This is a genomic window from Mariniflexile sp. (genome assembly GCF_041583155.1).
Taxonomy (GTDB): Bacteria; Bacteroidota; Bacteroidia; order Flavobacteriales; family Flavobacteriaceae; genus Mariniflexile.
In genome coordinates, this window is sequence record NZ_JBFHGK010000006.1 from 57,672 (window position 1) to 115,342 (window position 57,671).

The following is a 57,671-nucleotide window of genomic DNA, read 5'->3' on the forward strand; positions in this document are numbered from 1 at the left end:
GAAATACCTCAGGAAAGCAAGATAGTTGGAATCATCAGCCGTATCTAGATATTTATAAATCAAAGAGAAACGATAACGGTACTTTTTCAGAACCAGAAGCGGTAGAAGAATTAAATACACCATACCATGATGGTCCTTTAACTATAAGTGCCGATGGTAAAACCATGATTTTTGCCAGAGATGGTCAAAGTGGTGGTGCTTATAAAAAGGATAAAAATAATAAGGTTAAAATAGCCCAACAAGGTTTGTATTCTGCAAATTTGGTTGATGGTAAATGGACAAATGTACAGCCATTACCATTTAATAGTAATGAGTATTCTGTGAGTCATCCAAGTTTAAGTACGGATGGTAAAACGCTTTATTTTGCCTCTAATATGCCAGGTGGTTTAGGAGATACTGATATTTGGAAAGTAAGTGTTAATAATGGAAGTTATGGCGTTCCTAAAAATCTTGGAAATGCAGTGAATTCACCTGGCAAAGAGGGGTTCCCTTTTATTAGTGATAATACAATTTTATATTATTCTTCTACCGGAAAACAGGGGTTAGGAGGTTATGATGTGTTCAAAATAGATTTAAAAAACGATAATACCCCTATAAACTTGGGAAAGCCCATAAATACTAAAAGTGATGATTTTTCTTTTAGTATGAATACCTTAAAAAATGTTGCTTTTTTTGCGTCGAATAGAGAAGGAATTGATAATATATACTCAGCCATTCCAGTATGTAGTTTGGAACTTATAGCACATACAACAGATGCTAAAACGAATGCTATCTTGTCTGCTGCATCTGTGTCCATTTTAGATGAAAGCAATAATATTATAGCAACCAAACAAACAGATTCTAATGGTCTAGTTAGTTTTGATGCCGAATGCCATACGAATTATGTGTTTAATGTAGCAATGAAAGGCTATGAGACTAAATCTTTTGCGGTTGAAAAGTCGATTGGAGGTTCCGTTAAAGTCGAAGCAGCCTTAAGCCCAATAGATGTTATCATTACAGATAAAGAAGTTTTATTGAAAAATATTTATTTCGAGTTTGATAAAAGTAACATAACTCAGCAAGGTGCTTTTGAATTGGATAAATTGGTACACGTTATGAACGACTACCCAGAAATGGTTATTTTCGTAAAATCTCATACAGATAATAAAGGAAGTCAATCCCACAATTTGAAATTATCAGAACAACGTGCCCAGTCTACAGTTCAATATTTAATTTCAAAAGGAATTAACAAAACAAGGCTTTCGGGTAAAGGAATGGGAAGTTCAGAGCCAAAAGTAGATTGTAAGTCTAATTGTACCGAAGAGCAAGATGCTCAAAACAGACGATCAGAGTTTTTAATTGTTAAAAAGTAACCTAGTTAACGTTTTGTTTAAGGCACTAATCATTTAACTAGATCTGTCTTAAGTCTGATAAGTTGTTTTTTTAAATAAGGAATAGTCGTAATAAATACAAAAGAAGTGTTTTAAATATGAGGAAGTTTTTAATCTTAGGTTTGTTGTTTGCTTGGTTTTTTCAAGTTCATGCTCAAGAACCCAATGATTGTGTGGATGCTGTTACGGTGTGTGGAAATGGAAATTTTTCATCAAACGCAAGTGGAATTGGAAATTCACAAGAAATTTCATCGTGTGGTGGATTTGAACATAATTCCTTCTGGTTAAAAGTAGATATTGTTCAAGCTGGTACCTTAGGTTTTAACTTAATTCCTGCAGATACCGATATTAACGTAGATTATGATTTTTGGGTATTTGGACCAAACAGAGTTTGTAATAATTTGGGAAGTCCAATTCGATGCTCTACAACACATCCTGTTTCGGCAGGGCTTAGCAGTAATGTTACTGGTATTAATGGAAGCACCACCGTTACCCAATCAGGGCCTGGTGCTAATGGTAACGGATTTGTTTATTGGCTTAATGTAAAGGTGGGCGAATCTTATTACATCGCTATTGATAGACCTGTAGGTGATGGCGGTTTTGAGATTGAGTGGACAGGTACTGCAACTGCTGGAACAGGTGCTTTTCCTGCGCCTCCGGAGGCTAAAGAAATAGATGATCTAGTAGCTTGTAGTAATAATTCAAATGTTTCAATTTTTGATTTGAATTCCGTTAAAAGTGCTATTAATTCAGATACCGTAAATAATACGATTGAGTTTTATGAAAACTTAGCAGATGCTGTGGATGGAATTAATCCATTACCTGGAATATATGCTAATAAGTCTAATCCGCAACAAATATATGCAAAGGTAAAGACGGGAAGTACAGAATGTTATAGTTTAGTAGATTTCAATTTAGTGGTTTCTGGAATCCCTAAAGCTACAGTGTCTGTATCAGATACTTCGGTGTGTACCAATGAAGCGGTTACTTATACCATTTCGGGGACTCCAGGGGCTACCATAGAATATAACCTTAATGGAAATGTTACTCAGGAAGTGCTTTTAGATGCTTCCGGTCTGGCTACAATATCAGAAACATTAACGGCTACTAGTACTTTCAATTTAACAAAAGCTAAAGTCCTTAATAGTTCTGGAGTCATTGTTTGCTCAGAAAATATTGCAGAGAGTGTAACAACAAGTGTTAATGGGAATACCGCGCCTACAATTACTAATAATACTCCTGTATGCGAAGGTGAAACAGGTCTTTTGGAGTTCGTTGGCGAACCAAATGCAACGATTACCTATCATATTGGCAGTAATCCATCAACAACATTCAATTTAGATGCTAGTGGTAATTATTCCTTGTCGTTACCAGGGTTAATAACTACTACCGATGTTACAATAGAGTCAGTTACTAGTTCCGTTTCGCCATTCTGTGTTATGCAAATTGATAGTATAGAAACTATTGTCGTTAACTCTGCTCCGATAATAACAAATCCAGACCCGTTATATGAGTGTAATAATGGAACGAACCCAAATTCTGCCTCATTTGATTTGGATTCTCAAAAAGCAATTATTACAAATAATGATACATCGCTAACAGTAACCTTTTATGAAACTCTTGCTTTAGCACAAAATGGCGATGCCAATGATGTTTTAGTATCTCCTTATGCAAGTACTTCAGCTAATCAAACCCTACATGTAAGGGTTGAAAATACATTAGGGTGTACAACTTATACGACCTTAAATTTACAGGTGATTGATGCGCCTTTTGCAAATGCAATTCCTGCTTTACAAGAATGTGATATCAATAATCTAGGTTTTGCTACATTTGATTTAACACAGGCTTCGGCCAGCATAGTGGCAGGTAATACACAACCTGTTGATGTTACGTATCATATTTCCTTTGCTGAAGCTGAAAATGGTACACCGTCTATTACAAGTCCAAATGCATTTCAAAATACCGATCCTTATAATCAAACATTATACGTTAGAGTTTCTTCACAGGCTACAAAGTGTTATGATGTTGTGGCACTGAATTTAGAAGTTTTTGATACACCTGTAATCAATACCGTAGCGCCATATATTTTGTGTGATGACGACCAGGATGGATATGTTATTTTCGATCTTTCTAGTTTGAATAGTACCATAATTGGTTCTCAAGTAGCTTCAGATTACAATATTTCATTTTATGAATCGCAAGCAAATGCAAATCAGCCAACATCACCAATTACAAACCCTTCAGCATATCAAAACACTGTTGTAGGTACGCAAACTTTATGGGTAAGATTGGAAAATATTACAACTGCATGTTTTGATGTAGCTTCTTTCGAAATTAGAACCGATATTCCTTTGGTTTTAGATTCTAGTTATACAGCATCGGTTTGTGATAGTGATGGTGATGGCGAATACACATTTAATCTAACAGATTATTCAGCAAATATTTTATCCAATGCAACCGATTCATCTATTTATAATGTTGATTTTTACCCAAGTTTACAGAATGCCATAGATGATGTTGCTATTATTGCAAATCCACAGAGCTATACAAGTCAATCTAACCCACAAACCACATTGGGTGTACGTGTAACTTCAACGCAATCATCTTGTTTTAGTACTGCAGAGTTGGTTTTGGATATTACCGTACTTCCAGATCCTAGCACCATTGTATTAAACCCTTTAATTACTTGTGATAATGTGACTGTTAATGATGGTTTGGAAATATTTGATTTAACACAAGTAGAGTCAATAATTGGTAGTGGTGTTTCTAATTTAAGCTTTAGTTATCATAACTCTCAAAATGATGCAACGTCAGGGAACTCACCAATAAGTTCACCAAATAATTATACGTCCGCATCAACAAATGTATTTATTAGAGTTACAAGTGCCAATGCAAATAATGCTGCTTGTTATGCCATTTTTCCTTTAGAGTTAATTGTTAATCCGGTACCCACTATTGTTTCTTCCAAATTATCGGTATGTAGCCCAAATTCCAATGGATATTATAGTTTCGATCTTGATGCAGAAATAGCAGCTATTTTAGGTGTTTCCCAAAGCAGTATTGATTATACTGTTGTATTCTTTGAAGATGCAGCAACAACTAATGAGATTACAACAAATCCTTATACCAATACGCAAGCATATACTCAGACTATTTATACTAAAATTACAAACAATGTAACTGGTTGTTCGAGTACATTTCCATTTGAGTTAGTAGTAGAACTTGCAGCAACAGCTACACAGCCAGCCGCAGTTGAAGTTTGTGACAATGATGGGGCAAATGATGGGTTTAATACCTTTGATTTAACCACCTTAACTGCAGAAGTTTTAGATGGTCAGGACCCAGGTGTTTTTAGTTTGAGTTTTCATCTTACAAATCAGGAGGCTATTGATGGAATTAATCCAATTAATAATCCTGAGAATTTTAGTAATACAATTCAATATAATCAAACGGTTTATATTAGGGTTTCTAACAGAAACGTTTCAAATGGATGTTTTGCTGTAACTTCTTTTGATTTTACCGTGAAACCTATTCTTAAACCCGAAATTTCTTCATTATATGGTTTAAACACACTTTGCGTTGATTTTGAAACCCAAACACTGCAAAATGAAATAACATTAATAAGTAGTTTTCAAGGTTCAAATTACCTTTATACATGGTATTTAAATGGAACAGAAATTTCAGGAGCTAATCAGGGAGAATATATTATTGATACCGTGGCACCAGGTCTATATACTTTGTCTGTTACAGAACTTCAGTCTACGTTAAATTGTAAATCGGAAATAAGTGAAGCTTTTGAAGTTATTCAATCAGGGAAGGCCGTTTTTATTGATTTAGCTCAATCTAGTGCTTTTGATTCGCCTCAAACCATTACTATTAATGTAGAAGGTTATGGTGACTATTTCTTTCAGTTAGATAATGGGCCAATTTTAGATAATGACGGGGTTTTTACAAATGTTAGTACAGGTGTACATACAGTATATGTGCATGATACAAAAACAAATTTACCTTCTTGTGGATCAATCGCTATAGAAGATATAACTGTTATAGGGTTTCCAAAGTTTTTAACTCCAAATAATGATGGTTACAATGATACCTGGAATGTATTTGCATTAAATGATCAGCCAAATGCGAGCATTACAATTTATAACCGTTATGGAAAAGTATTAACACAAATAAAGCCAAATGGTCCAGGCTGGGACGGAACATACAATGGTGAAGTATTGCCATCTACAGATTATTGGTTTGTTCTTACTTATGAAGAGTCGGGCGAGCAAAAGCAATATAGATCGCACTTTTCTCTAAAAAGATAGTCGCGATTTTTATAGGTAATACAAAATCAATTTGATTTCGATAATATTGGTTTTGGTGATGTTTTGAAGTGAATACTTTTACGCTAGTACGAATTGACTTCTCATTAGCTCTTATTGGATTTGAAATAAAACGGCGCAATGAAAATATATTAAAACTTACAATACTGGCTTAATACCCTTCGAATTTTTATTTAGAAGCATTAAGTAGAAAGTTAGTTGTTTAGTTCTTCATAAAGATTTTTTTTCTTTATAAAATCAGTAGGGATTTTGCTATTTGTTTTTTTTTGATTGCAATGAAATTAATTGTGAAAATTAAATCCTACAACATAGTGAATTTTAAAAACTATCATATTTTACTCCCTTTTAGTACATTTGAATGTAAAAATGAATCATAATTGATAGTAAATGGAAGCTATGTTTAAAAGAAAATAAAATTCATTACCTAGATTTGTTTATATAACTTTTTTGCTTTTTTGAATTTGCAGAATGAGGTTTTGATACACATCAGACTAATATTTTGGAATTCTCTTCATTAGTAAGGAATATAAATATACATGGATGAAACAAATTACGGTTTTAATGCTTTGTGTTGGTTTGTTGTATGGGTGTAAAACCCATCAAAGAAGTAGTGTAACTGAAAACGATTTACTCAAAGCAATATCCCAACAGCTTGCGTATTTACCACTTCTTAAGGATACCACAAATTTAAAATCTAAAGATTTAATTTTCCCAAGAACTTTAACTGAATCAGGTAAACTTGTTTTAGTAAGTAAACGAGATTGGACAAGTGGTTTTTATCCTGGAGTTTTATGGAATATGTACCGCTTAACTGGAGATAAGCAGTGGAAAGAAAAGGCAGAATTATATACTGCTTTGTTAACAAGTGAACAGTACAATAGCTCAAATCATGATTTAGGTTTTAAAATGATGCCTAGCTTTGGGTTGGGTTACGAGGCCACTAACAATGAAGCTTATAAAAAAGTATTAATTCAAGCAGCAAAAACCCTAATTACAAGATTTAATGAAAATGTAGGCTGTATAAGGTCTTGGGATCACAATCGCGATAAGTGGGAGTTCCCTGTTATCATAGATAATTTAATGAATTTGGAGTTGTTGTTCTGGGCCTCAAAAGAAACGGGAAATCCTGTGTTTTACAATATCGCCGTTGCGCATGCAAAAACAACCATGAGAAATCATTTTAGAGAAAATTATAGTTCTTTTCATGTAGTTGGTTACAATTTAGAAACAGGAGCTGTGATTTCTAAAAATACGCATCAAGGGTATGCAGATAGTTCTTCGTGGTCTCGTGGGCAAGCTTGGGCACTTTATGGTTATACGATGATATATAGAGAAACTAAAGACCTTGCATTTTTAAATCAAGCAGAAAATATTGCCAACTATATTATTAATGTTGCTAAGTTACCAGAAGATTTGGTTCCGTTTTGGGATTTTGATTTACCCGATTTAAAATCCGAACCAAGGGATGCTTCCGCAGCAGCTGTAATGGCATCGGCTTTTTTTGAGTTAAGTAAGTATACGTCGCAACATAAGGATACCTACTTGCATTTAGCAAATAGTATGCTTAATTCGCTTACTTCTAAACAATATTTTAGTGAACTAGGAACTAATAATGGGTTTTTATTAAAACATTCAACAGGTTCGAAACCCAAGAACTCTGAAATAGATGTGCCTTTGGTGTATGCCGATTATTATTACTTAGAAGCTTTGTTTAGAAAAAATCAGATTCAAAACCAACTAAACTAAATTTAGAATTATGAATAAAAAGCAATTGTATTTTAAATTAACTTTTTTGTTTTTTATGATGCTGACCTTTACAGGATATGCGCAAAAAGCATTTTCAGATGGTATGAAGCCAAATGTTATTTTCATTATGGCTGATGATCTTGGCTATGGAGATGTTGGGTTTACGGGCAATAAAAAAATTATTACACCGCACTTGGATGCCATGTCTCAATCAGGTGCGACATTTACAAATTTTTATGCAGCTGCACCTTTATGTTCGCCTACAAGGGCGAGTGTTTTAACTGGTAGAAGTCCTTTTCGGCAAGGTATTTTTGCAGCTCACACTGCTGGTATGCGACCTTCGGAAACTACTGTTGCAGAGGTGTTAAAAAAAGCAGGTTACAAAACGGGCTTCTTTGGCAAATGGCATTTAGGTTGGGTTGAACCAGATGAAATTGAAAGTAGAGGAATGTACTCACCACCTTGGCATCATGGTTATGATGAAACCTTTGCAACAAAAAGTGCAGTCCCAACATGGAACCCAACCAAGACACCAGATGGCTGGACAAGCTGGGGAGCAAAGGAGGATGGTTCTTGGGGAGGATCAGTTTATGTAGAAAATGGCAAACCAGTAACTGATAATTTAGAAGGAGATGACAGCCGAATTATTATGGATCGGGTTATACCATTTATGAAAGAATCTATTTCAAAAGAGACGCCTTTTTTTGCAACTATTTGGTTTCATACGCCACATGAACCAGTAGTTGCTGGTCCGGAATATTTAGCCAAATACCCTGATTTACCATTAGAAAAGAGGCATTATTATGGAGCCATAACTGCTATGGATGATCAAATTGGGCGTTTAAGCGCTTTTTTAAAAGATAATAAAATTGAAAAAAATACCATTATCTTTTTCTGTAGTGATAATGGTCCTGCCGATCGTATGGCTAAAAAAGGATATGCGTCTGCAGGAATTTATAAAGGCCATAAACATCAGATGTGGGAGGGCGGGTTACGTGTGCCGTCTTTTATGGTTTGGCCAGAATATATTAAAGCAAAACAGGTGGTAGACTATCAGTCTTCTACTGTCGATTATATGCCTACCATCATTGATATGCTTAATTTACCAGCTCCTAAAAAAGTTAATTTTGATGGTGTTAGTTTAAAGGAGGTGGTATTGAATGCTCATTCTAGCCATCGCACTCTACCTATAGTTTCAGGTTATCAGCGTTTGTATAATGATATTGAACTTTATAGTTATGTGGAAGGTAACTATAAAATATGTGTTCCAGATAAAGGTATGGATATGATGCTTTTCGATTTGAAAAATGATCCTTCCGAAACTAAAAATTTGGCTTTAGAAAAACCAGAGCTACTAAAAAAAATGATTGCAGGATTGGATAAAGTTAAAGAATCTTGGAGATTAAGCAGAGAAGGTAAAGATTATCAATGGTAATCAATTTATCCAGAAGGAATTTGTGTTAAGGAAAAGAATCTAAAAGATATGTCTACATCGATGAAAATTAATTATTTAAATGCATTATTTAAACTAAGTTGTTTTTTAACCTTATTGATTTCAACCGCTTGTGTTTCAGTTTCAGATGTTTTGGAAAGTGACCATGTTTTTTTTGTGCGTTCAAAAAGTAACCCAATCATTTATCCAAATATGGCCGGTTTAGAAGGCGATTTGGGTAAAAATATAAATGGCCCTTCTGTAATTAAAGTGCCAAAGTGGGTTGAGAATCCGCTTGGTAACTATTATATGTATTTTGCAGATCATCATGGAAAATACATTCGGTTGGCCTATGCGGATAACCCTGTTGGTCCATGGACTATCTATAAATCAGGAACGCTTCAATTAAGCAATACAGCAGCTGTTGGTCATATTGCTTCTCCTGATGTTATTGTGGATGAGGATAGTAAAACGATAAGAATGTATTTTCATGGTAAAATTCCAAATAGTAGTCAGCAAAAATCCTTTGTGAGTTCATCCAAAGATGGATTAAATTTTATTGCTTCTAAAACCGTTTTAGGTCCGTCGTATTTTCGAGTTTTTGAATATAATCGCAATAAATATGCCTTGTCTTTTGGTACATTTTTTAAATATATGGGAGAAGATCAATTGTATAAAAAAGGTATTAATATTTTGCCTAAGGCTAGGCATACTGCAGTTGTGGTTGTGGGTGATAATCTAGTGGTGTTTTACACGCAAAAAGGTGATGCTCCTGAACGAATTTTAAAAACGGTTGTAAATATGTCTGAAGGTGATTTTGATAGTTGGAAAGCGAGTGATCCAGTAGAAATATTGAAGCCGGAAATGGATTATGAAGGTGCGAATTTACCAATACAAGCATCTGAAAGTGGGTTTGCAAGAGAACGTGTACATCAACTAAGGGATCCAGCCATTCTTATTGATAAAAAGGATGTTTATTTATATTATTCTGTAGCTGGTGAGGCAGGTATAGCAGTGGCTAAACTTAAGAAGTCCATATGAATAACTTTAGTGTACAGGAACATCTGCCTTTTGTGTATATACTGCTTTAGGTAAGTGCTGTTTAAACAAACTAAAATTATTAGATAATTAACTAATCATAATATAAATTTGTTTTTATACAACTATTGAAAAAAAATCATGAAACACTACAAAATAATATTGTTACTATGCCTAGGCTTATTGTTTCAATGTAAATCTACTAAAAGCATAGGTGATTCCAATTATAGGCAAATGGATATTTATTTATGTATAGGTCAATCTAACATGGCAGGTCGTGCTCAAATAGAATTACAAGACCTAGATACCTTAAAAAATGTGTTTTTGTTTACTGGTAATCAGGAACAGCCATGGGAGCAAGCTGCAAACCCTTTAAATAAATACGCTACGATTAGAAAAGAGTTAAGAATGCAAAAGCTTGGACCTAGCTATGGTTTTGCTAAAGAAATGGCAAATTTTTCATCTAAAAATAAAATAGGATTAATTGTAAATGCTAAAGGCGGAACTTCAATTGAAGAATGGAAACCAGGAGCGTCACTATATAATGAAACGATAATTCAAGCTAAGAAAGCTTTAAAGTATGGAATATTAAAAGGTATAATTTGGCATCAAGGTGAATCGAATTCAAGTAGGTATGATAGTTATATGCAAAAATTAATTGAATTAATTGAAGCCTTGCGAACCGATTTAGATGCTCCTGATGTTCCTTTCGTGGCGGGACAATTATCCATAGATAAACCACAACGTATTAATTTTAATAATATGATTTTGGACTTGCCAAACCATCTTAAAAATACGGGTGTAGTAACTACTGAGAACTTATCAACTATTGATGAGACTCATTTTGATAGTGCAAGCCAACGCATTTTAGGGAAGCGATACGCTATGGAAATGATAAATCTTATTTCAAAAAAATAAAATTTCAATCATGAAAAAAAAGTTTAAAGCCATCGCATTTTTATTATTATTGAGTTTTTGTTTTACCCATGCTCAAAATTCTGAAAAACACGAGAGACCTAATATTTTATTGATATTATCCGATCAGCATTCTGGCAAAATCATGACTCAGGTTGGGTATAAGTATGTGAAAACGCCTGGTATAGATAAACTTGCTGAAGAAGGTGTTACTTTTACTCGTAGCTATTGTACTTATCCCGTGTGTATGTCGTCTAGAGCGTCGTTGATAACTGGTGTTATGCCTAGCAAAAGTGGACCTAATTTATTAAAATACAATTCCATTGGTAAAACTTTAAAAGATGTAGGTTATCAAACGGCCTATTTTGGTAAATGGCATGTCTCAACGTCTAAGATAAAAGATAACCCAGAGTGGCACGGTTTTGAAACTTATAAAAGAGAATATAATGATACAGAATCCACTAAACTTTCTATAGATTTTATTAGTCAGCAACATGATAAACCATTTTTCTTGGTAACTTCATTATTGAATCCTCATGATTGTTGTGAATTAGCTAGAAACATATCTGGATTGGGTGATACATACCATGATGGTGCGGTTGAAGAAAAAATGCCAATAGAAGAATGCCCACCATTGCCATTTAATTTTAAAATACCAGAAAATGAGGCTGAAGGATTTTACACAAGAAGGACTCCAGATTCAACCGATAAAGTTAATTTTGGAAAACACCCTGTAAAGTATTGGGAGGAAACCGAATGGCGTCAATATTTATATGGTTATGACAGATTGGTAGAGAAAATGGATAACCATATACTGAGTATAGTAAATGCTTTGGAAGAAAAAGACCTTTTGGATAACACTATTATTTTTTATACTTCAGATCATGGCGACGGACATGCCTCTCATGAATGGAATCAAAAAATGACCTTTTATGAGGAATCTATTAACGTACCATTTGTAATTTCTTGGAAAGGGCACACAAAAGCTGGTGTTATAAATTCAAATTTAATAACATCAAGTGGCTTAGATCTGTATCCAACAATTTGTAGTATGGCGGGTATTCCTCTTAGTGAAACGCTAGAAGGTGAAAATTTATCTCCCTATATATTAATGGATTCTAGTCAGCCTAAAACTGATAGGAGTTATGTGGTTTCTGAACTGAATCAAAAAGAAGGAAATAAACCGAAGGGAAGAGAGTTTGTGGGGCGTATGGTGGTTACTCAAAATTATAAATATTTCATTTTTGATGGAGGAAAAAATCCGGAACAGTTTTTCGATTTAAAAAATGATCCTGGTGAGTTAAAATCAATAATACATTCAGAAAAGTATAAAAAGGAAATTACAGTTCACAGGGAAATGCTAAAAGAATGGATAAAGAAAACAAATGATGATTTTCCAGAACACATAATACCACAATAGAAAAATGAAAAGAATATTTGCTCTTTTTGTCTTGTTTCTTGGGTTTTTAATTCAAGCTCAAACTACCTATTTTGTTGATGACTTAATCGGAAAAGATACAAACAATGGTATTAGTAAATTTACTCCATTTAAAAGTATTAATAGGCTAAATCAACTACAACTAAAACCAAGTGATTCTATACTTTTTAGGCGAGGAGGTGTTTGGTCGGGAAATTTTAAGCCTAAAGGAAGTGGTGCTATAAACAATCGCATTGTTATAGGTGCTTTCGGCTCAGGCCCTGCACCGGTTTTAGATGCCAAAGGGGGGATTTTAGAGAATGAAGAAGCTTCCTATACCATTCAGCTTTTCAATCAAGAATATTTTGAAATTCGGGATTTAAAAATTAGAAATTATAATCCGTTTGAAGAGCCTCGTAAATTGGAGTTAAAGGAAACAATTGCTTATGTAAACGCTTCTAAAGTTGGAATTTATATAAAAGGAAAAGACTGCGGAACGTTGCATGACATTCATTTAATAAATTTAGAAATCTGTGATATTAATGGTGATATGAGTACCAAAAATAACGGAGGTGTTTATGCAGAAATTGTTTGGAATGCAGATGAAACAAAACGTGTAAAATCAAACTTTGATGGGTTTTATACTGAAGGTTGTTATATACATGATGTCGACAGAACGGGTTGGTCAAATACATCCGTTTGGGACACGAGGTCGTTAACTAGCGTATGGGGTGAAAAATTAGCAAATGGGAGAATTCATAATTGGTACCCAAGTGAAAATATTATTCACAGAAATAATAGGTATGAAAGGGCAGGGGCAAACGCTTTAATTGTTCGTGTTGCTAAAGCACCATTAGTAGAGCATAATTCATTTAAATATAACGGGTTAAAAGGGAGTGGGAATGCGTCTTTTCCTTTTAGCTGTGATGATGCTCTTTTTCAATATAATGAAGCATCTTACACATTTTTTAATACAAAATCCAATAGCTGGGATGGTAAACTAGATGTAGATGCAGGTGGTTTCGATAGCGATTGGAATTGCAAAAACACTGTCTTTCAATATAATTACAGTCATCATAATGGACATGGCGGTATTTTAATTTGCAGTAATGGTTCCAACAAAACCAGCTTCAATGACGGAACAGTCATTAGGTATAATATTTTCGAAGATAATGCTCATCATATTATTAGGAATTCTGGAAACGTAACTAACACAAAAATTTATAATAATGTTTTTTTCTCGGGTGTAGAAAATGATTCTGTGCAATTGCTTTATCATAAAAGTTGGAACGGTTATCCGGATAATACTGCCTATTACAACAATATTTTTTATTCATTAGGAAAGGGTAATGAGTTTGAGTTTACCAAAAGTACTAATAACAATTTTGTAGCGAATACCTTTTACGGGAACATGAAAAATGAGCCTTCAGATGCCAAAAAAAGTAAAAAGAATCCATTGTTCAAAAGTGGTGTGTTTGCGGAAACCAATTGGAAATCCCATTTAAGATTTATGCTTGAAAATAATTCTCCAGAGATTGATGCTGGAATTCCTGTAGAAGGTCATCCAAAGAAAGATTTTATAGGTAACTTAGTGCAAGGGATTCCGGATAGGGGGGCTTTTGAATATTAATAGTCCTATAAGATTATTAAAAAAATAAAACATGCCGAAAGAGCGATTTCAAAAATAATAATAAGTATGTTAAAGCGTCAAAGAATCAAAAATTCTTTGTTCTTAAATAATCGACTACTTCCAGCATCGATGAAAAAATACCATTAGATATTAAAAATCGGGGGTCCGTTTTTTCTTCAGGAATTACCAAGGTATGCATTGAAGCAGCTTTACCTGAAATTAAACCGGTAATACTATCTTCCAACACAATGCAATTGGCAGGTTTGGCTTTAAGTAGTTCTGCTGCTTTTAAATAAACTGCGGGATGCGGTTTTCCGTATACCTCTTCATCAGCGCTACAAACTACATTGAAGTATGATTCGATGGCTAGTTTTTTGAAAACCGAGTGTATTATGGGGAGACTAGAAGAGGTAGCTAAGCCTATTTTAAAGTTGTTGGTTTTTAAGTAGTCCAAGAGTTCATAAAGTCCTTTTTTTGCTTTTCCGTTTTCGTTAATAAGTGAAACCACACTTTTTATAATATCCTTTTCCAGTGATTTAGGGTCTGTTTTTAAATCAAATAGACTGCACCAAATTAGTGCAATGTCGTCTATACGCTTTCCCATGGTGTGTTGAATACAGTCTTCCTCGGTAATAGTAATGTTCCATTTACATAGTACTTCTTTTTGCGCTTGCCTCCAAAATGATTCTGAATCTATTATAACGCCATCCATATCAAAAATAAAGGTGTTTTTGTTAGTGTCTTTCATTGTAAACGAGATGGTTTTGAATATTAAAGTGAGGTTTTAAAGACTATTTCTAAAGATTTTATTTGGTATTTCTGATTTTTTTCAACCATTTCTTTTAGTTGAATCTTTACCTAAAACTAAGTGTCAAAAGAACAAAAATACTTGTAATTAAATTAAAATTGATAACATTATTTTATAAAAATTCCAAATTCAAACATTTAACATTTAATCAAAAACACCTTGTAAAACCTTTATAAACGTGTTAAGTACATTTTAAAATGCAATTATTTTTTGTTGTCCCAAGTGTTGATTTTATTGGTAATATACCATATCTGTTAGTTAAAATAGAATATAAATTTACAAATAAATTAGGTTTTTTGAAATATTATTTAGTACATTTGAATTATAAACGTAAAAAGTACGTTTATAAAATTAAAACTAAACTAAAGTAAACCATGAAACCACAATTAAACGATTCAAAAGAAAAGTTTGAATTTCTTTTAACAAAAATTAATGCTCGTAAAACGTCTGTTTTCAGTAACTTAACAAGTAATTTAGTTTTTTTGAGTTTTTTAGTGCTTTTCGGTGTTAATGTCGCTTTTGCGCAAGAAACCCCGGAAGGTGATTCTTATAAAGCATTTACTGCGGGGGCTCATCTTAAAAACATGCATTTATGGCATGGTTTTGTTGTGCATTCTGGAGCTATGATAGCTACCAATTTAGAGTTTAACTCAAGAAACAAGAAATTTACTTTTGGATTATGGGGTGGTGCTAGTTTTTCTGGTACAGATGTTACTAACAAGCAAACAGGTGAAAATATTAGCGCAAACTACAAGGAGTTTTCTATTTATACCCTATATCGTTTTTCTGATAAATTTTTTATCGAGGCTGTAACTCATAATAATTATACTGGTGTTGAAGAGCGTGGGGATGTGCTGCATTATTGGAGTTACGATAAAACGCAGGGCTATAATTTTGTTGATATTAATTTTGGATATAACATAACACCTAATACCTTACTGTATTTTGCTACTATAGTTGGTGGTGGCTCTGGAGATTATGAAGTGCAAGCAGATGGTTCTTTAAAAGATTCTTGGACACATTATTTTGAAGTTAAAAGCAAAGTGTGGCAAAAAGATGATTCAAGTCTGTCGCTTTTTGCAGGTGGCGCCTGGTCCTTTATAACAGATAAAACCTTTTATACTAAAGACGCAGGAAATTTGATAAATGTTGGAGCTACCTTTAGTAAAAACCTAAATATAGGAAACTATAATTTACCAGTGGATGTTACGGCTATGTGGAATCCGGAACAGGAAAAGACAGTGCTTCAAATTGACTTTACCTTATTTTAAAAGGAAATATAACTAAACTATTTTAACATTAAAACATTAAATATGAAAACACAAATTTTAATTGAAGATTTAAAACAATTACTAAAATCATTAATAGTATTTGTTTTGATTTTTAATTTGTCTAGTTGTGTAGAGCAAACTACATCTACCAATGGAAACGTTAACTCTGAAGAAGTTACAGGGGATCTGTTTGAGAGTGAAATAGATCTTACGGGTAAAAAAATAGGATATTGTACACCAACTTTAAATGCACCGTATTATCAGGCATTGTTACAAAGCATTCAAGCCACAACTGAAAAAAATGGCATGACTTTTATTGCAGCAGATGGACAAGATGATATTACAAAACAAGTTGCCGCCATTGAGGATTTAATAACTAAAGGCGTTGATGCTTTGTTGATTAATCCGAAGGATCCAGATGCATTGGTAGGTGTAACAAAAGCAGCAACAGCTGCAGGAATACCTGTTTTTATAATTGATGGTTCTATAAGTCCTGACGCAGATTTTGTTACAACCGTTCAATCTAACAACATAGCAAATGGGGAATTGGCAGGAGAGTGGCTAGTTAAAAAAATGGGAAATACCAAAATGAATATAGCCTTATTAAGTGGAAATGCAGGAAACCCTGTGGGAAAGGCTCGTAAACAAGGGTTGTTGTTAGGTATTACCGAAGAACAATTGAGAACACATGGTAAGATAGATTTAAATATAAAAACACAAGCTTACACAGACTGGTCTTATGCAGGAGGATTGAAAGCTATGGAAGATATTTTAGTTGCTCACCCAGATATTAATGTAGTTATCACAGAATCAGATGTATGTGTGTTAGGCGCCATAAAAGCCATTGCTCAAGCGGGTAAAACGGATGATATTTTAATTGTTGCCGGTGCCGATGGTCAAAAAGAAGCTATTAAATACATAATGGAAACAGATTTCTATGGTTGTACAGCTATGAATAGCCCTGTGCAAATTGGTAAAAATGCAGTAGGGTATGCTATTCAATACATGAATGGTAAAAGGGATTTTCAAAAAACATCATTTACTCCGCCATTACTAATTACTAAAGAAAATGCTGCAAAATATTATAACCCTAAAGCAATATTTTAAATAATAAAAATTATTGATATGCAAAATTCAGAACAAGTATACCGATTAGAAATGACAGGAATATCCAAAAGTTTTGGTATCGTTTCTGTACTCGAAAATGTGAATCTTAGGGTGAAGCCAGGAGAAATTCATGCATTGCTTGGTGAAAATGGTGCGGGAAAATCTACGTTGATGAAAATCCTAAGTGGCGTTCATCAAAAAGATAGTGGAAAAATTACTCTTGATGGTGTTGAAATTAACCCAAAAAACACTCACGACGGACAAGTCTTGGGTATTAGTGTAGTGTATCAGGAATTATCATTAGTTAACGATTTATCTGTTGCAGAAAATATCTATTTGCATAAGCTGGGTGCAAGTCAGTTTTGGATGAACTGGAAACAACTTACCCGAGATGCGCAAGAATTAATAGATTCATTGGGGTTTAAAATTAATGCGTCTGCTAAAGTTAGAAGTTTAAGTATTGTTCAAAAGCAGGTAGTAGAAATTGCAAAAGCATTATCAGAAGATACTAAAGTTTTAGTATTGGATGAGCCAACAACTGTTTTTGATCCTACTGATACACAAAAATTATTTGATAATCTTTTCAGACTGAAAGCAAAAGGTATTTCTATAATTTATATCTCTCACCATTTAGAGGAAATTTTTAAGATAGCGGATACAATTACCGTACTTAGAGATGGTGTAGACACAGGTAGTATGGCTGTTGCAGATACAGATACTGATGGCGTTATTCGTTTGATGATTGGAAGAGAGTTGAAAGATTTGTACCCAGTCCGTGATGTTGAAATAGGTGATGAACCGGTTTTTGAAGTTAAAAACTTAACAGCAAAAGACACCATAGTTCATGATGTGTCATTTTCAGTGCGTCCTGGAGAGGTTTTAGGAGTTGCTGGGTTAGGTGGCAGTGGAAGAACCGAAATGGCTAAACTTATTTTTGGAGCTCATAAAAAGAAGTCTGGAACTTTACTTTTAAATGGTAAGGAAATTAAAACAGACACGCCAGTTTGTGCTGTTGGTCATCAAATAGGTTTTGTATCGGAAGATAGAAAAGAAGAAGGTGTATTTCTGCCATTATCTATCCGACGAAATATTAGTGTTACTAACTTCAATCCAATTTCTAGTAGATTAGGTTTTATAAATATAGAACATGAGTATAAAAATGTTTTAGAACTTATTGAAAAATTAAAAATAAAAGCACCAAGTTCGGAGGTTAATGTAAATAACCTTAGTGGCGGTAACCAGCAAAAAGTAGCTTTAGCTAAATGGTTAAGCAAGAAAAGTAAGGTGATTTTTATTGATGAACCAACCAGAGGGGTTGATGTAGGAGCGAAAATTGAAATTTATAACCTTATAAATGCAGTGGCTCAAAAAGGAGTTGCAGTTGTGGTAATATCTTCTGATATGCCAGAAATAATGGGGATTTCAGATCGCATTCTTGTAATGCATAAAGGTACATTTTATGGAGAATTATCTAAAGAGCAATTTTCTGAAGAGAACATTCTACGTTACTCTATCGGACAGCCACTTAAAGAAGAACAATTAAACAAAACACAATTAAAATCATGTCTTTAACATTAAAACAACAATTTAGTAGCCCTGGAGGGATACTGCAGTTTTTAGTAAAATATAATACAATATTAATTTTTGTATTGTTGGTAATATTTTCAGCGCTTATTTCAGATGTTTTCTTTACATCGGTTAACCTTTCAAATTTATTAAAACAAGTATCAGGAATTGGTATTATTAGTATCGGGATGTTGCTTGTAATTCTAACAGGGGGTATCGATTTGTCTGTTGGTTCTATGGTTGCCTTGTTGGCTGTAACTTTTGCTATCTTGGTGAATGTGTTTATTTTACCAGTAGCCATATTATTCACCATAATTATAGGCTTTAGCTTGGGTAGTGTCTCCGGTTATCTGGTGGCCTACCAAAAAATGGCGCCATTTGTAGCAACATTAGCATTAATGACTATTGCCAGAGGTTTGGCTTTCATTTATTCTAAAGGCTCACCCATTACCTTTAAAACTCCAGGAGGTGAATTCATGTCCAATTTTGCAAATAATTCAATTTTAGGAGTGCCTAACATTGCTATTGTATTCTTAATTATAGTTCTATTTACAATTATAATGTTGCGTTACAATGTATTTGGAAGATTAATTATTGCCATTGGTAGTAACGAAAATGCTTCTAGATTATCCGGACTAAAAGTAAATAAATACAAGTTTTTAGTTTATGCTATTTCTGGTGCTTTGGCTGCTACAGCTGCGATTATTGTAGCCTCTAGAACAAATTTAGGATCTCCAAACATGGGAATGGCTTGGGAATTAGACGCAATTGCCGCAGTAGTTATTGGTGGCGCTAGTTTAAATGGAGGTAAAGGAACTGCTATTAATACTTTAATGGGAGTGCTTATTTTAGGATTAATAGGAAACATTTTAAACTTGCTAAACGTTCCTTCTTACCCCCAACAAGTTGTAAAAGGAGGTATTATAATTTTTGCTGTATTACTTCAAAGATTTGAAAATAAATAAAAAATAAAAAAGATATAAAATGACTAGCTATAAATTAAATAACTTGAATCTTTCTAAGTTTGAAGGGCAAGTTTCTATTCCCAAGTATAACCGATCTAATATCAAAACTGGTATTGTTCATGTTGGTATTGGAGGTTTTCACAGAGCCCACCAGGCTTTTTATACAGACAAATTATTACATGATGAATCTATAAAGGATTGGGGTGTATGTGGCGTAGCATTGTTGGATTTTGATACTAAAATTTACAATACACTAAAAGAGCAGGATGGTTTGTATACGTTAATTGTAAAGGAATTAGATGGAACACTTACAAAAAGTATTATAGGTTCTATAACAGAATATATGTTTGCGCCAGAGAATCCGTTACAAGTTATTGAGAAGATGGCGAGTCCGGAAGTGAAGATTATATCCTTAACCATTACGGAAGGAGGGTATAATTATGATGAAGCTACAGGAACCTTTAATTTTAAAAATCCGCTAATTCAGCACGATTTAAAAAATCCGAAGGCGCCAAAAACCATTTTTGGATATCTAACACAAGCATTTAAGCTTAGGAAAGAACGTGGTTTAAAAGGTTGTACGGTGCAATCTTGTGATAATGTTCAAGGTAACGGGCACGTAACAAAAAACATGTTACTGAGTTATGTTAATAGTGCTGAGCCCGAATTAGTTGCTTGGATTGAAGCTAATGTGTCTTTCCCTAATAGTATGGTAGATAGAATTACACCTGCTACGTCGCAGTCTGATATTAGTAATTTGTTAGAATCCTCGGGAATTGATGATGCGTGGCCAGTAGTTTGCGAACCGTTTAACCAGTGGGTTATTGAAGATGATTTTATAGCTGGTAGACCTGCCTGGGAAACTGTTGGTGCCCAGTTTGTAAAAGATGTAGTTCCTTACGAAAAAATGAAGCTTAGTCTGTTAAACGCTGGGCATTCTGTTTTAGGTGTTTTAGGAGCTTTAATAGGATATGCTACAATTGATGAGGTAGCAAATAACCCAGATTTAGCAACCTTTTTAAGAACTTACATGGACAATGAAGTGACTCCAGTTTTAGGGGATTTAGAAGGTGTTGATTTGGAAAATTACAAGGAGTCCTTACTACAAAGATTTGGAAATATTTATATTAAAGATCAAATTGATCGAATCTGTTCTGAGAGTTCTGCAAAATTCCCAATATTTGTTTTGCCAACCGTTAATGCACAACTAAAACAAAACGGAACCATTGAATTTGCTGCTTTTGTAGTTGCAGCATGGGCTATATATAGTTTAGGTGTAAATGAAGCTGGTGAAGAACTGGTTGTAAAAGACGCCATGCAAAACCTATTAGCAGAAAAGGCTAAAGCAGCTAAGTCCAATCCAAAAGTTTTTCTGGAAATAGAGTCTGTTTTTGGAAAACTTAAAGATTCAAAGCAATTTGTTGATTCGTATACGGCAGCATACAAAAATATAACAGAAAATGGTGTAGCAAAATGCGTTTTGGATATGAATGCTAATGTTTTAAAAGAAAATTAAATGAAATTTTCATGATTATTTTAATTTTCAAAAGTTACATTTGATCAATGAAAAACAATAAAAATGAACACATGAAAAACATAGTTTGTTTCGGAGAAGTTTTATGGGATGTGTTTCCAACGCATAAAAAAATAGGAGGAGCGCCCTTAAATGTAGCTGTCAGATTGAAATCATTAGATAATAATGTCTCCATGATTAGTTGCATTGGTGAGGATTCAATTGGTAGTGAGATTGTTACATTCTTAAAAGAAAAGGGTGTTAATACGGAAAATATTCAGGTTGATAAAGAATTAAGAACGGGTGAAGTGAAGGTAACGTTGGATGCTCAAGGTTCAGCATCCTATGAGATAGAATTTCCTCGTGCATGGGATAATATGCAATTAACAGAAGATGCAAAAAAAACCGCAAAATGGGCTGATGCTTTTATTTTCGGTAGTTTAATTGCACGCGATTGTACTTCAAGAAACACATTATACGAGCTTTTGAAATTGGCCAAGTTTAAAATTTTTGATGTGAATTTAAGAGCGCCGCATTACACTACGGAGGTATTAGTTCACTTGATGAAGTCTGCTGATTTTATAAAATTTAATGATGATGAAATTTTTGAAATCGCTAAAAAGCTGGGGTTTGAAAGTCAGTTTTTAGAGCAAAACATTCTGTTTATAGCTAAAGAAACAAATGCAAAAAATATTTGTGTAACAAAAGGGGCACATGGAGCGATTTTGTATTTCAATGAAACCATGTTTTATAATAGCGGCTATAAAGTGAAAGTGGTTGATACTGTAGGAGCAGGAGATTCCTTTTTAGCTTCGTTAATTGATAAACTTTTAAAAGGAACAGCACCGCAAGATGCTATAAATTTTGCTTGTGCCGTAGGTGCTATAGTGGCTAGTAGCGAAGGACCCAATCCGAAAATAGAAGACGAAGTAATTCAAAAAATGATTAACTCTAAAGATTAACTGGATTTTATTAATAGCAATTAAAGGCTCTATGTAAATGTTCGTAGAGCCTTTTTTTTATGGTTGCCTTAAATTGAATTTTTATTAAATTGAATGATGCTTTCTTTTATAGAATGTTCTCTTATGTAGCCTAAATAATGGAGGTATTTTTTTGTAAATACGTCATTAGAATATAAATCTTGAAATACCGATTCAATTTGTAAGAACTTAATAGGGTTTTGGTGTGATAGTGCTGCGGTTCTAATAAGCTTATTACTTATTGAATCCATAATGTTGTAAGTCTTTCCGTTATCATCAACACCATCATTGTATTTACACCAAGCAGCAATTACAAAAGCAGCTCTGTTTATGATTTGATTTTTTGCTAATTGTTTTTTAATGGTTGGTAATATAAATGCGGGGATTTTAGCAGAGCTTTCATTACAAATTCTAGAAAGACTATCATGTATATGTGGATTTCTAAACCTTGAAATTAGTGTGGTTTTATAATCTTCAATAGAAAGGTTCTCAACAAGGTCAAGAACAGGAACAACTTCTTCATCCATATAACCTTTCAAAAAACATATAAAATCCTCATCATTAGCTGCTTCATGTACTGTTTTGTAGCCATTTAAAGTGCCTAAGATGCCTAAAACAGAATGGCCAGCATTAAGCAGTTGAAGTTTCATGTCTTCATATGGTTCAATGTTTTTAACAAATTGAACTCCAACTTTTTCCCATTGAGGTCTTTTATGTAAAAAATCGTCTTCAATAATCCAGCTAGAAAAGGATCCACATACCACAGGCCATTGGTCGTCTATCAAAAAATCCTGTTTTAGTGTTTCTATGTCTTCTGGTAAGGTTAAGGGTGTAATCCTATCAACCATGCTATTCGGGAAGGTGGTGTTTTCCAAAAGCCAATTCAACAAGTCTGGTTCTACATTACTAACATAGCTTAAAAAAGATTGTCGCATGGTGTCTCCATTACTTTTTATATTGTCGCAAGATAGAATGGTGCAGCCAGATAAACCTCTTAGTTTTCGTAACTTAAAGGCTTGTGTTAAATAACCAAAAACTGTTTTAGGGTTAAAAGGGTTTTTGATGTCCTCTGCCACAGCAGGATGATTTAGGTCGAATTCACCGGTAATTTCATTTAAATGATATCCGTCTTCTGCAATTGTAAGCGATATAATTTTAATATCCGGATTAGCTAGTCTTTCAATTACTGCAATCGGATTTTCGGGTCCAAAAAAGTATTCAACAATTGAACTTATAATTTTTGTTTGGTGTACACCACTAGGATCCTTGGTTATTAGTGTGTAAAGCCCATCTTGATCTTTAAGAACGTTGTATATTTTCCTATCAGAATCCAATAAATCAATCCCACAAATTCCAAAGTTTAATTCATTGTGTTTTTCAATTAATTCATGCATGTAATAGGCTTGATGCGCTCTATGAAAATTACTAACACCTATATGTGCAATACTGGTTATCACTTGGTCTCTGTCAAACATAGGTGTAGACACATCTGTTTTTAAGGTGTCTACATTTTCCATGTTTAAATATAAAGCGTTGGGCATTTTTGTGGGTTAAATTCTTTGTAAATTTCCTATAAAATTACATAAAAATTTAAAATAATCATTGAAAGTTTTAAGCTTTCATTGTATATTCACAAGGTAAAATTGCTGATGGGTAATTTTCTAAAAAGTAATTTTTTTAATAAATTTTAATGGATTTTAGGAAGCGAGATAATGTCTCTGTAGATTGTGTGATATTTGGTTTGGATTCAGATGGTTTGAGTATTTTACTACGTAATCGTAAACTTAATATGTTCAATGAAAAGTTCCCCATTATTGACGATTGGGTGGTAGTTGGTGGACTTGTTATTATTAGTAAAACTCTCGGAGAAACAGCCGATTTAATTTTTAAAGACATAACTGGACTTAATGTTTTTAACAAAATACAGTTTCATACCTATGGTAACCCTTCTAGAATAAAATCGGAGAAAGATTTGTTGTGGATTAGAATTCATGGGGTAAAGAGGCAAACCATGACTATCGCTTATTATTACCTACAGCCCAAAGAGAGTATTAAGTTGCAAAAGAATAGTGATTTTAAATGGTTTCCACTGAGAGCTTTGCCGGAAATGGGGTTTGATCATAAAAGAATAATTAATGATGCTCATGAAGATTTGAAGCGAAAAATTATGATTGAGCCAGTAATTTTTGATTTAATGCCCGTTAAATTCACCCTAAACGAATTGCAAATGGCTTTTGAATCTATACTTGAAGTTGAATTGGATAATCGTAATTTTAGAAAAAAGGTTCAGAATAAGGCCTATATCGTGCCTTTAAATGAAACGAAAAAAGGGTTGGCAAAGAAGCCCTCTAAATTATACGTTTTTAGTCGCGATGTATACGACAAGGTGACTGAAAAAGATTATATCATCAATATTTAGTATTCCGCTATTTATGTAATTAGCTTATAAAATAAGAACTCCAAATTTAGAACAGGAAGGTTTAATTTTTTTTATTAGTTAAAAATCATTCAATACTACCACACTGTGAATTTTAATTTGTTATTTTTGACCTCGAATTAAATTTAAACTTAATAAATAAAATGAAAATAATTAAATTTTTAGGAGTTGTATTAGCGGCTTCAGTATTATCTTCTTGCGGAGGAAAAGGTGTTTCAAACAGAGAATTAAAAACAGAATTGGATTCAGTTAGTTACGCTATAGGGATGGATGTTGCTAGAAATGTAAAAACGAATGTTTCTGAAATTGATAGTGAATTATTCATTCAAGGATACATGAATGTATTAGATTCTACTAACATTTTAATTAAAGAAGGAGATAGTCAACAAATCTTAAGTGCTTATTTTCAAAAGAAACAAGCCGAAAACATGAGAAAACAGCAAGAAGAAGCTGAAAAAGGAAAAGTTATCGGTGAAAAATTCTTAGAAGAAAACAAATCTAAAGAAGGAGTAAAAGTAACTGAAAGCGGTTTACAATACAAAGTTTTAAAAGAAGGTACAGGAGCAAAACCAACTGCTGAATCAACTGTAAAAGTACATTACCACGGAACGCTAACTGATGGAACTGTATTTGATAGTTCAGTTGATAGAGGAGAGCCAACAACTTTTGGTGTTGGTCAAGTAATTCCAGGATGGACAGAAGGTTTACAATTAATGTCTGTAGGTTCAAAATACAAATTTTTCATCCCTCAAGAATTAGGATATGGTGCTAGACAAGCAGGTGAAAAAATTAAACCTTTCTCAGCCTTAATTTTTGAAGTTGAATTATTAGAAATAGTTGAAACTAAGTAATAAGTTTTAATTTTTATAAGATAAAAGCAGAAAGGAAACTTTCTGCTTTTTTTTGTTTATAGGCTTATATAGTGGAATAAACAAAACAAGGTTGTAAATTTGCAGCATCTTAAAAAGTAAAATATATGAGCCACAAAGCAGGTTTTGTTAATATTATTGGGAATCCAAACGTGGGTAAATCTACCTTAATGAATGCCTTTGTAGGCGAAAAATTGTCTATTATAACCTCAAAAGCACAAACTACGCGCCACCGTATTTTAGGAATTGTGAATGGAGACGATTTTCAAGTAGTTTTATCAGATACGCCAGGTATTATAAAGCCAGCCTACGAGTTGCAAGAAAGTATGATGGGGTTTGTGAAATCTGCCTTTGAAGATGCCGATGTATTAATTTATATGGTTGAAATTGGCGAGCAAGAATTAAAGGACGAGGCATTTTTTAATAAAATAACAAATTCTCAAATTCCAGTTTTATTACTTTTAAATAAAATTGATAAATCCAACCAAGAACAATTAGAAACTCAGGTTCAGTTATGGGCAGAAAAAGTGCCTAATGCCGAAATTTTTCCAATTTCAGCCTTAGAAGGATTCAATGTAAAAGAGGTTTTTAGTAGAATTATTGATTTATTGCCGGAATCTCCAGCATTCTATCCAAAGGATCAATTAACCGATAAGCCGGAACGTTTCTTTATAAACGAAACCATTCGTGAAAAAATTCTACTTCATTATAAAAAAGAAATTCCATATGCTGTTGAAATAGAAACCGAAGAGTTTTTTGAAGAAGAAGAGATTATAAGAATTCGAGCCGTAATTATGGTAGAGCGCGAAACTCAAAAAGGGATTATAATAGGGCATAAAGGCAGTGCTTTAAAACGCGTTGGTGTTGAAGCACGGAAAGATTTAGAAACCTTTTTTGGAAAACAAATTCACCTAGAAACCTATGTGAAAGTAAATAAAAATTGGAGAAGTAACCAACAACAGTTACGTCGTTTCGGTTACAATAATTAATAGCAACTTTTTATTTGCTGTTGATAATGTATAAAATTCTAGCTTTGTTTGGTTAGATTAAAAGTCTTAATTGTATCTCAATTAAGACTTTCTTTTTCAAGAACAGAATTCATAAAGTTGCGTAGTTCAAGCATTTCATTTTTGCTAGTAGCTTTTCCAATACTGCCTGCAACATATAAGGCAAACCAAGCAATCACCATAAAAAGCATGAGGGTTATTTGAATGGCATAACCAGAATTTAAGGCCCAATTAGTATAAGCCCAAATTCCGAAAGCAATAAATAAACCGGCAACTAAAAAGTGAATGAACATAAAGAAAGTCCAAACGGTTGGGTTTGGACCAAACAATCCATGTAAAATAGAAGATTTGTTGTCAATTGCGTTAATTTCTAGATGTAGCTGCGGAGACCAAAAATGTTGTTTATGCTTAGGGAATTTTATAAATACATGATCGTCAATAGTACTCACAATAAATTCAGATTGTGTGTTTTTTGAGTTTTTAAATAGTTGTAAAACAGACTCATTATCTAATGCTAATTCAATTTTGAATCTCGGGCGTAAAATAATGTCGTTTGTGGTTGGCATTCTCTAATCTCATTTAAAAACAGTAAATTACTAATTTTATTCTAAATAGTAAAAAATTTAATAGTTGATGAAAAACGTTAATACGAACAGTATATTTCCTATTTTTGCAAAAAATTTAGCAAATCTTGTTAAATAAATAAATCAGCCTTAGGCTGTTGCATACAAAATAAAGAATATGAGTAATATAGTTGCTATAGTAGGACGTCCAAATGTAGGGAAATCAACATTTTTTAATCGCTTAATTCAACGTAGAGAAGCTATTGTTGATGCTGTAAGTGGCGTAACAAGAGATCGTCATTATGGGAAATCAGATTGGAATGGTAAAGAATTTTCCCTTATTGATACGGGCGGTTATGTGTTGGGAAGCGACGATGTGTTTGAAGCTGAAATTGACAAACAAGTAGAATTAGCTATCGATGAAGCCGATGCCATTATTTTTATGGTTGATGTTGAAAGTGGTGTAACTGGTATGGATGAAGACGTAGCTAAACTGCTTCGTAAAGTTACGAAACCGGTGTTTTTAGTGGTTAATAAAGTAGATAATGCTAAACGAGAAGAAGATGCTGTAGAGTTTTATTCGTTAGGCTTAGGAAACTATTTTACGGTTGCTAGTATTAACGGAAGTGGTACCGGGGATTTATTGGATGCTTTAGTGGAAGCTTTACCGGAAAAAGAAACTATTATTAATGAAGATTTACCACGCTTTGCAGTGGTTGGTCGTCCTAATGCAGGAAAATCATCTTTCATTAATGCACTAATAGGAGAAGATAGATATATTGTTACAGATATAGCAGGTACTACCAGGGATGCTATTGATACGAAATACAATCGATTTGGTTTTGAGTTTAACTTGGTTGATACTGCAGGAATCCGAAGAAAATCGAAAGTAAAAGAAGACTTAGAATTTTATTCTGTAATGCGAAGTGTACGTGCTATTGAACACAGCGATGTTTGTTTGTTGGTTTTAGATGCTACCCGTGGGTTTGATGGTCAGGATCAAAACATATTTTGGTTGGCAGAACGTAACAGAAAAGGGGTTGTTATTTTAGTAAACAAATGGGATTTAGTAGAGAAAGACCATAAAACTACTCTGGAATATGAAAAAGCCATCAGAAAAGAAATGGAGCCATTTACGGATGTGCCTATTATCTTTATCTCAACTTTAACTAAACAACGTATTTACAAGGCTATAGAGACGGCTGTTGAGGTGTATAATAATCGCACTAAAAAGATTAAAACAAGTGTCCTTAATGAAGTAATGTTACCTATTATAGAAAACTATCCACCACCTGCAAATAAGGCTAAATACGTTAAAATTAAATACGTAATGCAATTGCCAACTCCGCAGCCACAGTTTGCATTTTTCTGTAATTTACCACAATATGTTAAAGAGCCATACAAACGCTTTTTAGAAAATAAATTGCGCGAAAAATTTGATTTCACAGGTGTTCCTGTGAGTGTTTATATGCGAAAAAAGTAAGTTTTATAAAAATTTTAAGTTAATTTTAAGAAAACCACCTAGGCTGAGAGCTTATATTAGCTGATTGTTAATTTTCAATCAGTGAATAAATGAAGTATTTTTTTCTAGGTATTATATCTTTAATTGGTTTAATTTCCTTAGCACAAACTAAATCATTTCAAATTTCAGGGACTGTTTTTTCAGAAGAAGAAAATATTCCTTTGGAGGCTGCTACGGTTTATTTACAGCGAGAAAAAGATAGTTCGCTAATTACTTATGCCATTTCGGGAAGAGATGGTCAATTTTCATTAGAAGGTAAAACCAACGATAATTCTGTAAATTTATTTATTTCTTATGTTGGGTATCAAACATACCTAAAGTCCACAAAAGTAAAAAGCGGAACAACAGATTTAGGAAAGTTAAATCTTAAAGTTAATTCCAATGCATTGGGAGAAGTTCTTATAAAAAGCACAGCACCAATTACGATTAAAAAAGATACTTTAGAATATAATGTCAATTCTTTTAAAACTAAAAAAGATGCCAATGTTGAAGATTTACTAAAGGAGCTTCCTGGAGTTGAAGTTAGCGATGAAGGAACGATTACTGTTAACGGAAAGGAAGTTAATAGAATTTTAGTAAATGGCAAACCGTTTTTTGGCGATGACCCAACTATTACCACTAGAAATTTAACAAAAGATATTGTAGATAAAATTCAGATTTTAGATACCAAAACCAAAGACCAGGCCTTTACAGGTGAAGAAGTAGATGGTGAAAATAAAACCGTAAACTTAGTTATTAAAGAAGAAAATAATAAGGGTGTTTTTGGTAGGTTAGCTGCTGGGGTGGGAACCGATAAACATTATGAATATGCAGGTATGTTTAATTATTTTGATAATGACCAGCGAATTAGTGTGCTTTCAGGCGGTAATGATATAAATTCTCCAGGCTTCAGTTTTGGTGAAATACGTAAGATGTTTGGCGGAAGTATTGATAGTCGGAATTTTGGAGGTGGTCAAGGCTTAGTAGAATCCAGTAACATGGGAGCTAACTATGCGGATAAATTAGGCGAAGATAAGGATGTGTCAGCCAATTATTTTTACTCCGGAAACAATTCTGAAAATAGGTCTAACAGTAATAGGGAAAACATTTTAGCCGATTCTAGGTACTTTACAACCTCAAATTCTACATCTTTTAGTGATGGCGACGACCATAGTGCCAATTTAGAGTTTGATATTAAGGTAGATTCTACACTCTTAATAAATATTCAACCTTCATTTAGATTCACAAAAAGTAAAACTACCTATTCCGAAGATGAAACATCATCTGATGAATTTAAACAGTTAATAAATAGGTCTAACTCATTTTCGAGTGTGGAAACGCTGGGCAAAAACTTCAACAATGATATTGATATTACAAAACGTTTTGGCTCAAAAGGTGCGTTTTTAAGGTTTAGTATAGAAAATACTATTAATGTGCGAGAAAGTGATGATTATTTGGAGTCCTTAACTGAAATTCTGGAAGACGATACTGAAGATATTGAAAGAAATCAGTACACCGATGGCGAAAATAAGGTAAATAATTTTAACACCGAAGTTACTTACAGGTTGCCTTTAGCGGCTAATAAATTCTTTTTAGAGTTTAAGTATGGATATAGTTTAGATAACCAAAAAGATAGAAAAAGTACCTTTGATAAAGATGAGGATAGTGGCTTGTATACCATATTCAATACAGATTTAAGTACAGATTTCGAGTATATTAATGAAACAAGTACACCAGCATTAGAACTTGAATATAGAATTAAAGATTTATCAGCTAGTTTTGAGGCATCTTATATTTTTAGATCCTTAGAAAATAAGGATTTATTAAGGCCAGATTTTAATTTAGAACGTCATTTTAAAGCCTTGGAGCTAAGGTCTCGATTTCGTTATAAATTTAGTGAAAAATCCTCATTACGAATTGGGTATAATTTAAATAATGATGCCCCTCAATTATCGCGTTTGCAACCTTTTACAAACGTTTCAAATCCATTAAATACAGTTATTGGTAATCCTAATTTGGAACCAGAGAATAATCATAGAATATACATGAGTTTTAATTCTTTCGATTTTCAGAAAGGATCTGGTTTTTATGGATATTTTAGGGCTAATTTTGAAAACAATACGGTTGTTGGAAAAACAACAATTAACGAGAAACTGGTAAGGGAAACGACCTTTACAAACGTAAATGGTGCTTATAGTTTATATGGCTATATGTCTGCCAATAAAAAGGTGAGAATAGACAGCTTAAGAACAGCTACTTTTGATTTAGGTTTTGGACCCGATATTAGAAAATCCATAAACTTTAATAACGGTATTCAGTACGCAAGTACAAATTCATCGGTGTCACCAAGGGTAGGAATCCGTTTCGTTTGGAAAGAAGTTTTAGAATTCAATCCTCGGTATGCATTGTCCTTTACAAGAAATACTTTTGATATAGATAATATTGAAAATCAAGAATTTATAAATCATTCTTTGGATTTAAATACGGTTACTTTTCTGCCTAAAAAGTTTGAATGGCGTAACGATATTCAATACAATTATAATCCCAATGTTGCAGATGGTTTTCAAAAGAGCGCTTGGTTTTGGAATTCCACTTTAGCATATTCTGTTTTAAAAAATAATGGAACAGTTACACTTAAAGTCTACGATTTGTTAAACCAAAATACCAATGCTCGCAGAATAGCGACTCAAAATTATATAGAAGACGTGGAAAGCACGGTGCTGGAACAATATTTTATGTTAAGCTTTAGCTGGAAATTTAATAGTTTAGGAAGTGCAGCAGAAACGAATGAAGCAAGACATTATAGAAGGCGATAATGTGTGTTTAATGTTATTTGTAGGCACACGTAAAAAATAGAATTTATTAGATTGTCAAATTGACCAGATTTTGAATGTGAGTTTATAAACTAGTATAGTATTGAAGTCGCACATTTAAATTCACATGTTTAAAGTTGTGAAACTATTGGTCTTAAATCTTTACTTACAATTTCATTTATTGATTAAATTCCTTCAGAAATTGTTTCCATAAAATAAGGATCAAAAGAAGCGGTATAGTGTGTTTAGGTTGCTTCATTTTTTATAACTACCATCCTCCTGAAGCTCCACCGCCTCCAAAGCCACCACCGCCGAAGCCGCCTCCAAAGCCACCACCGCCTCCAAAGCCACCTCCTGAACTTCCACTGCCAAAGCCCCCACGTGATGAACCTCGGTAATTACCGCGTCCCATATTACTTAATATAATGGCTTCAAAAATATCCATAGCATCCGACCTATTGCCTCGGTTACCGCCGGAACCACCACCGCGGCTGTTTTTAGAAATGGAAATAATAATGATGATAAAAATAAATATAAGTATAATGACAAACCCAGAAGGAAACTCTTTTTTGTTACTAGTTTGTTTTCTGGTTCCTTGATATTCACTTGTTAAAACTTCAAAAATGGCATCTGCTCCTCGGTTTAAACCACCGTAATAATTATCTTGTTTAAAAAAAGGAATGATGTCTAGTTCTATTATACGCTTGGACATAGCGTCGGTAAGCAGATGCTCAACACCATAACCTGTTTTTATACTTATTTTGCGATCGCCTTTAGCTAGTAAAATAAATACACCATTATCTTCCTTTGCTTGTCCAATACCCCAGGCATGAGCCCATTTAGTGCCTAAATAATCAATGTTTTCACCTTCGGTGGAATTGATTGTAGCTATAACAATTTGAGTTGAAGTGGTATCGGAATACTTAATAAGTTTCTCTTCTAATGCACTTTTTTCTGAAGCTGATAATAAATTAATATAATCGTAAACACTTGTTTGGAAATCTGGTTTTTCAGGGATTTTAAATTGTGCAAATGCGATGTTTAATCCAAAAAGTAAGCAAAATAATACTAAAACATTACGACTCCGTTTGGTAATTGACGGAAAATGAAAGGCCACAGACTTTAAACTGAAATCAGAAAGCTGAGTGTGTGATTGAAAACGGTATACTAAATTTTTCACCCTTTTGAAATTTCGTTGGAGAGTTCGTTAGTATCAGAATCATGATAAGGAAAATACTTTTTAAGCTGCTCTCCAGATTTAATAATGCCTTCAACCAAACCTTGTTTAAAATTACCATTTTTAAAATGACTTTGTATCAGGTTTTTAGTGCTATCCCAAAAATCGCTTGCTACCACATCATTTATACCTTTGTCACCATAAATAACAAAGGTTTTTTCATCTACGGCAACATATATTAAAACTGCATTTTGAAGTTTTGTATTGTCCATTTTTAAAAGATGAAAAACCTCTAAAGCACGATTAGTAGCATCGTTATTAGAGGATCTTTCAATATGAACTCGTATTTCGCCAGACGTGTTTGATTCTGCGATTCTTATAGCTTCAATAACCGCCTCTTCTTCGCTTTGTGTTAAAAAATCTTCAACATGGTTTGGCATAGTGATTTGTGTTATGTAGTTTTTATTTGAAATTAAAATCTACATCCGGTGCGTTTTCGCTTCCAGCGTCCGCTTTATAATAATTCAGTTGGTCGAAGTTAAAAAGTCCTGCCAATAATGAATTAGGGAATATTTTAATATGTTTATTGTATGGTTCAACAGCTTCGTTAAATCGATCTCTGGCTACATTAATTCGGTTTTCTGTACCTTCCAGTTGTGCTTGTAATTCTAAGAAGTTTTGATTAGCCTTTAAGTCAGGATACCTTTCAACCACTAAAAGTAATTTTGATAAGGCACCTGTTAAGCCGTTTTGTGCGTCTTGAAACTGCGCCATGTTTTCTGGTGTTAAATTATTGGCATCGATAGTAGTTTTGGTTGCTTCACTTCTGGCTTTTATAACGGCTTCTAAAGTGCTTTTTTCAAAATCTGCAGCGCCTTGAACCGTTTTTACTAAGTTACCTATTAAGTCGTTTCTACGTTGATAACTACTTTCAACATCTCCCCAAGTTTTGGTTGCCGTTTCCTTTAAATTTACAGCCGTGTTATTGAAATTTTTTCCCCAAGAATACATTCCGAATATAATTACAACAATTATAATAACAGGAATAAGCCATTTTTTCATTCTATTTAATTTTATTGATTTGTTATCTGTTTTTATTAGTAGTTTGTTTTGCCTAAATGTTACATGGCATCCTTAACTTTTATGAGCTCAGCTTTTATTGCTTCTAATTTACTGATGATATCAAAGTTACTTAAAGTTTTCTGTTTTTCTTCTTTTAAATGCGTTTTGGCACCTTCAAGTGTAAAACCGCGTTCTTTTACTAAATGATAAATTAGTTTTAAGTTTTTAATATCTTCAGGTGTAAATTTTCGATTGCCTTTAGCATTTTTTTTTGGTTTTAAGACATCAAATTCCTTTTCCCAAAACCGGATTAGTGATGTATTAACATCAAAAGCCTTTGCAACTTCGCCAATGGCATAATATCTTTTTTCGGGTAGTTCTATATACATTAATCTAATGATTGGTTTTCTAATGAAGCGTGCTCTAGCATTTTATTAAATTCTTCGGTAGTTAAACTTCCGTAATAGAAGTTAATTGGGTTAATTTTTTCACCATCCTTAATAACTTCATAGTGTAAATGAGGTGCTTCCGAACGTCCAGTACTTCCAACAAATCCTATAAGGTCGCCACGTTTTACCCTCTGGTTTTTTCTAACATTATATTTAAAAAGGTGGGCATACAAACTTACATACCCATAACCATGATTTATTCTAATGTGATTTCCATATCCAGACGATAAGTTATCTGCACGTTCTACAATACCATCACCTGATGCATAAATGGGTGTGCCTCTTGGTGATGTAAAATCCATACCCCAATGCATTTTTCGCACCTTGGTAAACGGGTCGGATCGAACTCCATAACCAGATGCCATTCGTGTTAAATCTTTATTGCTAACAGGTTGAATTGCTGGAATAGCTGCTAATAATTTTTCTTTGTTTTCAGCAAGTTTTGCTATTTCGTCTAAAGATTTAGATTGTACAACAAGTTGCTTTTGGAGAATGTCCAATCGTTTATTACTTTCTTTAATTAGCTTAGAATTATCAAAACCTTCAAATTCTTTATATCGGTTAATACCTCCAAAACCAGCCTTACGTTGTTCTTCGGGAATCGGGTTTGCTTCAAAATAGACGCGATAAATGTTATTGTCTCTTTCTGCAATATTATTCAAAACAATTTCGGCTTCTTTCATTTTTTTATTAAGCAACTCAAACTGTAATTGTGCATTTTGTAATTCACGTTTTAAAACCCGCTCTTTAGGGGATTCTATGTACTGACTCGCTATAAAAACAAAGAGAAAACCAAACAAAGCAGACCCCAAAATAAACACAGAAGCGTACTTAACAGTGTTCCTCTTTTTTCGCTGTATTTTTTTATATGACAGCGATTCCGCATCGTAATAATATTTTACCTTACTCATTTCCTAATTTATGCTATTTTTGCACTTTATTAAATGCAAAATATATTGAATTCTAATAGCAAACGACAAAATTTAAAAATTAGTATTATTAAAGCTAATTGATGAAAAAAATTAAGTTCGCTCTCTATTAACCTTTTAAATAGATTGAAAAGAGTAAAGATAAAAATTGTTTTGCAATTAATATAAAATAATAATCCGGTAACCTATTTTATTGATGAAACAAGCATGTAAAAGAATATGTTTTTTAATCATAAGTTTAATAGCGAACTGCATGTAATCATTAAAAAACAAAAGTATCATTCATGAAATCACAAGATATTCGTTCTAAATTTTTAAGTTTTTTTGAAGATAAAAAACACAGCATTGTACCATCGGCTCCTATGGTTTTAAAAGATGACCCAACCCTAATGTTTGTAAATTCGGGGATGGCGCCTTTTAAAGAGTATTTTCTAGGTAATGCTGTGCCAAAAAACAACCGTATTACCGATACGCAAAAGTGTTTGCGTGTGTCCGGAAAACATAATGATTTAGAGGAAGTTGGTTATGATACCTACCATCACACCTTATTTGAAATGTTAGGTAACTGGAGTTTTGGCGATTATTTTAAGAAAGAAGCAATTGCATGGGCTTGGGAATTATTGGTGGATGTTTATGGAATTGATAAGGATATTTTATATGTAACCGTTTTTGAAGGTAGTGAAGAAGATAACCTTCCCATGGATATGGAAGCTTACGATTTATGGAAACAATTTATCTCAGAAGATCGTATTTTAAAAGGAAATAAGAAAGATAATTTCTGGGAAATGGGCGATCAAGGACCATGTGGACCATGTAGCGAAATTCATGTTGATATCCGTTCTGCAGTAGAAAAAGCTAAAGTTGATGGTAAAACATTAGTTAATGCAGACCACCCACAAGTTGTTGAAATTTGGAATTTAGTATTCATGCAATACAACCGAAAAGCGAATGGTAGTCTGGAAAGTTTACCAGATAAGCACATTGATACCGGAATGGGGTTTGAACGTTTATGCATGGTATTACAAGGAGTACAGTCCAATTACGATACGGATGTTTTTACACCCATAATTCGTGAAATTGAAACCATTACCCATAAGAAATATGGTACGGATGAAAAGGTAGATGTTGCCATTCGAGTGATTGCAGACCACGTTCGTGCCGTTGCATTCTCTATTGCCGATGGGCAGTTGCCGAGTAATACAGGAGCGGGTTATGTAATACGCCGAATTTTAAGACGCGCAGTGCGCTACGGATTTACATTTTTAGATAAAAAAGAACCTTTTATTTACCGTTTGGTTGATGTGTTGAGCGAAAAAATGGGAAAAGCATTCCCAGAAATGAAAGCGCAAAAACAATTGGTTGAAAATGTGATTAAAGAAGAAGAACAATCCTTTTTAAGAACCTTGGATCAAGGTTTGGTGTTGTTGAATCGCATTGTTGAAGAAACAAAAGGCAGTATGGTCTCGGGGGAAAAAGCATTTGAATTATATGATACTTATGGCTTTCCAATTGATTTAACAGCTTTAATTCTTTTAGAAAAAGGGTTGAAACTTGATGAAAATGGCTTTAATGAGGAACTTCAAAAACAAAAAAATCGTTCACGTGCTGCGAGTGAAATGAGTACCGAAGATTGGACTGTCTTGATAGAGGATAAAGAGGAAGAGTTTGTAGGCTACGATACGCTTGAAGCTAACGTAAAATTAGCTAGATACCGAAAAGTAGTTTCTAAAAAAGATGGAGAAATGTTCCAAATGGTGTTTAATTTAACCCCATTTTATCCAGAGGGTGGAGGTCAAGTTGGTGATAAGGGGTATTTGGAAGATTCACACGGAGATGTTGTTTATATTTTAGATACCAAAAAGGAAAATAATGTTATCATTCACTTTGCTAAGAATTTACCTAAACATATTGATGAATCCTTTAAGGCAGTTGTTGATGCTAAACAACGTCACAGAACGGAATGTAACCATACGGCAACACATTTGTTACATCAGGCATTACGTGAAATTTTAGGAACACACGTAGAACAGAAGGGTAGTGCAGTGCATTCCAAAAATTTACGATTCGATTTTTCACATTTTTCAAAGCTTACTAATGATGAATTAAAAGATGTTGAAAATTTTGTGAATGCAAGAATTTCAGGAAAATTGCCTTTGATTGAAAAACGAAATATGCCAAAAGATGAAGCCATCGCCGAAGGAGCTATGAGTTTGTTTGGTGAAAAATATGGTGATACCGTGCGTGCAATTCGTTTTGGGAAATCTATAGAGCTTTGTGGTGGTACCCATGTGAAGAACACAGGAGATATATGGTATTTTAAAATAGTATCAGAAGGTGCTGTGGCGGCAGGAATTCGTCGTATTGAAGCCATTACTAATGATGCTGTCAAGGATTTTTATTCTGAAAACAGCAAGTTGTATTTTGAAATGAAGGAATTGCTAAACAATGCACAAGAACCGGTAAAGGCTTTGCAGAGTTTGCAGGATGAAAATGCGAATTTGAAAAAGCAGGTGGAAACGTTGTTAAAAGAAAAAGCAAAAAACATTAAAGCTAATCTTAAAGGAGAGTTACAAGAAATAAATGGTATTCAATTTTTAGCTAAAAAGTTAGATTTAGATGCGTCGGGTATTAAAGATGTGTCTTTTGAGTTAGGTCAGCAATCCGATAATTTATTTTTATTATTTGCTACCGAAATTGAAGGGAAAGCCTTGCTGTCTTGTTACATCTCTAAGGAATTAGTAGAAAGTAAAGGTTTAAACGCCGGACTTGTAGTACGTGAACTTGGTAAATACATCCAAGGTGGCGGTGGTGGACAACCATTTTTCGCAACGGCAGGAGGTAAAAATCCAGCGGGTATTGACGAGGCTTTAAAAGAAGCTAAAAAATATATAGGATAGAACAAATAGTTTTAAAGACTCAAAATTGCGAAGTTTTATAATTAATCTAATTCAGCAATTTTGAGTCTATTTATGCTATGAAACTTTAAATATGTGAATCTTCAAACAAAAATACCTTTAGCAAAACAGTCTAACAATTTAATAGACTATAATACCAATGCGTTATTGATAGGGTCTTGTTTTGTTGAAAATATGGGGAGTAAATTATCATATTTTAAGTTTCAGAACCTGCAAAATCCGTTTGGTATTTTATTTCAGCCAAAGGCTATTGAAGTGTTAATTTCAAAAGCAATTCATCAAAAAAGGTATTTAGAAACGGATGTTTTTTTTCATAATGAACGATGGCATTGTTTTGAGGCGCATTCAAAATTAAGTGCTTTAACTAAAGAGAAATTGCTGTTTAACTTAAACAAGCAGCTAGATTTAACCGCTTCCTATTTAAACCATGCAACCCACATTGTAATTACCTTGGGTACAGCTTGGGTATATCGTTTTCTGGAAACAAATCAACTTGTTGCTAACTGCCATAAAGTGCCGCAAAAACAGTTCGGAAAGGAATTGTTGTCCGTTGAAGATATTTCGGAATCGTTACAAGCTATAGTCAATTTAGTGAGAAGCGTAAATTCAAAAGCAGCCATCATTTTTACGGTGTCTCCCGTTAGACATTTAAAAGATGGATTTATTGAGAACACGCAAAGTAAGTCTCATTTAATAACGGCTTTACACCAACTATTAAATTCGAAAGGGTTAATAGTAAATCATAATTGCTTTTATTTTCCTTCGTATGAAATTATGATGGATGAACTGCGTGATTATCGTTTTTATGCTGAAGATATGGTGCACCCTAATCAAATAGCAATTAATTATATATGGGAACTATTTCAAAGCGTTTGGATGTCGGATGAAACTTTAAAATTAATGAACCAAGTTGATGTGGTTCAAAAAGGGCTTCAGCATAAACCGTTCAATCCTGATTCCGATGCACATAAAAAATTTCTTCAAAAGGTAGAAGCGCAGAAAATGCAACTACAAACCAAATTTCCGAATATAAATTTTACGTAGAAAAATTAAGGTTTTTAGTTTTTAAATAGTCTTGAGGAGAATAGCTTGTTACTTTTTTAAAACTACTAAAAAAAGGATTGTAGGAAGCAAAACCTGTTTCGTATGCTAATGATTCTAAGGTGTTAGTTTTTAAATAGCCAGCCTTCATTAAATTTATACTGTCTTTAATTCTGCTATTCATTCTGTATTCCGAAAAAGGAATTCTGGAGTGGTATTTAAACAAATAAATGATATGGCTTGTTGGAACCCCGAGTGCGTTTGCTAAATCATTAGCTGAAGCTTTAGGATTTCTAAAAATAAAATGTTCATTGCTTAATTTATCAATTTCCTCAGTGTAGCTGATAATATTAGCCATTATTTTCTCTTGTAATTTATAATCTTGCTCGCTTTTGGTATCGGTTATTTCTAAAATCCAATTATCACTTTTATTTGTTGAAATTTGCTTGGCTTCTTCGTCAGGTAACCCGAATTTTAAAATTTTCTTATTTAGGATAGGTAACCCATATAAAATTTCTGGTGTAATTAAAATTTTAAAATAAATGAATAGCCAAAACAGTAGTGAAATTTTGGCTAAAGATTTTCCTGAAAGTTCTACATCCTTATTTATTTCCGTGTAAACGGAAATAAGCATTATTAATACAGACAGCACATTGATGGAGAACAAATAAATTGTCCAGTTTTTCACCAATTTAAAATGTTTGTTGTTAATAAGGATATCTTTTTTAAACCAAATATTTTTTCTTAATGTATTGTAAATCAATACCAAGTAGAAAGATAAAAATCCAAGGATTAATATGAAGTTGGTTGCTTTTCCATAAAACACCATGTAATTTTCTCGAATAAAACCATTCATATTAATAATAAATAGTCCTACAATAAAAATAAGATGCTTTAAGTCTTTAAGATTGTAAGTTTTACTTTGAAGTATTAGATTTTTATGATACAAATAGAAGAACGGTACAATTATCAAATAAAAAACAGAATGCGGACCTCTATCTGGTTTTAAGACATCTTGTAAGCCTAATTCAAAACTTCCATGAATTAAAAAGCGAAAGGAAATTATAATAATTATGAATAATAGATATGCATTGAAAAAAGGGTTTGATTTATATGATGTAATCATTAGCCCTATAGTAACAGTGCCAATGATTCCAGTAATGAAAAATAGTAAGGATTCTAACAATTATATCAAGTTTTCAGTTTCAAAAATAGCACATTGTTTGGTAGTTTTTGTATAAAACTGGTTAAATGAATTGAGGCGCTTTACCGTTAATTTAAAACATACAGCATAAATAATTTTTTACTTACAATTTGTTAGAACTTTTTTCTTACTGATTTGCTTAAAATGTTATTGTTTCTTAAAAAAACACGATAAAATGTTATTTTTTTACGATGAAATGTAATTTTAATTAATATGTTTGCAACGTTACTTGATTTCATAATTATTGCAAGCTTGTGTAAATTAAATAATAATAACCCTAAAAATTTAATCTATTTATGAGAGTATGCCTATTAATATGCATTTGTTGTTTCCTGCAGCAAAAAATGCAATCACAAACAAACCTGTTAGTAAGATCGACAACAGGAACTTCTGGAAATTCTGCAGTTATAGTACAAGACAATGCATCTTACATGGTTCAAGAGAGTATTGGACAGCCAAGTGCAATAGGAACATTTAATAATGGCTCTTACAGTATCCGTCAAGGATTTATTCAACCAAATGTTTTATCCCAAGTTATGGATATAAATGTACCTCTTAACCTTCAAGTAAGTATTTATCCAAATCCTTTCAAAGAACAAATTTCTTTAACTTTTAATGAAGATATTGAAGGAGAAGTAGTGTTAACAGTGTGCAATATGCTTGGTGCTAATGTGTTTTTTGGCGCTTTTGCTTCTTTAAACCAGATAGATGTAAAATTAAACAATTTGCAATCTGGTGAGTATATACTTAAGGCGGTTGCAAATAATAAACAATTCATTGGGAAAATTTTAAAAAATTAAAAACCCAAAAGTCATTAACTAAATCAATCAATTAAAAATGAATTTAAAAAAAACTACTCAAATAGTCTTATTCTTTTTGTTAACCACAGTAACATGGGCTCAAGAAATTTATATTGAAACAGGAAAGGCTTCAACCTCCTTTGATTACAAGGATTCCGAAGGCTCTAGCTTGGATAATTTATATGCGACCACGCATAGCTTTTTGGCCATGGGTTATAAAACCAAAGTATTTAATGAAAAAATAATTGCAGGTTTAGGTGTAGCATATTCAGGTTATGGTGCCACCGGAAGTGATAACGCAATAGAACATATTATGGCATGGGATGCTAATTATTTAGAATTTAATTTAGGGTTGGACTATAGGTTGTTTAATATAAACAAAGCAGCATTTTACGCTAAGGGAGCTGTTGCTACGGGGGTTTTGTTAGAAGGAACCCAAACCTTGAATGATGAAATTATCGATCTTAAAGGAGTTGATGATTTTAAAAATCCTATGATAAGTTATAAAGCAGGTGCATCTGTGTTATATCCAGTTGCTAACGATTTATCTTTTTATATCCAGTATATGTATGGTAAAAGTTTAAATCTATCAAACAGTGCCGATGGAGAATCTCTAAAAATTAAAAGTAACAATATCAGTTTTGGGGTGGTTATTAAATTATTGAAATAAACATACATAACCTCAAAGCGCTTTAACAGCCTAAATATCAATTTATAAAAACCTAACCCAAATTTTATGAAAAAAGTACTACTTATTCTCTTATTAATGTTCGCCGGTTTTTCTGGATTTTCACAAACACCTGGTATTAGCTATCAGGCTGTAATTTTAAATCCGAATACAAAACAACTGCCAGGGGCTAATGCCCAATCCAATATCTTAGCAAATAGCAAGGTATTTGTTCAATTCACAATTATCAATGAGTTTAACAGTCAGGAGTATCAAGAATACCATCAAACAACTACTGATGTATACGGAATGATAAACCTTTTAATAGGACATGGAACTAAAACTAGTTTCAATAGCTTTAATGATGTTATTTGGAATGGTTTTTCAAAAAAATTAAAAGTAGAAATTGATTTTTCAGGAAAAGGCAATGCCTATACATTACTTAGTGAACAGGAGTTAACCTTTATGCCACAACCCGGTCTTTTAGAAGATACAGAGGCAATTTTAACCAATACTTTAGAAATCAAGGCGGAAAGAGACAGAGCAATTTCAGCAGAGACGGCATTACAGACGTTAATAGATCAAAATATAGCAAATGTAGAAGCAGCCATAGCTATAAGTTCTAGCGCCATAGATGCAGAAATAATTAGAGCTACTAACGCAGAGGCTGCCATAACAGGTAAGTTTACTACGGAAATTAGTAACCTAACAAATGCAAACACGACTTTACAAGCGAATATTGAAACAGTGCAGTCGGATGTTGATGCTAACGAAACTGCCACAAATAATGCCATTGCAGCGGTACAAATGAACGTGGATGCTAACCAGACAGCAAGTGAATTAGCCGACACCAATCTAGGATTAGCGATAGCCGCAGTACAATTGGATGTAGATTCTAATGAAACTGCAACAAATAATGCCATTTCAGCGGTACAAATGAACGTGGATGCTAACCAGACAGCAAGTGAATTAGCCGACACCAATCTGGGATTAGCGATAGCCGTAGTACAATTGGATGTAGATTCTAACGAAACTGCCACAAATAATGCCATTGCAGCGGTACAAATGAACGTGGATGCTAACCAGACAGCAAGTGAATTAGCCGACACCAATCTGGGATTAGCGATAGCCGCAGTACAATTGGATGTAGATTCTAATGAAGCTGCCACAAATAATGCGATTGCTGCAGTTCAAGCAGATGTAGATTCAAATGAATTAGCTGTTAATAATGCTTTAGATTTAAAAGCAGCATTGCTTTCCCCTAATTTTACTGGAATACCAACGGCACCAACAGCTATAGTGGGAACCAATACAAACCAAATAGCAACTACGGAATTTGTTACAACGCAAAGTGCTAATTTTTTGTCATTAACAGGAGGGACTCTAATAGGAGCATTCAAGGGAACATCAGGTACATTTTCTTCTTTTCTAGACGCTTCTTCCCTAACTTTAAGAAATGCAACTAGAGATTGGGGATTTGGTTTAATTGGTGATGATTTAGTTATCCATCAAGGAGGATGTTGTAATAGATTTATAATTGATTCGGATGGTAGAGTGGCTATTGGAGCAAATTACACACCTTCGTATCAACTAGATGTTCAAGGTGATGGTCGTTTTACATCCAATTTATTAGCAAACTCATTTGTGAAATCTGGAGGAACAGATTCTCAATTTTTGAAGGCAGATGGAAGTGTAGATTCAAATGAGTATTTAACAACAGCCTTAGCAACTATGGGTTTTGTGGATTTAACTACAAATCAAACCATTGCAGGAGCTAAAACTTTTAGTAATGATGTAATTGTAAATGGTATTAAAATAGGAAGAGGACTTGGCGATAATGATCAAAATACAGCCATTGGAGCTTCCGCTTTAGGCACCGGAACAGGAACGAGAAATACGGCCATAGGTTATGCCGCTCTTAAGGATTATGCCGGAACAAGCTTCGATAATAACACCAGTGTAGGTTATTTCAATATGCCAAGTTTAACAACGGGTGATGGGAATACCTCTGTAGGAGCAGAATCTTTGTTGGGTCTATTAACAGGGTCTTCAAATACATCTATAGGTAATCAATCTTTAATAAACACATCAGGAAATAATAACGTTGGTGTAGGGAAAGGTTCAGCTAGTACTTTAACAACGGGTTCTAATAATACCATTATAGGAACAGAAGCTAATGTTTTAATAGATGACCAAAATAATTCAACAGCAATTGGTTTTCAAGCTGTAGCGTCTGGTAGTAACACCATTCAATTAGGTAACGGAAATGTAACTTTGGTAAATACAAGCGGAGCCATCACATCTGGTGCCGAAATAACTGCTACTTCTTTTGTGAAATCAGGAGGGACATCATCTCAATTTTTAAAGGCAGATGGATCGGTTGACTCATCTGTATTTGCACCTTTGGCTTCTCCATCATTTACAGGAATACCATTGGCGCCAACTGCAGCAGTAGGAACTAATACTACTCAAATAGCAACTACTGCCTTTGTTAAATCCGAAATTTCAACAGCAACAGTTACAAACAATAGTAAATATGTAGATTTAACTTCCGTTCAAACCATTACAGGAGCTAAAACTTTTAGTCGAAAAATATTTGCAATAGCAAATAGTTATGCTAATACAGCAATAATGAATATTGGGTTTTCGCCTAATGGAGAAAATCTATCAAGTATCGCTATGGGTATTGATGCTTTAAAAACTCACCAATATGGTGCAAGAGTAATTGGGATAGGTAATGAATCTCTCTATAATGATTTAAGAGGGGTAGATAATATTGGAATGGGTTACAGAACATTATTTAACCTAAAAGATGTAAATAATGATTGGGGTAATGGGAATATAGCTATAGGAAGTGAATCTGGGATAAACCTTACAACTGGGGATTATAACACATTAATAGGCACAAAGTCGAATACCTTAACTAGTGGAATAAGTAATGGAATTGCAATTGGATATCAGGCTGTTGTAAACGCAAACAATACCATTCAACTAGGTAATTCAAGTATTACAGATGTTAAAACCAGTGGAGCTATTACTGCTGCGTCTTTTGTTAGGTCTGGCGGAACTTCTAGTCAATTTTTAATGGCCGACGGTTCGGTTTCTGCAGGAAGTGCTCCTGTTAGAGAAGTAGCTGATGAGTTTTTGCTAACAGGAACTCAATCTATTTTCACCTTGTCTCAAACGCCTTCATCAAATAGTAAGGTTAAAATGTATGTAAATGGTATAAGAATAAGTAACACAGCTTATAGTGTAAGTGGTGCAACTTTAACCTATGTGCCTGCAAATAATGGAGGGAATGATTTAGGAGTAAATGATAGAATTCAGTTTGATTTTTATTATTAAAATTTGAAAAACATGTATATAAAAATCACAAGATTGATATGTCTTTTTTCGTTACTGGCATTCGCGAACAGTGTTAATGCAGGTACTATTATTAATAGTTCTGTGGTGTTAACTCAAAGCGATTTAAACTCATATACTTGGCCAGTAACAATAAATGGAGGCACCTTAGCATCACCAGTAGTTGTAACTCTTGGCGAGGATGTTGTTTTATCTAACACTCAGAATTACTTTATTTTAAACGGAAGTTATATAAATTTTAATGGTAATAATCATACGGTTACGATCTCAGGAATAGGATTCTATAAAGGGTTAATAAATAATGGTTCATATCAATCATCTTGGGTTCAAGACCCTAATGATCCTAATGATTATATTCAAGAAATAACTATTGTAAACGGTTTTTCAAACATCAATATTTTTAATTTAACTGTTAATGCTATAAATAGTGACTTAGCTTCTGGACAAGGTTGGATTGGGCAGAGTGCTTTTTCAATAAATGCCACAAATGGTGTTTTTGAAAACTGTAGTTCAAATGGTCCAATTCGTCAAGGTTCTGGTGGGATAGTTGGGGAAAGAACCAGTGTGACGGTTAAAAGTTCTTCTTTTTTTGGCAATCATATTGGAGGTTATGCAGGTGGTATTTTTGGAGAAAGATCATCTGGTACTGCAATTAGCTGTTATTCCTTAGCTCCTTCTTTAGGGAATAGAGGCGGAGGGATTTTTGGAGGCAACGCCCTAAATGCTACGGCCATAAATAGCTATGCAACTTCTACAATTGTAGGTAATTCTGGTGGGATTTTTGGAGGGTTCTCAACGAATTGTAATGCATCTAATTGTTATAGTCTTGGAACGATTGACCCTTCAGGAGGTGGTATTTACGGTAGAAATTCTTCGGGAGGTAGCGCAACAAATTGTTACAGTGCCAATGGGAATTGGAATGATGGTACTGCCAATGGTATTTTACAAGGTATTGGGACTATTTGGAATGATCCAAATACTAATTTGGATACCGTAAATTATAATTTGAAACCAAGCCCTACCATTGTTAGTACAACGCTTTCTTCTGATAATAGTGAAATAGTTGTGACGTTTAGTGAAAGTGTATATAACTCAATCTCTGGTGTTGGAAGTTTAGAGGCAACAGATTTTTCTTTGTCAATTTCTGGTGGTGCAGCAAATCTTGCTTCAACAACGCCAATTAGTGTAACCACGTTAGATAATATTAGTTTTACCTTAGGTATTGAGTTAACCGAGTTAGCAAATGGTAATGAAATCTTAACGGTTAAACCAACTATAAATTCAATTTATAGTGCTTTGGGTCAGGTGGTTAGTGTTTTTCAAGGTAGTAATACTTTTAAATTATACGATTTAACGCCTTTAGTTATTACTGGGCCTTCATTGTTTACCGGAGCTACTAGTTCTATTTCAATTAATGAAAATATAAACGAAGTACACACGTTTACAGCTAACAAAACAGTTTCATGGAGCTTAGGAACTACTTATGATGAAGCTCTATTTTCAATAAATTCATCAGGAGATTTAGCCTTTAAAACAGCTCCCGATTTTGAGAGCCCATCAAATGGTTTAAATACTAATTCCTATGTTGTTGATGTAATAGCAACAGATGCTTCTAGTAATATTTTAAACCAAACAGTAACAATTACTATAGATGATGTTGCTCCTGCTGTATTAAGCAGTTTAGATCCTGTTTCAAAAACGTATTTTGATGGGAGTTATACTATAATACCTCCTACAAGTAGTAATTCTAATCTAGTAACATTTACTAGTAGCAATCCATTAGTAGCTACAGTTAGTGGAACATCAGTTACAATAACCGGAATAGGATCAACAACCATAACAGCATCTCAAACATTTGATGCAACTTATGATAATGCTGCTACCTCCTATACATTAACTGTAGTTGGTATAAGTGTTGTCACAAAACAAGGCACGATTAGCGAAACAGACTTTAGTTACATTGATAGAAATGGTAAAATAGGGGGAGCTACAAGTATAACTAAAAATGGAAAAATAATAGAGGTTCAGAGTTTGTAAACATAGATTTTAATATAAATAGTATTTTGTTAATTTACATTATTTAGAGGGCTGTCTTAAGTAAAGGCAGCCCTTTCTAATTTAAAAATCAGAAATTGTGTGTAATGCTTTTTAATAATATTGTTGAAATCGCAGAATTGGTGTTGTGAAATTAATAATAACACTTTTTTATACTTACTATTTTGCTTAAATAGTTATTGATATATGCAAAAAAATGATTGTGTTATGTTCTGTAACTATTTACTTGAAAATTTATTAATATGTTTACATTGCTATTATAATTAAAGTTATTGGTTTGCTTTTGTAAATCAGTGAGGTATTTATTGCATTAGTATTAGAATAAAAATTATTGAGGGCTTTAATTTTTACAAGAAGTGATTCTAATACGTTCTTAAAAAGGTTGTCTTAAAGACAACCTTTTTTTTTCTACTTATCATAAAGATACGCAATTCATCGTATTGACATCATTTCTATAAAGTTGCAATTTTGGGTTATTAATAACCATAAACAAAATCAACAATGAGAAGATTAAACCAATTTGTATTTCTGTTAGTTGGGATTCTAACTGTAAATGTAACTTTAGCTCAAAAAGCAGAAGCACCAGAGCAAACCTACGACTTAGGTGCTAACATTAATGAAATGACATTAACCGTAGGTGGTATTTTAGTTGCCGCTACAAATGAAGGGTTGGTGGGTATAGACCCAAAACAAAGCACACCAGTATTCACGTTTAATAATTTTGGTAAATTAAAACCGGAAGAAACTGAATTTATTCCAGCATCACCATATATTGTGATTTCTCAAGGTACAGATTCCAAGTTTTCTGGATTTGCAAAAACAAAAAGAGCAGTTATAAACTATATTACTGGCAAGGTAATTTTTAATTCTGAAACTGATAATTGGAATCAAATTTATACATGTAATGTAGTTTTGCCTCAAAATAAATTGATTGTTAGTGGGATACAAAAAGAAGGTGATAAATTTGAAAAAATGACACCTAAAGTTGCTGTTTACGATTTAAGTACACAAAAGTTAGATTACAGTTTCTTTTTAGATAAACCAGGTAGAGTCGGTATTGCTAAAGATTTCAGTGTAACAGGTGTGCCTTTATTATTAAGGAGTATGTTAATCATTCCCACAGCTCAAGGCTTAATTGCTAAATCTCACAAAGGAGATGATTTATGGGAATGTAAAATTAAAGGCATTAACTGGATGGTTGCTGATGAAACTGAAAAAGAAATTTATGGATTTGAAACCACCGTTAATGGTAAAAACACACGTATTCATAAAATAGGAAGCAATGGGGCGGAACTTTGGAAAGACGATAGGAAAGTACAAGGAAACGTCTCTAATTTTCAAATTTTGCCACAAGGAATAGCCGTGGTTAGTGATAAAGTAGCCGCAGAAGAATCTGAAATAGCATTTTTAAGTGCATCAACGGGTGAAGATTTATGGGAAAAAGCACCAAAAACAAAAGGTTTTGTACAACATTTTTATGTGCAGGATGATGGTATATTGTTTGGAATTCAGCAAGGTGGTATCAACAAGATTTCATTTGATGGAAAAACACTATTTAAAAAACCATTAAAAACAGGAGCAAATATTATGGTTATGGCCGAGTCGCCTCAAGGTTTAATTTATATTACTAGTGAAGATGCTAATATAGTGGATTTAAAATCTGGTGAGCAAGTTTGGAATAAACCATTGAAATATAAAAATTCAGCAGCCGTTGCTTCAGCATTTGATAATTCTAAAAATAGATATCTAATAGCAGCCGATGGAACTCTTTATGCTATTGATGCTAAATCGGGTGACGTTAAAGAGTTGGGCAATGTTAAATTTGATGAAAAGGAAGTAGCTAATACCATGGAAATGCGTAACAATAATATCTTTTTAAGTTCTTCACAAAATGTAGCATTGCTTGGAACTGATGGTAAGGAAATATATCATGCTTATTATAAATCGCCATCACAAAGTGGATTTGTAAAAGTACTATCGGGCGCCATAGCAGTGGCATCAACAGGTTTGGCTATGGCACATGCTGCCAAAGCAGGAATGAATAGAACCAATAGTTATGGCGATTCTAACGATTTGGATAATTATAACGATTACGGAAAAGAAAACAAGCGCGCGGCCGATATGTTCGCTTCCATTGGAGATGCTTCCTTCCAAATGATGTCTAAGCGTTTTAAAGCAACTGCAGCAACTGAGAATGCACAATTTATTTTAACAAAACTTGATGCTGGTGTTGGCTTGGTTAAAGTTAATAAAGATACTGGTAAAGTAGATAAAGAAATAGTTCTTAAAGATAAAAAACCGGAATATCAGGTGGACGAAATTGCTGGGGTGTTATATTACAAAGCTAACGATAAAACTATTCACGCTTATAGCTTGTAAAAGTAGAATCTTGTTGTTGAGATTTGTTTGATTAGGCGTAATAAATACGATTATTGCGCTTAATCTTTTTTAATAACAGTTTATCGAAAAAGAAGTTGTTTTTGAAGTAAAAAAGCTAAATTTAAATGCTATTAATCAGTTCAGTTAAAGAACACCATCCAGTAAAATCATTAAAAGGGATTTACGGTTGGTGTTTTTTTTATAAGCTTATTTTGCCCGCCTATTTATTGGTTTTAATCATTATGTAATCTTCGTCATTATGTTTAATAACGTCATTACTTCAGGTATAGTTGTGTTGATTGTGGTTTTAGTTTTTGTCATTATTAAAACCATTTTTCAAAATATATTCTTAAATAAAATTGCAAATAAATCGTATGCGCAACTGCGTGAAAAGATTGCCCAAGAGCAGTTAAAACTCCAAATAAATAACGAAAGAATTCTATTAGTAGAAGAGTTGCATATTACAATCTTCAATCGAGTTTTTAAAATAGCAAGGGATATTATTTTAGTTCAAAAGCTTATATTTGATAAGTAAGTTGGTAGAAATTCTTAAATTCTTTTTGTTGATATTCTTAAATAATATGAAGAAACTATTCATTGTAATAATCTTACTATCTTTTATTTGCAGTTATGCTCAAACAATTAAGCGGTTGGATAGCTTAATACAAGTTTCTAAAAAGCAAAATAACCATCAGCTTATAAATACACTTAATGAAATATCATGGGAGTTTAAAAATTCAAATGCCGACTCCGCACTTATTTATGCAAAAAAAGCCCTGAAAACAGCTAAAATTATTAATGAGAATAGGTTCATTGCAGCAGCATATAACAGTGTTGCATCAGCGTTTGAAGCTAATAGTAATATTGATAGTGCAGAAATTTATCATCAGAGGAGTTTAAAAATTAAGCTTAAAATTAACGATTCTGTAGGTGTTGCCGATTCCTATAACAATTTAGGTATCATTGAAGATATCAAAGGGAATTACGATTTAGCTTTAAAAAATTACTTCAAAGCTTTAAAAATATACGAAGAACACGCCAAAGATTTTGAAAAAGTTCCTACCGTTCTCATAAATATTGGGATTGTTTATAAAAAGCAAAAAGAATATAACAAAGTATTAGATTATTATCACAGAGCACTCAAAATTTATAAAAAAAATAATTTTGAAATAGGAGAGACTATAGTAACCGGTAATATTGGTTCGGTTTTAATTAATCTTCAAGAGTATAAACAATCTATTCAATATTCTGAAAAAGCTAAAGAGCTTTATTCTAAATTAGGCTATAGCAGATATGTACCCTACATGCTGGAAAATATAGGTATCGCGAAGGATAGCCTAAAACAGTATGCTTCTGCCCGGACAGACTACTTGGCTGCAATTTCTTTTTTTGAAAATGACCAAAATTTATATGAATTATCGAACACTAAAATTTCATTAGCTAATAATTATACCTTAACAAATGAGTTCGTCCCTGCCAAAAAAGAACTTTTAGAAGCGTTGGCTATCATAAATAAAAATGGTTTTAAAGAAATGAAAGTTAAGGCATTGCGAAATTTATCCAGAGTTTATTGGTTAACCAACGATTTGAAAAATGCTTACATTACCCAAAACCTTTATAGTATTGAAAAAGATAGTTTGAGTGAAGCCGAGAAAATAAAGACCATTTACGAACTGGAAACCAAATACGAAACAGAGAAAAAAGAAAAAGAAATTCTTTCTCATCGTGCTAACCTAGCCGAAAAAGAACTTCATATAAACCAGAAAAACACTCAAATAATTGGTTTGGTGGTTTTGGCTTTAGTAATTTCATTATTGGGCTATGTGTTGTTTAATCAACAAAAGTTGAAAACCAAACAACTTCAAAAAGAGGGTGAACTTAAGGAAGCTTTAGCAGAAATTGAAAGTCAGAATAAACTACAAGAACAACGTCTTGCTATTTCGCGCGATTTGCATGATACTATTGGCGCTCAGCTAACCTTCATAATTTCTTCTATAGATAACTTACAATATGGTTATAAAATTACCAACGAGAAGTTGACTAATAGGTTAACTAGTATTACAAATTTTACTAAGGAAACTATTTATGAGTTGCGAGATACTATCTGGGCGATGAACAAAAACGATATTTCTTTAGAAGATTTGCAGGCTAGAATTTCAAATTTTATTGATAAAGGACAGCTGTTTTCCAATGGAACTAATTTTAGTTTTATAACGGATTCATCTATAGATGAAGAATTAAAATTCTCATCTTTAAAAGGTATGAATATTTATAGGATTATTCAGGAATCCATTAATAATGCGGTAAAGTATGCTGAAGCAAACACAATTACTGTGTGCTTTAAAAATACTGAAAATGGGCTGAACGTTTCTATTAAGGATAATGGAAAGGGATTTGATGCAAGTTCTGTTGCGTTAGGTAATGGCCTTAGCAACATGAAAAAACGAGCGAGTGAGATCGGTTCAATCTTGTATATTGAAAGTAAAATAAATGAAGGGACAACAATTCAGTTTGAAATTTAGATAATTTAAAAAATCCATTAAATGAATATTAAAATTGGTATTGCAGATGATAACTCATTTTTAATAAATGCAGTCAAAGAAAAATTATCCTTTTTTGAAGATTTAAATGTGCGGTTTACGGCTGTTAACGGTGCCGATTTATTGTCGCATTTAGAAGATAATCATCATATCGATATTATTTTAATGGATATTGAAATGCCAGTTTTAAATGGTATTGAAACTACCGAAATTGTAAAACAAAAATACCCTCACATCAAAATCATCATGCTTACAGTTTTTGATAATGATGAAAATATTTTCAATGCGATAAAAGCAGGAGCCGATGGCTATTTACTAAAAGAAATCAATGCAAAAGATTTATATGAAGGCATAAAACAAACCTTAAATGGCGGTGCAGCAATGAATCCATCGATTGCATTGAAAACCTTAAAATTATTGAGGAATCCAATTGATTTTAGTTGTAAAGAAAGTGAAGAAGATATCAAGCTTTCAGAACGCGAAATTCAAGTTTTAGAGCAATTAAGCAAGGGTTTAAGTTATAATATCATTGCTGAAAACCTCATTTTATCATCGGGAACCATAAGAAAGCACATCGAAAATATTTATAAAAAACTGCAAGTTCATAATAAATTGGAAGCTGTAGAGAAAGCGAAAAAAAATAATTTAATATAACACAACGGTAATATTTTGGTAATCTTATTAAAAGATTTTTTTCTAATTTTGAACTTGTTTAGAATTAGTTAAATTACATTAGTTAGGGCTTCTGTGTCGAAGCGAACTAATGTTTTTTTGTTTTAAAAAGTTTTATACACCAAATTTTAAAGTGTATAATGAACAAGTCACTCTAAACTATAATTTACTTTTCAAATTCATCCAGCCACCGCCATTTACAGCTTCAATTCCGTTACTTTTCAAAATACTGGCAGCACTTCCAGAGCGCATGCCACTGGCGCAGCATGTAATAACAGGTTTGTTTAGTTTCTTAATATCATTTATTTTAGAACTAATAGTTTGTAAAGGTATATTTTTAGAACCTTTAATGTTGCCATGTTGGTATTCTGCTGTAGTTCTAACATCCAGTATAATCGCGCCTCGCGATTGAAAATCTTTTATAGCGTCTCCTTTGTTTCCAAATAAAAAATTTAATAATCCCATAGTTTTAATTTTTTACAAATTAATTTAAAATAATTTATACTATTGGTAACAAAGGTTACTTAATCATTCAGTAAAAATTTATGTATATTCAACCATTGAAAAATCAAAAATAATTGCTGTAAAATGAATGAGGCGTATGTTACTTTAAATATAAAAAATGGCGTTGGATATATTGAGTTTTTCCATCCGAATAGAAACTCCATGCCTAGTGATATTTTATTGAAGTTAAAAGAAGCCATTGAAGAAGCAGGGCTGGATGATGCTGTTAATGTTATCGTTTTAAAAAGTGGTGGTGATAGAACCTTTTGTGCTGGCGCTAGTTTTAACGAAGTTATGGCGGTTAAAACACCTAGTGAAGGTAAATTGTTTTTCTCTGGATTTGCAAATGTTATTAATGCCATGCGGACTAGTCCAAAACTAATTATTGGGCGTGTTCAAGGAAAAACTGTTGGTGGAGGGGTTGGCTTAGCTGCTGCAACCGATTATTGTTTGGCAACCAAATTTGCCTCCATAAGGTTAAGTGAATTAAGTATAGGTATAGGGCCGTTTGTTATTGAACCAGCTGTAACTAGAAAAGTAGGATTGTCTGCAATGTCTCAAATGACTATGGATGCTGAAACATTTTTTTCAGCGGAATGGGCTAAAAGTAAAGGTTTGTATTCTGAATTGTTTGAAACTACTCAGGAACTAGATGTCGCAATAACAACCTTAGCAGAAAAAATAAGCACCTACAATCCTGAAGCTTGTAAACAAATGAAATCGGTTTTTTGGGAAGGAACGGAACATTGGGAAACGCTGCTTACTGAACGTGCCGAAATCACAGGAGCTTTAGTGCTTAGTGAATTTACCAAAAATACCTTGAAGCGGTTTAGATGAGTAGGCCCTTTATTAGTTTTTTATAACACCACATTATTTTTTGCTTTCAACAATTTTCAAGCCATCATCAATTAGTCTTTCAAATTGAGGGTTGTTTTGTTTAATAGTTTTCAAGTGATTTAAAATTACGGTACATAGTTCACTTTCATTAGCTATAAAAGCCAATTCGTATAGTTCAACGGGTAAAAGCCAGTCTTTCGGAAACTCTGCAATTAATTGCTCCAAAACTTTACTTTTGGAAATGGTTTTGTTTTTTCCTTCTCGGTAATCTCTAATCTGTTGATAAAGCGTTTCTAGTTTTAATTGTTCAATTGTTTTTGTTATGTGAATTGTTTTTGAAGTTGGAACATGTGTTATTAAATTGAAACTTTCTAAATCTGCAGAACCAGAAAATGCTGAAATAATGTTTTTGCCAACAGCCATATGGTAAACACCTTGTTCTGGCTTAAACAGAATAATATCGTTATGTGTAACGGTGCAATTATCAAAACTGATTAAAATTATTTTTCCTTGTAGATTTCGTTTCCCTGTGATGATGTTTCCTGAAACTATAATGCCTCCATCAAACTCTAAAGTCACAGTTTTTTCTTCATAAATATCGTAGGCTCTTAAATCGCGAGGACTCATGTCTTCAATCGCTAAGTTAATTCCTTTTAATTTTCCAATGGGTGAGCCAAAACCGTTTTTATGTGTTTTTCTGCCATGCCCAACGAGTTCTTTTTCTCTATAGGCTAAAGCTGTTTCTCCCGTAGTCTGTATATATATAGCTTTGCCGTTATCTTCAATCACTTCAGAAAATAATCCTGAAATTTGTAGACCTGTACTTAATTCAATAGTTCCTAAAGCTTTAGAATTAATGAGTTTGTTAACGCCTGAAAGTCCACCTTTACGCAATGTCATAGTGTTGGCAAAAGTTTCTAATACCAGACTTAAATGTGCGAAATCAGGAGTTACAAATAACTGTGGTTGTAGTTTTGTAATGTCGAAATTTTTAAAAGTTGCCTCTATTGTGTAAGGTAGTTTTTTAACAGCGTCGGTCAAACACCAAGCGCTTTCTCCTATTGAAGATAATAAGCCAGCGCCATATATTTTCGGGGTTTCAGGTGTTCCGATTAAACCATATTCCACGGTCCACCAATGAAGATTTCTAATAAGTGCCATTTCACTAGGCTCTCCCATATTATTTTGTAAATGATTTACTTTTTTTTCAGCTGCAGCAATATCTGCTTCGTCAGTATTTGGTGCTTCTTTAATTATGGATAAATGTCTCACGGCTTCATATAATTCATAATCTTTGGCCGATGAGATGGCTTTACAACCAATCTCGCCAAAACGTCTTAAATATTCAGTATATTCGGGGTTGGCAATAATTGGGGCGTGTCCGGCACCTTCGTGAATAATATCTGGTGCTGGTGTGTATTCTATATGTTCTAGTTGTCGGATGTCGCTGGCAATAACTAAAACATTATAGGCTTGAAATTCCATAAACGCATTTGGAGGAATGAAGCCATCAACAGCTACGGCTGCCCAACCAATATCTTTCAAAATCCTATTCATGCCATACATATTTGGGATATGATCAATGGAAATGCCCGTTTTTTTCAAACCTTCTAAATAGGACTTATGAGCAACTTCTTTTAAGAAATCGACATTTTTACGCATAACATAGCGCCAAACGGCCTGGTCTATAGCCGAGTAATCTTCATAATTTTGTGGTTTTATAAACTGTAGTAAATGCTTAGGTAAGCGATTTAATATAGGATTTGATTTTACAGAAGTAAGCATAAAAAAGTAGCTAATGTGTGTGCTATAAAATTACAAATTCTATAATTAAGCTTTTATAAACTGTTGTTAAATAAAAAAGAGCAACCTTTATAAGTTGCTCTTTTGTTTAGTTTATTTTGTTATTTGTGGGGGATATTTTTCCAATATTTTAGAAACAAATTCTTGGATACGCTCGTCTTTCTTCTCCATTTTTTGAGTTAAATAACCAGTACCCATACCTTGCCAAACTAACTCTTTTTTATTCGCATCAATTAAATCAATAAATAATGTGCCTTCTGTGCTTGTTGATATACTTGGTTGGTTCCAACCCCAGCCCCAACCAGGACCAAAGCCTCCGCCCCAAGGGCCCCAGCCTCCCCAGCCCCAAGCACCCATGCCCCAAGAATTGTTGTAAACATCAACACGCTGATTTGATTTGGTGAAAAGGCTTATAAGTATATCGGGTGTTTCTGATTTTGTAAAACCTTTAGCTATCATTTCTGCTTCAATAGACCTAAGAATTCTACGTTTATCTAAATCACTAATCTCAGCTTTGTCTATACCTGTTTTAAAAAAAGCAAAGGTTTTATAAGTGTTAAATTTGGCATTTTTATCGTAATCGGCTGCAACTCTAACCGAACTACAGGACGATACTATAATTAATAAGGCTAAAAAAGGGATGGTTTTTAGTAATGTTTTCATAGCGAACAAATTTTTTTAGTTTATAACAATTCTTCTTTTTAAATTATCAATAATCGTACCAAGAGACCTCTTGTTAGCTGATTAATTATTATAATTTTTTATGCTATTTGTCTTTTTATCAAAGCCGTATGGGCAATGTCTGCAACCACTTTCGCAACAGTAACCTCTTTTTAAGTGGTATTGTTCAGTAAAACAGCGATACCCTTCAGGCGTTAAATAATAGTCGCCTTCTTCAACTGGAATTATTTTTTTCATGTATTACAAAGATAACGTATTTTGGATTGATTTTTGATTCATGCAAATTATGATTTTAGTTTCACAATATTTAGTACCAAAGGGATATTTAGGTTTAACCTGTTATCCATTTGTGTTTTTAAAGTTTGAAAATCTAAAAACTAATACAAGGTTATTAAACCATGAAAATATTCATTTGAAGCAGCAGTTGGAATTATTAATTCTGCCTTTTTTTCTAGTGTATTTTATTGAGTTTTTAGTTCGGTTATTTCAATATAAAAAATGGGATTTGGCTTATAGAAATATCTCATTTGAGAGGGAGGCTTATATAAACGAAAGTGATTTAGAATATCTAAAACAGCGTCGTTTTTGGTGTTTTTTAAGGTATCTTCGCAGTCATGAACTTTAATCTTGAAAATAGCATAAATCAGCAAATTAATCTTATTCATTTTGCTGATGTTGAATTGTTTGTTAAGCGGGAAGATCGCATTCATCCTTTTGTTTCGGGTAATAAATATCGGAAGTTAAAGTATAATTTAAAGGAAGCAGAATCGTTGGGTTTTAGGACTTTGTTAACTTTTGGGGGAGCTTATTCTAACCATATTGCTGCGGTAGCTTCGGCAGGGCAATTGTTAGGTTTTAATACCATAGGAGTTATTAGAGGAGATGAATTAAAAGATGCCAAGAACGATAGTGAAACATTACAGTTCGCTAAATCATGCGGTATGCAATTTAAATTTGTTAGCAGAGAAGCTTACCGAAATAAAACGTCTAGAGTTTTTATTGATAGTTTAAAAGCTGAATTTAAGGAATTTTATCTTGTTCCAGAAGGAGGTACTAATGCTTTAGCTGTTAGTGGTTGTGAGGAAATATTAACAGAAGCGGACGATGATTTTGATTACATATGTTGTGCGGTTGGAACTGGCGGTACGATTTCTGGATTAATAAATTGTTCAAAACCTAGTCAACAAGTTTTAGGATTTCCTGCTTTAAAAGGTGACTTTTTACAACAAGATATTAGTAAATTTGCAAATAAGAACAATTGGAAACTAATTACAGACTATCATTTTGGGGGTTATGCAAAAATAAATACAGATT

The 57,671-nt window shown here is 33.2% G+C and carries 44 protein-coding genes (2 of these 44 cut by a window edge); 31 read left to right on the forward strand and 13 right to left on the reverse strand.

From position 1 onward, the window contains the following. From ABYI63_RS03525 to ABYI63_RS03560, 8 genes are all read left to right on the forward strand, one after another. Nucleotides 1-1,352, forward strand: the 3' portion of a protein-coding gene (locus ABYI63_RS03525; RefSeq protein ID WP_372753494.1) for an OmpA family protein. The gene continues 520 nt to the left of window position 1, outside the view; 1,352 of the gene's 1,872 nt are visible here — the last part of the coding sequence; the start codon falls outside the window, past its left edge; the stop codon is at nucleotides 1,350-1,352. 116 nt (nucleotides 1,353-1,468) lie between these two features. Then, nucleotides 1,469-5,683 (forward strand): T9SS type B sorting domain-containing protein, encoded by a 4,215-nt coding sequence (locus tag ABYI63_RS03530; RefSeq protein WP_372753496.1) that lies wholly within the window; start codon nucleotides 1,469-1,471, stop codon nucleotides 5,681-5,683. Nucleotides 5,684-6,241: 558 nt separating this feature from the next. Next, the gene (locus tag ABYI63_RS03535) at nucleotides 6,242-7,447 is read left to right on the forward strand and encodes a glycoside hydrolase family 88 protein (RefSeq protein WP_372753498.1); all 1,206 of its coding nucleotides are present in this window, start codon (nucleotides 6,242-6,244) and stop codon (nucleotides 7,445-7,447) included. Between the two features lie 10 nt (nucleotides 7,448-7,457). Continuing rightward, nucleotides 7,458-8,882 (forward strand): sulfatase-like hydrolase/transferase, encoded by a 1,425-nt coding sequence (locus tag ABYI63_RS03540; protein ID WP_372753500.1) that lies wholly within the window; start codon nucleotides 7,458-7,460, stop codon nucleotides 8,880-8,882. Nucleotides 8,883-8,930: 48 nt separating this feature from the next. Beyond that, nucleotides 8,931-9,920 carry a hypothetical protein gene (locus tag ABYI63_RS03545; RefSeq protein ID WP_372753502.1) on the forward strand — a complete coding sequence of 330 codons (990 nt, stop codon included), beginning with the start codon at nucleotides 8,931-8,933 and terminating at the stop codon, nucleotides 9,918-9,920. 138 nt (nucleotides 9,921-10,058) lie between these two features. Next, nucleotides 10,059-10,835: a sialate O-acetylesterase gene (locus ABYI63_RS03550; protein ID WP_372753503.1), complete on the forward strand. Its 777-nt coding sequence runs from the start codon at nucleotides 10,059-10,061 to the stop codon at nucleotides 10,833-10,835. A gap of 10 nt (nucleotides 10,836-10,845) precedes the next feature. After that, on the forward strand, nucleotides 10,846-12,252 hold the full coding sequence (locus ABYI63_RS03555; protein WP_372753505.1) for a sulfatase: 1,407 nt from the start codon (nucleotides 10,846-10,848) through the stop codon (nucleotides 12,250-12,252). A gap of 4 nt (nucleotides 12,253-12,256) precedes the next feature. Continuing rightward, nucleotides 12,257-13,879 carry a hypothetical protein gene (locus ABYI63_RS03560; protein WP_372753507.1) on the forward strand — a complete coding sequence of 541 codons (1,623 nt, stop codon included), beginning with the start codon at nucleotides 12,257-12,259 and terminating at the stop codon, nucleotides 13,877-13,879. Nucleotides 13,880-13,964: 85 nt separating this feature from the next. On the opposite strand, the gene hxpB is transcribed toward ABYI63_RS03560, so the two are convergent. Then, nucleotides 13,965-14,627, reverse strand: a complete 663-nt coding sequence (hxpB, locus tag ABYI63_RS03565) for a hexitol phosphatase HxpB (RefSeq protein WP_372753509.1) — start codon at nucleotides 14,625-14,627, stop codon at nucleotides 13,965-13,967. 434 nt (nucleotides 14,628-15,061) lie between these two features. Between hxpB and ABYI63_RS03570 the strand changes: the two genes are divergently transcribed. From ABYI63_RS03570 to ABYI63_RS03595, 6 genes are all read left to right on the forward strand, one after another. Further along, entirely contained in the window at nucleotides 15,062-15,958 is an 897-nt protein-coding gene (locus tag ABYI63_RS03570; protein ID WP_372753511.1) for a hypothetical protein, read from the forward strand. Nucleotides 15,959-16,000: 42 nt separating this feature from the next. Further along, nucleotides 16,001-17,065: a substrate-binding domain-containing protein gene (locus tag ABYI63_RS03575; RefSeq protein WP_372753513.1), complete on the forward strand. Its 1,065-nt coding sequence runs from the start codon at nucleotides 16,001-16,003 to the stop codon at nucleotides 17,063-17,065. Between the two features lie 18 nt (nucleotides 17,066-17,083). Then, nucleotides 17,084-18,637 carry a sugar ABC transporter ATP-binding protein gene (locus ABYI63_RS03580; RefSeq protein ID WP_372753515.1) on the forward strand — a complete coding sequence of 518 codons (1,554 nt, stop codon included), beginning with the start codon at nucleotides 17,084-17,086 and terminating at the stop codon, nucleotides 18,635-18,637. Next, complete coding sequence (locus ABYI63_RS03585) at nucleotides 18,628-19,596, forward strand: ABC transporter permease (RefSeq protein ID WP_372753517.1); 969 nt, start codon at nucleotides 18,628-18,630, stop codon at nucleotides 19,594-19,596. The genes ABYI63_RS03580 and ABYI63_RS03585 overlap by 10 nt, the downstream gene beginning before the upstream one ends. Before the next feature lie 19 nt (nucleotides 19,597-19,615). Then, on the forward strand, nucleotides 19,616-21,112 hold the full coding sequence (locus tag ABYI63_RS03590) for a mannitol dehydrogenase family protein (protein WP_372753519.1): 1,497 nt from the start codon (nucleotides 19,616-19,618) through the stop codon (nucleotides 21,110-21,112). Between the two features lie 71 nt (nucleotides 21,113-21,183). After that, a complete protein-coding gene (locus tag ABYI63_RS03595) occupies nucleotides 21,184-22,071 on the forward strand; it encodes a carbohydrate kinase (protein ID WP_372753521.1) in 888 nt (295 codons plus the stop codon). 68 nt (nucleotides 22,072-22,139) lie between these two features. On the opposite strand, the gene ABYI63_RS03600 is transcribed toward ABYI63_RS03595, so the two are convergent. Next, entirely contained in the window at nucleotides 22,140-23,606 is a 1,467-nt protein-coding gene (locus ABYI63_RS03600; RefSeq protein WP_372753523.1) for a mannitol dehydrogenase family protein, read from the reverse strand. A gap of 173 nt (nucleotides 23,607-23,779) precedes the next feature. On the opposite strand from ABYI63_RS03600, the gene ABYI63_RS03605 reads away from it, so the two are divergent. From ABYI63_RS03605 to era, 3 genes are all read left to right on the forward strand, one after another. Next, nucleotides 23,780-24,508 carry an NUDIX hydrolase gene (locus tag ABYI63_RS03605; protein ID WP_372753525.1) on the forward strand — a complete coding sequence of 243 codons (729 nt, stop codon included), beginning with the start codon at nucleotides 23,780-23,782 and terminating at the stop codon, nucleotides 24,506-24,508. Nucleotides 24,509-24,669: 161 nt separating this feature from the next. Further along, on the forward strand, nucleotides 24,670-25,377 hold the full coding sequence (locus tag ABYI63_RS03610) for an FKBP-type peptidyl-prolyl cis-trans isomerase (RefSeq protein WP_372753527.1): 708 nt from the start codon (nucleotides 24,670-24,672) through the stop codon (nucleotides 25,375-25,377). Between the two features lie 125 nt (nucleotides 25,378-25,502). After that, nucleotides 25,503-26,384 (forward strand): GTPase Era, encoded by an 882-nt coding sequence (gene era / locus ABYI63_RS03615; protein ID WP_372753530.1) that lies wholly within the window; start codon nucleotides 25,503-25,505, stop codon nucleotides 26,382-26,384. 77 nt (nucleotides 26,385-26,461) lie between these two features. Here era and ABYI63_RS03620 read toward each other — a convergent pair whose 3' ends face one another. Beyond that, nucleotides 26,462-26,968, reverse strand: a complete 507-nt coding sequence (locus ABYI63_RS03620; RefSeq protein ID WP_372753532.1) for a GTP-binding protein — start codon at nucleotides 26,966-26,968, stop codon at nucleotides 26,462-26,464. A 175-nt stretch (nucleotides 26,969-27,143) separates the two neighbouring features. On the opposite strand from ABYI63_RS03620, the gene der reads away from it, so the two are divergent. Both der and ABYI63_RS03630 read left to right on the forward strand, forming a co-directional pair. Further along, nucleotides 27,144-28,448, forward strand: coding sequence for a ribosome biogenesis GTPase Der (gene der, locus ABYI63_RS03625; RefSeq protein WP_372753534.1), 1,305 nt, complete (start codon nucleotides 27,144-27,146; stop codon nucleotides 28,446-28,448). 89 nt (nucleotides 28,449-28,537) lie between these two features. After that, entirely contained in the window at nucleotides 28,538-31,282 is a 2,745-nt protein-coding gene (locus ABYI63_RS03630; protein ID WP_372753536.1) for an outer membrane beta-barrel protein, read from the forward strand. A 265-nt stretch (nucleotides 31,283-31,547) separates the two neighbouring features. On the opposite strand, the gene ABYI63_RS03635 is transcribed toward ABYI63_RS03630, so the two are convergent. The 5 genes from ABYI63_RS03635 to ABYI63_RS03655 form a co-directional block, all read right to left on the reverse strand. Further along, the gene (locus tag ABYI63_RS03635; RefSeq protein WP_372753608.1) at nucleotides 31,548-32,375 is read right to left on the reverse strand and encodes a YgcG family protein; all 828 of its coding nucleotides are present in this window, start codon (nucleotides 32,373-32,375) and stop codon (nucleotides 31,548-31,550) included. 80 nt (nucleotides 32,376-32,455) lie between these two features. Further along, on the reverse strand, nucleotides 32,456-32,896 hold the full coding sequence (locus tag ABYI63_RS03640) for a TPM domain-containing protein (protein WP_372753538.1): 441 nt from the start codon (nucleotides 32,894-32,896) through the stop codon (nucleotides 32,456-32,458). A 22-nt stretch (nucleotides 32,897-32,918) separates the two neighbouring features. Beyond that, the gene (locus tag ABYI63_RS03645; RefSeq protein WP_372753540.1) at nucleotides 32,919-33,518 is read right to left on the reverse strand and encodes a LemA family protein; all 600 of its coding nucleotides are present in this window, start codon (nucleotides 33,516-33,518) and stop codon (nucleotides 32,919-32,921) included. Between the two features lie 59 nt (nucleotides 33,519-33,577). Then, nucleotides 33,578-33,907 (reverse strand): MerR family transcriptional regulator, encoded by a 330-nt coding sequence (locus tag ABYI63_RS03650; protein ID WP_372753542.1) that lies wholly within the window; start codon nucleotides 33,905-33,907, stop codon nucleotides 33,578-33,580. Next, complete coding sequence (locus ABYI63_RS03655) at nucleotides 33,907-34,878, reverse strand: M23 family metallopeptidase (protein WP_372753545.1); 972 nt, start codon at nucleotides 34,876-34,878, stop codon at nucleotides 33,907-33,909. The genes ABYI63_RS03650 and ABYI63_RS03655 overlap by 1 nt, the downstream gene beginning before the upstream one ends. A 302-nt stretch (nucleotides 34,879-35,180) precedes the next feature. On the opposite strand from ABYI63_RS03655, the gene alaS reads away from it, so the two are divergent. Both alaS and ABYI63_RS03665 read left to right on the forward strand, forming a co-directional pair. Beyond that, nucleotides 35,181-37,793 carry an alanine--tRNA ligase gene (alaS, locus tag ABYI63_RS03660; protein WP_372753547.1) on the forward strand — a complete coding sequence of 871 codons (2,613 nt, stop codon included), beginning with the start codon at nucleotides 35,181-35,183 and terminating at the stop codon, nucleotides 37,791-37,793. A gap of 93 nt (nucleotides 37,794-37,886) precedes the next feature. Beyond that, the gene (locus ABYI63_RS03665; protein WP_372753549.1) at nucleotides 37,887-38,855 is read left to right on the forward strand and encodes a GSCFA domain-containing protein; all 969 of its coding nucleotides are present in this window, start codon (nucleotides 37,887-37,889) and stop codon (nucleotides 38,853-38,855) included. Here ABYI63_RS03665 and ABYI63_RS03670 read toward each other — a convergent pair. After that, a complete protein-coding gene (locus tag ABYI63_RS03670; RefSeq protein ID WP_372753551.1) occupies nucleotides 38,848-40,038 on the reverse strand; it encodes a helix-turn-helix domain-containing protein in 1,191 nt (396 codons plus the stop codon). The two genes, ABYI63_RS03665 and ABYI63_RS03670, sit on opposite strands and share 8 nt — an antisense overlap. Nucleotides 40,039-40,400: 362 nt before the next feature. On the opposite strand from ABYI63_RS03670, the gene ABYI63_RS03675 reads away from it, so the two are divergent. The 8 genes from ABYI63_RS03675 to ABYI63_RS03710 all read left to right on the forward strand — a co-directional run bounded on the left by ABYI63_RS03675 (nucleotide 40,401) and on the right by ABYI63_RS03710 (nucleotide 52,514). Beyond that, nucleotides 40,401-40,856, forward strand: coding sequence for a T9SS type A sorting domain-containing protein (locus tag ABYI63_RS03675; RefSeq protein WP_372753553.1), 456 nt, complete (start codon nucleotides 40,401-40,403; stop codon nucleotides 40,854-40,856). 37 nt (nucleotides 40,857-40,893) lie between these two features. Further along, nucleotides 40,894-41,526, forward strand: a complete 633-nt coding sequence (locus ABYI63_RS03680; protein ID WP_372753555.1) for a hypothetical protein — start codon at nucleotides 40,894-40,896, stop codon at nucleotides 41,524-41,526. A gap of 66 nt (nucleotides 41,527-41,592) precedes the next feature. Then, nucleotides 41,593-44,868 carry a beta strand repeat-containing protein gene (locus tag ABYI63_RS03685; RefSeq protein ID WP_372753557.1) on the forward strand — a complete coding sequence of 1,092 codons (3,276 nt, stop codon included), beginning with the start codon at nucleotides 41,593-41,595 and terminating at the stop codon, nucleotides 44,866-44,868. 12 nt (nucleotides 44,869-44,880) lie between these two features. Further along, the gene (locus ABYI63_RS03690) at nucleotides 44,881-46,923 is read left to right on the forward strand and encodes a hypothetical protein (RefSeq protein WP_372753559.1); all 2,043 of its coding nucleotides are present in this window, start codon (nucleotides 44,881-44,883) and stop codon (nucleotides 46,921-46,923) included. Nucleotides 46,924-47,442: 519 nt separating this feature from the next. After that, entirely contained in the window at nucleotides 47,443-49,320 is a 1,878-nt protein-coding gene (locus ABYI63_RS03695) for a PQQ-binding-like beta-propeller repeat protein (protein ID WP_372753561.1), read from the forward strand. Nucleotides 49,321-49,579: 259 nt separating this feature from the next. Continuing rightward, on the forward strand, nucleotides 49,580-49,855 hold the full coding sequence (locus ABYI63_RS03700; protein ID WP_372753563.1) for a hypothetical protein: 276 nt from the start codon (nucleotides 49,580-49,582) through the stop codon (nucleotides 49,853-49,855). A 46-nt stretch (nucleotides 49,856-49,901) separates the two neighbouring features. Further along, a complete protein-coding gene (locus tag ABYI63_RS03705) occupies nucleotides 49,902-51,842 on the forward strand; it encodes a tetratricopeptide repeat protein (RefSeq protein WP_372753565.1) in 1,941 nt (646 codons plus the stop codon). A 21-nt stretch (nucleotides 51,843-51,863) separates the two neighbouring features. Further along, nucleotides 51,864-52,514 (forward strand): response regulator, encoded by a 651-nt coding sequence (locus ABYI63_RS03710; protein ID WP_372753567.1) that lies wholly within the window; start codon nucleotides 51,864-51,866, stop codon nucleotides 52,512-52,514. A gap of 177 nt (nucleotides 52,515-52,691) precedes the next feature. Here ABYI63_RS03710 and ABYI63_RS03715 read toward each other — a convergent pair whose 3' ends face one another. After that, nucleotides 52,692-52,997 carry a rhodanese-like domain-containing protein gene (locus tag ABYI63_RS03715; RefSeq protein WP_372753569.1) on the reverse strand — a complete coding sequence of 102 codons (306 nt, stop codon included), beginning with the start codon at nucleotides 52,995-52,997 and terminating at the stop codon, nucleotides 52,692-52,694. Between the two features lie 123 nt (nucleotides 52,998-53,120). Here ABYI63_RS03715 and ABYI63_RS03720 point away from each other — a divergent pair, with 123 nt between their 5' ends. After that, entirely contained in the window at nucleotides 53,121-53,873 is a 753-nt protein-coding gene (locus tag ABYI63_RS03720; protein WP_372753571.1) for an enoyl-CoA hydratase/isomerase family protein, read from the forward strand. A gap of 33 nt (nucleotides 53,874-53,906) precedes the next feature. Here ABYI63_RS03720 and ABYI63_RS03725 read toward each other — a convergent pair whose 3' ends face one another. The 3 genes from ABYI63_RS03725 to ABYI63_RS03735 form a co-directional block, all read right to left on the reverse strand. Beyond that, nucleotides 53,907-55,658 (reverse strand): aromatic amino acid hydroxylase, encoded by a 1,752-nt coding sequence (locus ABYI63_RS03725; RefSeq protein WP_372753573.1) that lies wholly within the window; start codon nucleotides 55,656-55,658, stop codon nucleotides 53,907-53,909. A 111-nt stretch (nucleotides 55,659-55,769) separates the two neighbouring features. Then, a complete protein-coding gene (locus ABYI63_RS03730) occupies nucleotides 55,770-56,339 on the reverse strand; it encodes a DUF4136 domain-containing protein (protein WP_372753575.1) in 570 nt (189 codons plus the stop codon). 81 nt (nucleotides 56,340-56,420) lie between these two features. Continuing rightward, nucleotides 56,421-56,594 (reverse strand): DUF5522 domain-containing protein, encoded by a 174-nt coding sequence (locus tag ABYI63_RS03735; protein ID WP_372753577.1) that lies wholly within the window; start codon nucleotides 56,592-56,594, stop codon nucleotides 56,421-56,423. 377 nt (nucleotides 56,595-56,971) lie between these two features. On the opposite strand from ABYI63_RS03735, the gene ABYI63_RS03740 reads away from it, so the two are divergent. Next, nucleotides 56,972-57,671 carry the 5' portion of a 1-aminocyclopropane-1-carboxylate deaminase/D-cysteine desulfhydrase gene (locus tag ABYI63_RS03740; protein WP_372753579.1) on the forward strand. The gene runs 212 nt beyond the window's last position, so the window shows 700 of its 912 coding nt (coding positions 1-700); it begins with the start codon at nucleotides 56,972-56,974; its stop codon lies off the right edge, out of view.

Excerpts from the sequence above, each read along its gene's own strand:
- ABYI63_RS03530 (WP_372753496.1), top strand. The coding sequence starts at position 1,469 with ATGAGGAAGTTTTTAATCTTAGGTTTGTTGTTTGCTTGGTTTTTTCAA.
- ABYI63_RS03585 (WP_372753517.1), top strand. The coding sequence starts at position 18,628 with ATGTCTTTAACATTAAAACAACAATTTAGTAGCCCTGGAGGGATACTG.
- ABYI63_RS03705 (WP_372753565.1), top strand. The coding sequence starts at position 49,902 with ATGAAGAAACTATTCATTGTAATAATCTTACTATCTTTTATTTGCAGT.
- ABYI63_RS03655 (WP_372753545.1), bottom strand. The coding sequence starts at position 34,878 with ATGAGTAAGGTAAAATATTATTACGATGCGGAATCGCTGTCATATAAA.
- ABYI63_RS03735 (WP_372753577.1), bottom strand. The coding sequence starts at position 56,594 with ATGAAAAAAATAATTCCAGTTGAAGAAGGCGACTATTATTTAACGCCT.
- ABYI63_RS03600 (WP_372753523.1), bottom strand. The coding sequence starts at position 23,606 with ATGGAAAATGTAGACACCTTAAAAACAGATGTGTCTACACCTATGTTT.
- era (WP_372753530.1), top strand. The coding sequence starts at position 25,503 with ATGAGCCACAAAGCAGGTTTTGTTAATATTATTGGGAATCCAAACGTG.
- ABYI63_RS03645 (WP_372753540.1), bottom strand. The coding sequence starts at position 33,518 with ATGAAAAAATGGCTTATTCCTGTTATTATAATTGTTGTAATTATATTC.
- ABYI63_RS03545 (WP_372753502.1), top strand. The coding sequence starts at position 8,931 with ATGTCTACATCGATGAAAATTAATTATTTAAATGCATTATTTAAACTA.
- ABYI63_RS03540 (WP_372753500.1), top strand. The coding sequence starts at position 7,458 with ATGAATAAAAAGCAATTGTATTTTAAATTAACTTTTTTGTTTTTTATG.
- alaS (WP_372753547.1), top strand. The coding sequence starts at position 35,181 with ATGAAATCACAAGATATTCGTTCTAAATTTTTAAGTTTTTTTGAAGAT.
- ABYI63_RS03535 (WP_372753498.1), top strand. The coding sequence starts at position 6,242 with ATGAAACAAATTACGGTTTTAATGCTTTGTGTTGGTTTGTTGTATGGG.
- ABYI63_RS03725 (WP_372753573.1), bottom strand. The coding sequence starts at position 55,658 with ATGCTTACTTCTGTAAAATCAAATCCTATATTAAATCGCTTACCTAAG.
- ABYI63_RS03685 (WP_372753557.1), top strand. The coding sequence starts at position 41,593 with ATGAAAAAAGTACTACTTATTCTCTTATTAATGTTCGCCGGTTTTTCT.
- ABYI63_RS03680 (WP_372753555.1), top strand. The coding sequence starts at position 40,894 with ATGAATTTAAAAAAAACTACTCAAATAGTCTTATTCTTTTTGTTAACC.
- ABYI63_RS03630 (WP_372753536.1), top strand. The coding sequence starts at position 28,538 with ATGAAGTATTTTTTTCTAGGTATTATATCTTTAATTGGTTTAATTTCC.
- ABYI63_RS03675 (WP_372753553.1), top strand. The coding sequence starts at position 40,401 with ATGCAATCACAAACAAACCTGTTAGTAAGATCGACAACAGGAACTTCT.
- ABYI63_RS03640 (WP_372753538.1), bottom strand. The coding sequence starts at position 32,896 with ATGCCAAACCATGTTGAAGATTTTTTAACACAAAGCGAAGAAGAGGCG.
- hxpB (WP_372753509.1), bottom strand. The coding sequence starts at position 14,627 with ATGAAAGACACTAACAAAAACACCTTTATTTTTGATATGGATGGCGTT.
- ABYI63_RS03710 (WP_372753567.1), top strand. The coding sequence starts at position 51,864 with ATGAATATTAAAATTGGTATTGCAGATGATAACTCATTTTTAATAAAT.
- ABYI63_RS03580 (WP_372753515.1), top strand. The coding sequence starts at position 17,084 with ATGCAAAATTCAGAACAAGTATACCGATTAGAAATGACAGGAATATCC.
- ABYI63_RS03550 (WP_372753503.1), top strand. The coding sequence starts at position 10,059 with ATGAAACACTACAAAATAATATTGTTACTATGCCTAGGCTTATTGTTT.
- ABYI63_RS03605 (WP_372753525.1), top strand. The coding sequence starts at position 23,780 with ATGGATTTTAGGAAGCGAGATAATGTCTCTGTAGATTGTGTGATATTT.
- ABYI63_RS03555 (WP_372753505.1), top strand. The coding sequence starts at position 10,846 with ATGAAAAAAAAGTTTAAAGCCATCGCATTTTTATTATTATTGAGTTTT.
- ABYI63_RS03595 (WP_372753521.1), top strand. The coding sequence starts at position 21,184 with ATGAAAAACATAGTTTGTTTCGGAGAAGTTTTATGGGATGTGTTTCCA.
- ABYI63_RS03695 (WP_372753561.1), top strand. The coding sequence starts at position 47,443 with ATGAGAAGATTAAACCAATTTGTATTTCTGTTAGTTGGGATTCTAACT.
- ABYI63_RS03575 (WP_372753513.1), top strand. The coding sequence starts at position 16,001 with ATGAAAACACAAATTTTAATTGAAGATTTAAAACAATTACTAAAATCA.
- der (WP_372753534.1), top strand. The coding sequence starts at position 27,144 with ATGAGTAATATAGTTGCTATAGTAGGACGTCCAAATGTAGGGAAATCA.
- ABYI63_RS03720 (WP_372753571.1), top strand. The coding sequence starts at position 53,121 with ATGAATGAGGCGTATGTTACTTTAAATATAAAAAATGGCGTTGGATAT.
- ABYI63_RS03610 (WP_372753527.1), top strand. The coding sequence starts at position 24,670 with ATGAAAATAATTAAATTTTTAGGAGTTGTATTAGCGGCTTCAGTATTA.
- ABYI63_RS03570 (WP_372753511.1), top strand. The coding sequence starts at position 15,062 with ATGAAACCACAATTAAACGATTCAAAAGAAAAGTTTGAATTTCTTTTA.
- ABYI63_RS03590 (WP_372753519.1), top strand. The coding sequence starts at position 19,616 with ATGACTAGCTATAAATTAAATAACTTGAATCTTTCTAAGTTTGAAGGG.
- ABYI63_RS03700 (WP_372753563.1), top strand. The coding sequence starts at position 49,580 with ATGTTTAATAACGTCATTACTTCAGGTATAGTTGTGTTGATTGTGGTT.
- ABYI63_RS03730 (WP_372753575.1), bottom strand. The coding sequence starts at position 56,339 with ATGAAAACATTACTAAAAACCATCCCTTTTTTAGCCTTATTAATTATA.
- ABYI63_RS03715 (WP_372753569.1), bottom strand. The coding sequence starts at position 52,997 with ATGGGATTATTAAATTTTTTATTTGGAAACAAAGGAGACGCTATAAAA.
- ABYI63_RS03620 (WP_372753532.1), bottom strand. The coding sequence starts at position 26,968 with ATGCCAACCACAAACGACATTATTTTACGCCCGAGATTCAAAATTGAA.
- ABYI63_RS03690 (WP_372753559.1), top strand. The coding sequence starts at position 44,881 with ATGTATATAAAAATCACAAGATTGATATGTCTTTTTTCGTTACTGGCA.
- ABYI63_RS03560 (WP_372753507.1), top strand. The coding sequence starts at position 12,257 with ATGAAAAGAATATTTGCTCTTTTTGTCTTGTTTCTTGGGTTTTTAATT.
- ABYI63_RS03650 (WP_372753542.1), bottom strand. The coding sequence starts at position 33,907 with ATGTATATAGAACTACCCGAAAAAAGATATTATGCCATTGGCGAAGTT.